Genomic DNA, 54,975 nt, shown 5'->3' on the forward strand with positions numbered 1-54,975 from the left:
AGGATCAAACTCTCCAATAAAGTTTGTATCTGGTTCAAAGCTGGCAAATCATTTAATGATAGACTCATTAACGCTTTCGCTGTTCAGTTTTCAAAGAGCAATCATGTTGTTCAGTGTCCGTTTTGATTTCATCGTGGTGTGATGTTGTCTTAAGGACAAGAACTAATCTATCATGTTACCTACGTTAGAGTCAATATGTTTTTTAAAAAAGTTTTCAAGTGAAATGTTCCTCTCCCAGCTTTCTGCGTCTTACGTACTTAGAAAGCTCATTCGGGGAAGCTATGCGAGCGTACATCCGGAACATAATCGAGTACCTTTCCTCCATAGCCCGCTTCACCAAATAATCAATCCGCTTATCACTAAAATCGAGAAGCATTTCTTCCAATTCTCGCTTCAACAGATACTCTAATTCTTGTACTTCTTTGGTATTAAATAAAAACCCCAGCAACGTTATCGCCCTCCGCCTTACGAGTCTACCCACTATCTTTTCCATCAAAATTCAACCCTATTCAAAATTAAAAGCCTCCCGTTTAGGAAGGCTTCAATTTGTTGGCAAAATCTGAATTATTTTAGCAAGTTTAATTGCTGGAGTTGTTCCCCTACGGTTGCCTTAAGGATATACGGTGTGATTGCACTCTCCACAATAGCGGCCACTACTAGTAGCGCAATAACTGCCAGTACTGCTACTGGGAATTGTTTCAACGTATCGTACCAGTCATTTTTCACACGCTCTATTTTATGCGGTTGGAATAAAACTCCGACCGACCGGAGGCTAAGTACGCCCAGTCGAATTCCTATCCCCGCTGCAAACAGGACCGCAGGGAGTTCAAAAATACCGTGGGGCAAAATGCCTGCGCTAAAAATCAGCCAAGGACTAATCCCAACGGTGCTGTACTTGAAAATGACAAAACCAAGCAGCAAGCCATTGGCCAACATTCCAATTATGGGAAAGAATGCAAAGAATAAACCAAGAGCCATCATCATTAGTGAACTAAGAACATTATTGGAGAGTATTGTCCAAAAAGTAGCCAAAACTCCGCCGCCATTTTCTTTAATTCGCTCCGCAATTTCCCTTAATTGCTCCATGAGGTTGCTCACCATGGATTCAACGACCGGTGCCTGAAAATATCCGATCAATCCGCCTCCCACAAATAGCAAGCAAGCGGCTAAGAAAAAGCGTCTATTATCTTCCCACAAACGCCGCAGTTGATTCTTCATGAGCCACGCTCCTTTACAGCCTCTAATTTATCTATATGCATTGTACCTCATCAATAGCCAACAAACCAAAGAATATCCTTGTCTCACATGCATAAACTGTTATCGGACAAAGGAGGTGCTTTTTCATGAGGTTCATTTACGTAGTGAGTGCACAACGATTGAAACAAATTTTAATTATCTTGACTGCCGTCCTGTTAGCCGCAGGAATCGGCTACGCGGAACGAGACACGATTACAGCATTTTCAGGTAGTACCAGTCCCCAAGCTCCACAGGCCATCTACAAAGTGGATACGAAAGAGAAAAAAATTGCCCTGACCTTTGACATCAGTTGGGGAGAGACTCGCACGGTACCGATCCTCGATGTTTTGAAGGAGAAAAAAGTGAACAAGGCAACCATGTTCCTCTCCTCTCCGTGGAGCCAGCGGCATCCGGAAATTGTCAAAAGGATTAAGGAAGACGGATTCGAGATCGGCTCCCATGGGCACAAACACGATAATTACAGCAAGTACTCAGAAGAAGAGATCCGCTCCCAGATAGGAAAGGCCGATACCATTTTAACAGAAATGACTGGCAAAAAACCGACGCTGATCCGTATGCCAAACGGCGACATCGACAAGCGAGTCTTGCAGATTGCCAATAATATGGGCTATTCAGTCATTCAATGGGATACCGACTCTAAAGACTGGATGAACCCAGGAACGGAAACCATTATAAAAAACGTGTTATCGAAAGCCCATCCCGGCGATATTGTCCTCATGCATGCCAGCGACTCTTGCAAGGAGACGCATTTGGCTCTTCCTGTCATCATTGATAAGCTGCGCGAGCAAGGATACGAATTCGTCACCGTATCAGAGCTACTGGCGGGAACCGATGTGCAAAGCAAAGAAATTCATTAAAGCAAAAAGCTGACCCATTTTGTAGGTCAGCTTTCTCTTTTTACCAGACGATGCAATTGCATGACTTGCCATACGTTGCAGAACAATAGCGGGACGAGCATAGACAAGGTTGCGTGCACGTCCTTTTCCTTTAACGCAGGAATCCATTCCAATGCCGTAACCACAAACATAAAGAACAAGGTAGGTACCCAGGCCGTACGATTCGTCAGGTTAACCTTTCCGTAGGCTGTTACCACCGCGACAACTAACAATATGATGGGTTCAATTAAATAAGGACCGATTGCTCCGCCCTCTCCAAGCGACGTGTAACGAAGGTAAATCATATCAAAAAAGACAAAGACCACAAGAAACACCTGAACACTTCTCCACATAGACGGAGTTTTAAAAATTGTCTTAGCAAAATAGTTTATCGTCATATATGCGAAAAAACCCATTTGAGCCACGATGCTGATCGTCATTCCGTACAGCAAATACATCAGCGTGCCTACAAAAAAGTTTCCTGCGCTGCCTTCCAGCAGTTTTGGCAAATCAAAAATAAAGGCGACCAGGATACCGCCCAACCCTCCGAGTAGCAGGGTGGTGACAAAAAGCCAGCCATACTTACGCAAACTCACCAAACATTCCCTCCAATCCACATCGAATATGATTGTACCAATGCATGCAAGAAAATACTAGCGTAAGAACAAAACAAACTGCGCAAGTTACTTGTAGGCAGAGTAAAGAAGGAGGTGTCCACCCCATGAGAATAAAGGCAATGACTATTTCTTTCCTCGCAATTGTCTGTCTGGTCATGACCAGTTGCACAGCAGGCGGACAAGTGCAAAGTTCGTCTCAGCCTGATTATAAAAGCGTCAAAGACATGGTGCTGGACATTTTGCAGACTGACGAAGCGAAAAAATCGGTTGAAAAAATGATGAAAGACGATAAGTTCAAGCAGAACATCATGCTGGATGAATCCACTGTTCGAACAACATTAATTCAAAGCATGACCAACCCAAATAGCCCTCAGATTAAAGAGGCGTTTCAAGACCCTAAGTTTGCCAGTACATTGGCCAAGTCCTTAAAAACAGAACAAAAAACCTTGATGAAGGACTTGATGAAAGACCCTGAATATCAAAAAGATATGATTAGCCTCATGAGAGATCCTGAGTTTGAAAAAAATTTATTGGAGCTCATGAAAAGCTCCGCTTACCGGCAACAAACAATGCAAATCATGAAGGATTCGTTAAAAAGTCCAATGTTTCAGGAAGAATTGATGAAGCTTTTAACCAAAGTCTCCGAGGATATGACCAAGCCGAAAGAACTCAAAACGAAGAAAAAAGGCGGTAAAGGAAAAGGCGGCGGCAGCAGTAGTAGTCAAGGCGGCGGCAGTTCCTAAACAAAAAAAGGTGAGCTCAGTTGAAAGAGCTCACCTTTTTTACGTATAGGAAAGAAGCGACTAGGGTTATCCCTTAGTTTGTTGCTTTATCTGTACATTTCTCTACGACACGTTTGGCCATGTCGAGATACAATTGACCAATCGCTGTTTTTTCTCCGTAAATAGATGGCGAATAATCAGGCTCGGATGGGTGGTTTTCCGGTTGTCCAAGTGGAATTTGAGCGAGCAGCTCACACGTCAATGTTTCAGCCAGCTTAGCCCCACCACCACGTCCAAAGACATATTCCTTGGAACCATCCTTGGCTTCGTACCAAGCCATATTTTCCACGATCCCCAGAATCTCATGCCCAGTCCGTTTCGCCATTGCGCCCGCACGAGCGGCTACAAATGCTGCTGTGGCGTGCGGAGTCGTCACAACAATCTCCATACTCTGCGGAATCATCGTATGCACATCGAGGGCCATGTCACCTGTTCCTGGAGGCAGATCCAGGAGCAAATAATCCAGTTCTTCTCCCCAATGCACTTCAGAGAAAAAGTTGCGCAGCATTTTGCCCAGCATGGGACCACGCCAAATAATCGGAGAATTGTCTTCTACGAAAAAGCCCATCGACATCACTTTTACATTCTGCTTTTCAACCGGCAAGATCGTCTCTCCAATTACGGTTGGACGTTGGTCGATATTCATCATATCTGGAACGCTGAATCCATAAATATCGGCGTCGATAATCCCGACCTTTTTTCCCAAACGAGACAGTGCCACAGCCAAGTTGACGGTAACAGTTGATTTACCGACGCCCCCTTTACCGGATGTGATCGCGATAAAGGTGGTTTTTGAATCCTTCGCTAAAATCGGGTTGAGTAGTGGAGCTTGTCCGGGTGTCATATTGTGCGTTTGTGCTTGCCCACCCCGCAACTGAGCACTCAGGGCTGCACGTTCGTCGTCTGTCATCGCTCCAAATTGCAGGTTCACCTTTTCTGCACCTAATTCCCGAATGGCAGCAACGACATCGTCCTCAATCTTGGCCTTTAATGGACAGCCTGTAATCGTCAATACTACTGTGAGACTGACCGTAGTGTCCTCGATGCGAATATCACGAATCATATTGAGTTCTACCAGACTGCGATTGATCTCAGGGTCCTTCACATCACGCAGCGCTTCCAGAACTTGTTCTTTGGTCAACATCTTTGTTCACCTCATCTATCTTCTTTTCAATTACTGCTCCGCTGGTACTTCCAGTAACGTTTGCGGGTTCATTATAGCATATTCGAGCGGCTGGGACACGGACCACCACCCTCTCAAGGTGTAACTGGTATTTTCTCACCAGAATACTGCCGCAAAATCCCTTGATATATCGCGTTCGCCATGGCCTTTTGATATTCCACCGTTTGCAGCTTCTTCGCTTCTTCTGTATTGCTGACAAAGCCAACCTCTACCAAAACCGCAGGACAAGTCACTTCACGGATGAGGAACACATTGTCCGTTTTTTTAGGTACACGATCGGTATTGCCAATGACTCGTTTGATTTCATCCTGAATCAGGTAGGACGCTTCCTCGCTTTTCTTAAACGTTGGGGAATAAAAGGTTTGCGCCCCGGACCATTTGGGAGAAGGAATGGAATTGACATGAACGCTGATTAGAAAATCAGGGGCACTTTCGTTCACGAGTTTAACCCGGTTGCGGATATCCTCCGATTTTCGTCTCCTCGCCTTGTCAGCTTCTGGTGAAGCCAGATCCTTATCCTCTTCCCTTGTCATCACGACAAAAGCACCTGACTGATGTAAAAAATCGCGCAAATACATGCTAATCGCGAGCGTCACCTCTTTTTCCACCACATCACCTGCACTGGAGGTGGCACCGCCATCCTTTCCCCCGTGTCCAGGGTCGATGGCAATGACGGTTCCCGTCAGCGGCAATGACCAGGCCATCCAGGAGGAGCGATCCGGTGTTTCATAGGTGAACAACAAAATAAGTAAAGCGAATGCCAAAATCCAGCCTACTCCTTTTCGTGTCACGGTGTATCGTCCCCTTTGTTCCATTCTCGTTCCATCATATGGACAAACTTGGACAAATATACCCGATTATGAAAAAGGAAAACCCCCTGCCTGCGAACAGACAAGGGGTTGTAGAAAGCAATTAGCGCTTGGAGAATTGAGGTGCGCGACGAGCTGCTTTCAAGCCGTATTTTTTACGTTCTTTCATACGAGGGTCGCGAGTCAAGAAGCCAGCGCGTTTCAGAGCGCCACGCAGTTCTGGATCTGCTTTCAGCAGAGCGCGAGCCACGCCATGACGGATAGCACCAGCTTGACCAGTGGTTCCGCCACCGTTTACGTTAACCAGTACATCGTAACGACCAAGTGTTTCAGTCAGAACGAGTGGTTGTTTTACGATCAATTTCAGTGTTTCTAAACCAAAGTAAGTATCCATTTCACGTTTGTTGATCACAATGCGACCTTCACCTGGAACCAGGCGAACACGTGCAACGGAGTGCTTACGACGACCTGTACCGTAGTATTGTACTTGTGCCACGTATATTTCCTCCCTTTACCTTAACCGCGAATTTGCCAAACTTCTGGTTTTTGTGCTGCATGCGGATGCTCAGTTCCAGCGTATACTTTCAGCTTGGTGAACATTTGACGTCCCAGGCTGTTTTTTGGCAGCATGCCTTTTACAGCCAGTTCGAACATACGATCTGGTCTCTTGTTCAGCATAGCGCCAGCAGTGGTCTTTTTCAAACCACCTGGATACAGGGAGTGAGTGTAGTAGATTTTGTCTTGCAGTTTGTTACCAGTCAATTTCACTTTATCAGCGTTGATTACGATTACGAAATCGCCAGCGTCAACGTGTGGAGTGAATTCTGGTTTCAGTTTGCCGCGCAGGATTGAAGCTACTTCGCTTGCCAGACGACCCAGCGTTTGGCCTTCTGCGTCAACGATGTACCATTTACGCTCAATTTCGAGCGGTTTCGCCATATATGTGGTACGCATTTTTGTCCCTCCTAAATATCTTACCTAACACATATCGATCTACTTATAACCAAAACAACCGAAACTTGCAATGGAAGATAATTGCTACGTAACGGGTGAGCAACTCTTCCAGGTGTTCCATGTAATCACGATCTTGTCTTTCAATCCCGGGGCTAGAGTGGGGCTAGGCGGGGTTAAAATACCAAGGAATATCGTACTACATAGGGGACTCATAGTCAAGTGCCTTCGTCAAGTCTAATACTTGGAAATCGAAGAACTAATAGACGACTTCCCACATGGTCAGACCTTTGGCTGGTGCTGTTTTTCCTGCCCTCTCACGATCACAAGCCGCTAGAATTTCTGCCAGCTCAGCAGGTACCCGTTTGCCCTGCCCGACCTCGACTAGCGTACCCACGATGATTCGTACCATGTTGTACAAAAAGCCGTTGCCTCGGCAGATCACCCACACTTCATCGCCACGACGTTCTACGTTTAATCCATAAACTGTACGGACCTTGTCCTCTACAAACGTCTTGGCAGAACAGAACGATGTGAAGTCATGCTCCCCCTCCAAATAGCGGGCAGCCTGTTGCATCGCCTCCACGTCAAGCGGGTAACGGATATGATCAGCGTATCGGTGACGAAAAACATCAGCCACGGGACTGTTATCAATGCAGTAGCGGTATTCTTTTACCTGCACGTCAAACCGGGCGTGGAACGACTCATTCGCCTCTTCCACCGAACGGATTGCAATTGCATCGGGTAATTGATTATTTAGTACGAATCGCCACTTATCCAGCGGAATATGGCTTTTCGTGTCAAAATGAATCACCTGACCGCGTGCATGAACCCCTGCGTCCGTACGTCCCGAACCGTATATTTGAATCTCTTCCCCGGTAATCCGATTTAGGGCAGCCTCGATTTCACCCTGGATCGTAATCTGATCAGGCTGAACCTGAAAGCCACTAAAATCTGTACCGTCATATCCCAAAACGCACCGCAAGCGCCTCACGCTCGCCACCATCCTATCACCAGCGTCAGAGTGACTCCCACGATTGCCATACCAGCGTCGCGCCAGGAAAAGCTCAGCTTCGTCAGCCTGGTTCTTCCTACGCCTCCCCGATAGCCACGAGCCTCCATCGCCAATGCCAGTTCCTCTGCACGACGAAACGCGCTAATAAACAGCGGAATAGCAATTGGAATTAAATTTTTGGCTCGTCTCACTAGGTTTCCACTGGTAAAATCAGCCCCTCTAGCTGTCTGCGCCTTGATAATCTTGTCCGTTTCCTCCATCAGGGTCGGAATGAAACGAAGCGCAATAGACATCATGAGCGCTATATCATGGACAGGTACTCCTACACGTCCAAACGGGCCCAGCAATCGCTCCAGTCCCTCCGTCAAGTCGATCGGAGAGGTGGTCAAAGTCAGCAAGGAACTAATCAGCACCAAAAGACCTAACCGCAACGAGATAAAGATAGCCTGACGAACACCCTGTTCCTCAACAGTAAACCAGCCCCACTGTAAGTAGACAGTCCCACCTTTGGTGATGAAAATGTGAAGAACAACGGTAAACAGGATCAGAATCCAGACCGGCTTCAGGCTTTTCAGGATATAGGAGAGGGAAAGACGAGAAAGTAATGCTGTATAAAGCGTAAAACCGATAAGAATAGCGTAAGTAATCGTATTATTCGCCAAGAAGACCAAGGTCGCAAAAAGAATAATAAAGAGCAGTTTGCTTCGCGGATCTGCACGGTGAAGATACGAATGTCCTGGTACATATTGACCGATTGCGATATTCTGCAGCATCTTAGCCCTCCTTCGGTACGGACAGCCGTTCCAGCAGATGGGCTATCAGCTCTTCCTCCCGATACAGGGAGCTCGGCAGATGTCCCTCGTCCGGCAATATTTGATTCAGGCTAGAGACCAACGCTACTGTTTCCGGTACATCCAAAGACAGCTCCCGCAACCTCTCGGCCTGCATAAACACCTCGTCCGGTTTCCCCTGCAAGACTACCTGCCCTCCTGCCATGACGAGCAAATAGTCGGCATAGCGAGCAGCCTCCTCCATGCTGTGAGTCACCAACAACGTAGTTAGTTTCTGCTCTATATGGATACCGTGGATTCCTTCCAGAATCGCTTTGCGGCCAGCGGGATCGAGGCCGGCTGTTGGCTCGTCCAAGACAAGCACCTTTGGTTGCATGGCAAGGACCCCTGCGATGGCCACACGGCGCATCTGTCCGCCACTCAAATGAAAAGGAGAGCGGTCCTTGATGGATTCATAGTCCAGACCCACAACCTCTAGTGACTCCCTTACACGTGTCTCTACCATTTCGACCGGTAAATCGAAATTGAGAGGCCCAAAGGAGACATCCTTCGCTACCGTCTCTTCAAATAGCTGATGCTCAGGATACTGGAATACTAGACCGATATCCCGTCTCTGTGCGTGAGGAAGCCGCCGGGATGGGGTAATGACTACATCCCCCAAGGTAATCTTGCCTGATGAAGGTGTGAGCAAACCATTCAAGTGCTGAATGAGTGTTGATTTGCCGGAGCCGGTTTGGCCAATAATGCCCACAAACGAACCGGATGGGATCGTCAGGGATATATCCTGCAAGGCTACCCGTTCAAAAGGTGTGCCTTTGCCATAGATATGGCTTACTTGGTCAAAAGTAATCTGCATACGTGCTCCACCAGCTCCTCTTGGTGCAGTACAAACGGTAGGTCGATTCCTCTGGCTACAAGCTCATGGCGTAACCGAACTGCAAATGGTACGTCCAAGCCTGCTCCCTTGAGACGCTCTACCTGGCTGAATACCTCACTCGGATGGCCCTCCATCAGAACTTCGCCAGCGCGCATGACGATGACTCTGTCCGAATAGATAGCCTCTTCGGGAAAGTGAGTAATGTTGATGATCGTGATCCCTTCTTCACGGTTGAGCCGACGTGCCAAAAGCAGCACTTCCTGCCGTCCCTGTGGATCAAGCATCGCTGTCGCTTCATCCAAAATGATAACAGACGGGCGCATAGCCATGATTCCCGCAATTGCCACACGCTGCTTTTGTCCACCTGAGAGGCGATGAGGCTGGGCCAGCAAATACTTTTCCATGCCAACACAGAGCAGTGCCTCGTCAATACGAAGACGCATCTCCTCGGGCTCGACACCCATGTTTTCAAGGCCAAAAGCCACATCGTCTTCCACTGTTGCCCCTACAATCTGATTGTCGGGATTCTGAAAGACCATACCAACATGCTGCCGAATTTCCCAAAGCACTTCACCATTTTTGGTATCCATACCACTGACGAGAACGGTTCCTCCCGCAGGAAGCAATAAGGCGTTCATCAGCTTTGCCATTGTCGACTTACCGGATCCATTGTGCCCTAGGATGGAAACAAAAGAGCCTTTATGAATCGTCATGTCCACATTTTTGAGTACGGGTACCCGCTGGCCTTCATCATCATCGTAAGCAAAGGAGACATCCCGCAACGCTAGCAAGCTCTCCTCTTTCATGAGGCAATCACACCCTCCCCAGTACCCACGAAGGTTCTAACTAACTGGACCTATTGCTGGTAATAAAGGAAAAAAGGGTTGAATCAGAGTCCAGCCTATGACCAGATCTGCCCCCACCCTTTTCGCGGTTGTTTACCAGGTCAGGGAACAGGTCCCGTAACCTTGGTAAAACGACCATTATCTTGTGATGTCTTATACGAATTCGATGTATGCCATCGGTGCAGCGTCGCCGCGACGAGGGCCGGCTTTCAGGATACGAGTGTATCCACCGTTGCGCTCTTTGAAACGAGGCGCGATTTCATCGAACAGTTTTTGAACAGCATCGCGGCCTTCTTCATTCGCAACTTCTTTGCGAACGAAAGCAGCAACTTGACGGCGAGCATGCAGATCGCCGCGTTTCGCGAGCGTGATCATTTTCTCAGCGATTGGGCGAAGTTCTTTCGCTTTCATCTCTGTAGTTTCGATGCGCTCGTTGATGATCAGGTCAGTTACCAAGTCGCGGAACAGCGCTTTACGAGCTGAGCTACGACGACCCAATTTACGGTATGCCATGTTCTTTACCTCCCTCTTACTCGAGAGAACAAAAACGTGCTTCGGTTTGCTTCTCTAGTCGTCGCTGCGCAGGGACAAGCCCAGTTCAGCCAACTTTTCTTGTACTTCTTCCAGAGATTTGCGTCCCAGGTTGCGCACTTTCATCATGTCCTCTTCGGTCTTCTGCGTCAGCTCTTGCACAGTATTGATACCGGCACGCTTCAAGCAGTTGTAGGAACGAACAGAAAGATCGAGCTCTTCGATGGTCATCTCCAAGACTTTCTCTTTCTTGTCTTCTTCCTTTTCAACCATGATTTCAGCATCTTTCGCCTCATCGGTCAAACCGACAAATAGGTTCAAATGCTCCGTCATGATTTTAGCGCCGAGACTTACGGCTTCTTCCGGACTGATACTGCCGTTTGCCCAAACCTCAAGAGTCAACTTATCATAGTTGGTCATTTGCCCTACACGGGTATTTTCAACTTGATAGTTAACGCGCTTGATCGGCGTGTAGATCGAATCAATCGGAATCACACCAATTGGTAGATCCTCCGATTTATTTCCATCTGCTTGAACATAACCACGACCACGTCCAGCTGTCATGCGGATATGCAGACGACCGCCATTGGCCAACGTTGCAATATGAAGATCAGGGTTTAAGACCTCCACATCACTGTCAGCACGGATATCTCCCGCTTTGACAACGCCTTCGCCTTCTGCATCGATCTCGATTACTTTTTCTTCATCGGAATGGATCTTCAGCGCCAAGCCTTTGATGTTCAGGATGATCTCGGTTACATCTTCAACGACGCCTTCAATCGTAGAGAACTCGTGAAGAACCCCATCGATTTGAACGGTACGAACTGCCGCGCCTGGCAAGGACGAAAGAAGAATCCGTCTCAGCGAGTTGCCAAGGGTAGTTCCATATCCGCGCTCTAGAGGTTCTACAACAAACTTTCCATACGAGTTGTCGTCGCTAACTTCCACAACCTCGATTTTTGGTTTTTCTATTTCTATCATTAAACAAACCCTCCTTCAAAACGTCGAAATCCTTGGGTGGGCCGCATACGTGCCCACTCAGGAATTTCCCCGGCGGTTTACCGTTTGCGTGCATGACAAGCTATAAATCAGAATTTACCATTCTAGTATGGACATGTTCTGAACGATATAAACCAGTTACACGCGGCGACGTTTTGGTGGACGGCAACCGTTGTGCGGAATTGGCGTCACGTCTTTAATCATGTTCACTTCAAGACCAGTAGCTTGCAGGGAACGGATCGCTGCTTCACGACCTGCACCTGGGCCTTTAACCGATACTTCAAGAGAACGCATGCCGTGTTCCATAGCAACACGTGCAGCCGCTTCAGCAGCCATTTGCGCAGCAAATGGAGTGCTTTTACGGGAGCCCTTGAAGCCGAGGGAACCAGCACTGGACCAAGAGATCGCGTTACCGTGTGGATCAGTAATGGTTACGATCGTGTTGTTGAAAGTAGAGCGGATATGTGCTACGCCGACTTCAACATTTTTGCGATCACGACGACGGGTACGAGTTGCTGTAGCCTGTTTTCTTTTCGCCATGTCAGATTACCCTCCTTTACTTCTTCTTGTTTGCTACAGTACGGCGTGGACCTTTGCGCGTACGAGCATTTGTTTTAGAACGTTGACCGCGAACAGGGAGTCCACGACGATGACGGATGCCACGGAAGCAACCGATTTCCATCAAGCGCTTGATGTTCAGGGAAATCTCACGACGGAGATCGCCTTCCACCTTCACGGTTTTGTCGATGTACTCACGCAGTTTTCCAACTTCGTCTTCTGTCAGGTCGCGAACACGAGTATTCGCATCTACGCCAGTGGCGGACAGAATTTTTTGAGACGTGGGGCGGCCAATACCAAAGATGTAGGTAAGAGCGACTACTACGCGTTTTTCGCGTGGCAAGTCAACGCCTGCAATACGTGCCATGTGTAAAAAGCACCTCCTTGTTTAACCTTGTTTTTGCTTATGCTTCGGATTTTCACAAATAACCATTACGTTACCTTTACGACGGATAACCTTGCATTTTTCGCAGATCGGTTTTACCGAAGGTCTCACTTTCATGGTTCTTGCCTCCCTTTTCTAGGGGTTTTGCTTACTTATTTATAGCGGTAGGTAATACGACCGCGGGTCAAGTCGTATGGCGACAGTTCGACAGTTACTTTATCCCCCGGCAGGATACGAATAAAGTGCATGCGGATTTTTCCGGAGACGTGAGCAAGGATCTTGTGTCCATTCTCTAATTCTACCCGAAACATAGCATTAGGCAAAGGCTCGATTACCGTACCTTCCACCTCAATTACATCATCTTTTGCCATGGTAAACTCTCCTTTCTTCTGCTCTTCAGTCGGACCATGAGTTTTGCGAAATGATCACACAACGAACTTATCGTCGACACGTTGGACGACAATCCCGAAATGATTCGAAACTCCCGTTTTATGTCCGTGTAAAAATCTCATAGCCATCTTCCGTAATCGCGATGGTGTGTTCAAAATGAGCACAAGTTTTCCGATCCAATGTTACTACCGTCCAATTGTCCTCCAATGTGCGGACATAACGTTCGCCGGCATTCACCATTGGCTCAATTGCCAACACCATGCCTGGTTTTAACCGTGGACCTCGATCAGGAGGGCCGTAGTTAGGAACCTGCGGATCTTCGTGCAAGTTTTGCCCAATCCCATGCCCCACATACTCGCGAACGAGTGTGAAGCCGGCAGCTTCTGCATGAATCTGAATCGCATGAGAGATATCAGACAGTCGTGCACCCGGTACAGCTTTTTCAAGCCCCTTGAACAACGACTCTTCCGTTACTCGCAAGAGATTCTGATTTTCTGTTGAAATCTTGCCGACTGGATACGTCCAAGCGGAGTCGCCATGGTAACCCTTAAACTGGGCACCGATGTCGAGGCTGATGATGTCTCCTTCTTGCAACGCCCGTTGTCCTGGGATCCCGTGTACGAGTTCTTCATTGACTGAAGCACAGATACTTCCTGGAAAGCCACCGTAGCCTTTAAAAGATGGAATTGCTCCCATGCTGCGGATAAAGGTCTCGGCTATTTCGTCTAGCTGCTTCGTCGTGACACCAGGCTTGATCGCCTTGGCCAGTTCTTGATGGGTGAGTGCGACAATACGACCAGCTTCGCGCATAACCTCAAGTTCTGCTTTCGACTTTAGGATAATCATTCGCAATTACCCTCTTAGCAAAGACTTAATTTCCGCAAACACTACCTGGATATCTTGTTCCCCATTGATATCTCGCAGGAGCTCCTGAGCGGAGTAGTAATTGATGAGCGGCTCAGTCTGAGCGATGTTGACGTCAAGTCGTTGTGCTACCACTTCCGGCTTATCGTCTTCGCGCTGATACAGCTTACCACCATCTTTGTCACACACGCCAGCCTCTTTTGGAGGATTGAACATCGTGTGATAGCTAGCTCCACAAACAGGGCAGATCCAGCGACCGGTCAGACGTTCAATCAGTTGTTCACGACGAACGTTGATATTAATCACATGATCAATCTCGCGTCCCAGCTCTTTTACAGTAGCTGTCAACGCTTCCGCCTGAGGAACGGTGCGAGGGAAACCATCTAACAGGAATCCTTTTTCGCAATCATCCATCGACAGGCGCTCCCGCACAATCCCGATGACAACCTCATCGGGAACCAGCAAGCCTTTATCCATATAGGACTTAGCTTCTAGTCCGAGCGGCGTTTCGTTCTTGACCGCCGCTCTGAACATATCGCCAGTCGAAATGTGCGGAATGTCAAACTCTTCTACGATTCGTTCTGCCTGAGTCCCTTTGCCGGCTCCAGGCAGTCCCATCAGAATTATATTCACGTTCATTCCCTCCGTCCCATAAAGAAAAGCTACAGAGGCTTTTCTGTAAAAACCTAGGTATTACTTGATGAACCCTTGGTAGTGACGTTTGATCATTTGGCTTTCGATCTGCTTCATCGTATCAAGGGCAACCCCGATCACGATCAACAGCGAAGTACCACCGATGTAAATCGACTGTGGCAAGTTAGCCAACTTGCTGAAGAAGAACGGCAAGATGGAGATCGCCATCAGGAACAACGCACCAGCCAATGTTAAGCGGTTCAACGTACGAGTAATGTACACCTCAGTGTTTTTACCAGGTCGAATACCAGGAATGTAACCGCCATTTTTCCTCATGTTCTCCGCCATTTGTACAGGATTGATCTGAACAAAGGTGTAGAAGTAGGTAAACCCGATAATCAGCACTGCATAGAGCAGCATTCCCAAACCTGCACTCGGCTGGAAGTTTTCATAAATCCAGTTGGCAATACCTGTTCTGGATTGATCTACCCAGAATTGAGCAATTGTTGACGGGAAAATGACGAGCGAGATCGCAAAGATAACAGGAATCACACCAGCAGAGTTGATTTTCAGTGGAATGTGGGTAGATTGACCACCGTACATTTTACGTCCAACCACTCTCTTAGCATATTGAACTGGAATCTTACGAATACCTTGCTGCATAAAGATAACCCCGACAATAATGGCGAGGATCACCAGCAGGATGATCACAACTTTGACGATGCTGAAGAAGATGTTCTGAGAAGGATCAGCAAATTGTGTAGAGTAAATCGTCGTAATACCGGTTGGAATGTTAGCGACGATACCCGCCACGATCAGGATCGAGATCCCGTTACCAATACCCTTTTCAGTAATCTGTTCCCCCATCCACATCATGAACGCGGTTCCGGCCGTCAGTGTCAACGCAATGAGTGCATAACTGCCAACAGATGTATCGTTGAGCAAGCCAGGCGCCATATTATTGAAGCCAAACGTCATCCCTACAGACTGAATCAAACCAAGAATGATTGTAAAGTAGCGAGTAACCGTAGCAATCTTGCGGCGGCCAACCTCTCCTTCACGTGCCCATTGCGTCAGCTTAGGCACAACATCCATGGACAACAGCTGCATGATAATCGAAGCCGTAATGTACGGCATGATACCCATGGCAAAAATCGAGAAGTTATGCAGTGCCCCTCCGGAGAAGGTGTTCAACAATCCCAACAAGTGGCTTGTGTTCTGCTGAAACAACTCGACATTTACGTTAGGAACTGGCACGAAGCTTCCGATCCTAAAGACCACCAGCATCATGAGTGTAAACAGGATCTTGCGACGTAAATCGCCAATCCTAAAAATGTTAGTTAAGGACGCTAACATTAGATCACCTCGGTTGTTCCACCGACTTGTGCGATCTTCTCAGCAGCAGATCCGGAGAACTTGTGAGCTTTTACAGTCAGCTTCACTGTCAGTTCACCGTTAGCAAGAACCTTAACACCGTCGCGCAGCGCGCTGATAACACCTGTTTCTTTCAACAACTCAGGTGTCACTACAGTGCCCTCTTCGAAACGGTTCAGCGCGTCCAGGCTAACAATCGCAAATTCTTTGCGGCTGATGTTAGTGAAACCACGCTTAGGCAGACGACGGTACAATGGGTTTTGACCACCCTCGAAACCAGGACGTACACCGCCGCCGGAACGAGCTTTTTGACCTTTGTGACCTTTACCGGCAGTTTTGCCAGTTCCGCTACCAATACCGCGACCGAGGCGCTTACGAGTGTGACGGGATCCTTCTGCAGGTTGCAGTTCATGCAATTTCATACGTTGCACCTCCTAACTAATTGAGATGTGTGGTTATGCTTCTAATTCTTTAACTTCGACCAAGTGCTTCACTTTGAAAACCATACCGCGGATCGCAGCGTTATCTTCTTTCACTACGGTAGAGTTCAATTTGCGAAGACCCAGAGCTTTTACAGTGTCTTGTTGATCGACAGTGCGTCCGATCAAGCTGCGTTTGAGGGTGATTTGCAATTTTGCCATGTTCATTCCCTCCTTATTAACCCAACAACTCGTCAACAGTCTTACCGCGCAATTTCGCGACATCTTCCGCTGTTTTCAGACGGCCGAGGCCTTCCAGCGTAGCGTTGACCATGTTGATAGGATTGTTGGAACCAAGAGACTTACTCAAGATATCGCCTACACCAGCCAGTTCGAGAACGGCACGAACAGGTCCACCGGCGATAACACCTGTACCCGCAGAAGCAGGCTTCAGGAGAACCTTACCTGCACCGAATTGGCACATAACTTCGTGCGGAACAGTCGTTCCTCTCATCGGTACACGGATCAATTTTTTCTTAGCGTCGTCAATCGCTTTGCGAATGGCGTCTGGAACTTCTTGAGCTTTACCCATACCAGCACCTACATGGCCGTTACGGTCACCCACAACAACCAGGGCGCTGAAGCTCATGCGACGTCCACCTTTAACCGTTTTAGCTACGCGGTTAACTGCGACTACTTTTTCTTCGAGCTCTAATTTGCTAGGGTCGATACGCATTCCTTACCCTCCTTGTTGTTAGAATTGCAGACCAGCTTCACGAGCTGCTTCTGCCAGTGCTTTAATACGTCCATGATAGATGTATCCACCGCGGTCAAAAATCACTTCAGTCGCACCTTTTTCTTGTGCACGCTTAGCGATCAGTGTGCCAACAGCTGTAGCAGCTTCCACGTTAGCGCCATTTTTCAGGCCCAGCTCTTTATCCAAAGAAGATGCAGATACCAGTGTTACGCCAGTTGCATCATCGATCAATTGAGCGTAGATGTGCTTAGAAGAACGGAATACGTTCAGACGCGGGCGAATGGTAGAACCAATCACGCGTTTGCGAATACGCAGGTGACGTTTTTTCCGAGCTTTGTTTTTATCAGCTTTCGTAAACATTAAGCGGCCTCCTTTCTCATGAAGCTAGAAGCTTATTTACCTTTTTTACCTTCTTTACGACGAACCACTTCATCACTGTACTTGATACCTTTACCTTTATAAGGCTCAGGTTTACGAAGTGCACGGATTTCAGCAGCAATTTGGCCTACGCGCTCTTTGTTGATCCCTTTAACCACCAGAGTGGTTTGGTTTGGTACGTCGATTTCAATACCCGCTTCTGGATTAACTTCCACTGGGTGGGAGAAACCAAGAGAGAGAGTAATGCCGTTGCCAGTTTTGGCAGCACGGTAACCTACACCGACCAATTCCAGGGTACGAGTGAAGCCTTCAGATACGCCTTTTACCATGTTGGCAACCAGCGCACGAGTCGTACCGTGCAGGGAACGGTGAAGTTTATTATCGCTTGGACGCTCTACTACTACTTCGTTATCAGCGATGTTAATTTTGATATCTTCATGAAAGCTACGAACGAGTTGACCCTTAGGGCCCTTTACCGTCAGCTCAGTTCCGTTCAGAGTGAGGGTAACGCCTGCAGGTACCACGATCGGTTTTCTACCGACACGAGACATGTGGTGCACCTCCTGTGCTATTTACAATCTGTGAATTACCAAACGTATGCAAGTACTTCTCCACCAACAGCTGCTTGACGAGCTTGCTTGTCAGTCATTACGCCAGTGGATGTAGAGATGATCGCGCAACCGAGGCCACCCAATACCTTAGGTACTTCAGTGTTTTTTGCATATACACGAAGACCTGGCTTGGAGATACGTTTCAGACCTGTGATTACACGCTCGTTGTTCGCACCATATTTCAAGAATACACGGATGATGCCTTGTTTGTTGTCTTCAACAAACTCAGCGTCGCGGATAAAGCCTTCTTCTTTCAGAATGCGCGCGATTTCCTTCTTGATGGTGGACGCCGGGATTTCCACTTTCTCGTGGCGAACCATGTTGGCGTTACGGATGCGAGTCAACATATCTGCAATTGGATCAGTCATAACCATGAGAGAAAACCTCCTTCCCGTTTCAAATTACCAGCTTGCTTTTTTCACGCCTGGAATTTGACCTTTATAAGCAAGTTCACGGAAGCAAATACGGCAGAGTTTGAATTTGCGCAATACGGAGTGAGGACGTCCGCAACGCTCGCAACGAGTGTACGCGCGTACTGCAAACTTCGGCTGCCGCTGTTGCTTGATGATCATAGATTTCTTTGCCACATTCTTCCCTCCTTACGAGTGGGTTTATTTACGGAATGGCATACCCATTTGAGTCAGCAACTCACGAGCTTCCTCATCCGTTTTCGCGGAAGTAACAATTACGATGTCCATACCGCGTACTTTGTCAATTTTATCGTACTCGATCTCAGGGAAGATCAGTTGTTCCTTCAGACCAAGTGTGTAGTTACCGCGACCGTCAAATGCCTTGGAAGAGATTCCACGGAAGTCACGAACACGCGGAAGAGATACGTTCATCAACTTGTCGAGGAAGTGGTACATACGCTCGCCGCGCAGAGTAATCTTCGCACCGATCGGCATACCTTCACGCAATTTGAAACCTGCGATAGATTTCTTTGCGCGAGTTACTACAGGCTTTTGACCAGCAATCAGAGCCAAGTCTTCGACTGCAGTATCCAAGGCTTTAGCGTTAGCAACAGCTTCGCCAACACCCATGTTGATGATGATCTTTTCTACTTTCGGCACTTGCATGATGGAAGAGTAGTTAAACTTGCTCATCAAGCCAGGCACGATTTCATTTGAATACTTTTCTTTCAATCTTGTTGCCATCTAGGACATCCTCCTTTCCAACCTGACTACTTATCGAGTACTTCGCCAGACTTTTTCGCGTACCGAACTTTCTTGCCGTTATCCAAAACTTTGTAACCGATGCGAGTAGCTTTTCCGGACTTCGGATCGATCAAAGATACGTTGGATACGTGGATAGCTGCTTCTTGAGTCACAATGCCACCTTGCGGGTTAGCTTGGGACGGACGGCTGTGTTTCTTCACGAGGTTGATACCTTCAACCAGAACGCGTTCTTTCTTTGGATAAGCAGCGAGAACGCGACCTTTTTTGCCTTTATCTTTGCCCGCATTTACGATAACAGTGTCGCCTTTTTTAACGTGCATCGCTTGGTGCACCTCCTATCGAACAAACTGCCTGAGTTTTGCCGTTCAATTAGATAACCTCTGGAGCCAGAGAGATGATCTTCATGAAATCCTTGTCGCGGAGCTCACGAGCCACAGGTCCAAAGATACGGGTACCACGAGGGGACTTATCTTCTTTGATAACTACAGCTGCATTTTCATCGAAACGGATGTAAGAACCATCCTGACGACGAACGCCGCTTACTGTGCGTACTACAACCGCTTTAACTACTTGACCTTTCTTGACAACGCCGCCGGGTGTAGCGGATTTAACGGAGCACACAATAACATCCCCGATGTTCGCCGTTTTGCGACCGGAACCACCCAGAACCTTGATGCACATGAGTTCCTTAGCACCGGAGTTGTCAGCAACAGCCAATCTCGTCTGAGTTTGGATCATTTACTGTTCCTCCTTTCGGAATTAATATCCGAAAATCTGACTTATACGATTACTGCCTCTTCGACGATACGCACCAAGCGGAAACGCTTGTCTTTAGACAATGGGCGAGTTTCCATAATTTCTACGATATCGCCCACTTTTGCCGTGTTGTTCTCGTCATGAGCCTTGAACTTTTTGGAGAATTTCATGCGTTTACCGTACAATGGGTGTGTCTTGTAAGTTTCAACAAGAACAACAATGGTCTTATCCATCTTGTCGGAAACGACGCGACCTACAACGGTTCGACGCATATTGCGATCTGCGGTCATCGTTCAAACCTCCTTCCTTTAATTAGCCGATTCCCAATTCTCTCTGGCGCAGGATGGTTTTCGCACGTGCAATATCCTTACGCACTTGTTTAATACGAGATGTGGTTTCGAGTTGACCCGTAGCCAGCTGGAAACGAAGGTTGAACAATTCTTCTTTCAAAGAAGTAACGTTTTGTTCGATCTCGGCAGTGGTCAAGTTACGGTACTCATTAGCCTTCATGTGCGTCACCACCCACTTCTTCACGCTTCACGAACTTGCACTTGATAGGCAGTTTGTGCATAGCCAGACGCATAGCTTCGCGAGCGACTTCTTCAGGAACACCAGCAAGTTCAAACATGATCTTGCCTGGCTTCACTACCGCTACCCATTTCTCAGGAGAACCTTTACCGGAACCCATCCGTACTTCGAGCGGTTTTTGTGTTACTGGTTTATCAGGGAAAATTTTAATCCATACTTTCCCACCACGTTTGATGTAACGAGTCATCGCAATACGAGCTGCCTCGATTTGACGGTTCGTTACCCAAGATGGTTCAACTGCTTGCAATCCGTATTCACCGAACGCAACAGTGGTACCGCCTTTTGCGTTACCTGCCATTTTCCCGCGGTGTTGTTTACGGTGTTTCACGCGTTTTGGCGTCAACATGATTACTTGCCTCCTTCCTCAGTAGCGACGTTCTTTCTCGCCGGAAGGACTTCTCCACGATAGATCCACACTTTTACACCGATGCGACCATAAGTGGTATGTGCTTCAGCAGTACCGTAGTCGATGTCAGCGCGCAATGTGTGAAGCGGAACAGTACCTTCGCTGTAACCTTCAGAACGTGCGATGTCCGCGCCGCCAAGACGACCGCTTACCAAGGTTTTGATACCTTTAGCACCTGAGCGCAGCGAACGAGTGATCGATTGCTTTTGCGCACGGCGAAAAGAAATGCGGTTTTCCAATTGGCGTGCAATATTTTCAGCTACCAGAGTAGCATCCAGATCCGGACGTTTTACTTCGTTGATATTGATATGAACGCGTTTGCCAGTCAGTTCAGTCAAGGATTTGCGCAGAGTTTCAACCTCTGCCCCACCTTTACCAATTACCATACCAGGCTTAGCGGTGTGAATCGTAACGTTCACGCGATTAGCTGCGCGTTCGATTTCGATAGTAGATACAGCAGCATCTTTCAGACGCCCTTTTACATACTTGCGGATTTTCAAGTCTTCGTGCAACAGAGTTGCGAAGTCCTTGTCAGCGTACCATTTGGACTCCCAGTCACGAATGACACCGATCCGAAGACCTACCGGGCTTACCTTTTGACCCACACGTAATCCCTCCTTATTTCTCGTTTAGTACCACAGTGATGTGGCTCGTGCGTTTATGGATGCGGCTAGCGCGACCCATAGCGCGCGGACGGAAACGCTTCAACGTTGGACCTTGGTCTACGAAGATTTTGCTCACTACCAGGCTGTTTGGATCCAGCTCATAGTTGTGCTCAGCGTTTGCAATAGCCGATTTCAGGAGCTTTTCAACAACTGGAGAAGCTGCTTTTGGCGTGTGTTTCAAGATCGCCAATGCTTCACCTACTTGCTTGCCTCGAATCAAGTCAACCACCAGGCGGACTTTACGAGACGCGATGCGGATATTTCGAGCAACTGCTTTTGCTTCCATCTTTGTACCTCCTCTCTGTCAAGAGAAAATTAGCGCTTCTTGGATTTCTTGTCGTTGTCGACGTGACCCTTGAAGGTACGAGTTGGTGCGAATTCACCCAATTTATGACCAACCATGTCTTCCGATACGTAAACTGGTACATGTTTGCGGCCATCATAAACTGCAAACGTGTGTCCTACGAAATCAGGAAAAATGGTGGAACGGCGAGACCATGTTTTGATCACGCGTTTCTCGTTCTTTTCATTTTGCTCGTCAACTTTTTTCATCAAGTGGTCATCCACGAAAGGACCCTTTTTTAAGCTACGTCCCATTAGTGAACCTCCCTTCGCCAAAGGCGTTCGGTTATTGTATCAGCCTACCTTACTTCTTGCGGCGGCGGATGATGTACTGGTCGGACTTGTTCTTCTTCTTGCGAGTCTTGAGACCCAGAGTTGGTTTACCCCAAGGAGTAACAGGTGCCTTACGACCGATTGGAGCGCGACCTTCACCACCACCGTGTGGGTGATCGTTAGGGTTCATTACGCTACCACGAACTGTCGGGCGAATACCCAACCAACGGGAACGTCCTGCTTTACCAATGTTCAGCAGTTCGTGATCTTGGTTACCTACTTGACCGATGGTAGCACGGCATACGTTATGAATGCGGCGTGTTTCACCAGAAGAAAGACGTACGATTACGAACTCTCCATCACGACCAAGCAATTGAGCGGAAGTACCAGCTGCACGAACCAGTTGGCCACCTTTACCAGGCTTCAGCTCGATGTTGTGGATGGTTGTACCTACCGGGATTTTCTCCAAAGGCAGAGCGTTACCGATTTTGATGTCGGCATCTGCACCGGATACGATCTCGTCGCCCACTTTCAGGTTGTGTGGAGCGATGATGTAACGTTTTTCACCGTCAACATAGTTGATCAGTGCGATGTTAGCGGAACGGTTTGGATCGTATTCAATGGTAGCTACGCGACCTACGATGCCGTCTTTGTTACGCTTAAAGTCGATAATACGGTATTTACGTTTATGACCGCCACCTTGATGACGAACGGTGATTCTACCTTGGTTGTTGCGACCAGCTTTTTTGGAAAGAGGTGCGAGCAAGGATTTTTCGGGAGTCGACGTGGTGATCTCCTCGAAAGTAGAAACCGTCATTTGGCGACGACCAGGAGAAGTCGGTTTAAACTTTTTGATACCCATGTTAATACCCTCCTTTTCGGTAGTCGTCGAGGTTATACTCCCTCGTAGAAGGCCAAGTCTTTGCTGTCATCAGTCAGCTTAACGATCGCTTTCTTCCACTCAGATGTGTAACCGGAGTATTTTCCGTAGCGTTTTGGTTTTGCAGGAACACGAACGGTGTTAACTGCTTCTACTTTTACGCCAAATACTTTTTCAACAGCTTGTTTGATTTCTGTCTTGTTGGCTTTGAGAGGTACTTCGAAAACGTACTTTTTCTCAGCCATCATGTCAGTGGTGCGCTCGGTAATGACAGGGCGTTTAAGGACATCATGAAGGCTCTTCATTAGGCGAGCACCTCCTCTACTTTCGCAATCGCTTCTTTCGTCACGATTACTTTGTCATGCGCTACCAGATCAAGAACGTTAATGCCTGCAGCATCTACGATTTTTGCACCTGGGATGTTACGGGAAGCGAGCGCTACGTTTTGGTCGTACTCGGAAGTTACGATCAGAACTTTACGATCTACTTTGAAGCTGCTGAGTACAGCAGTCATTTCCTTGGTTTTAGGAGCTGCGATGTTCAGAGCTTCCAATACCAAGAATTCATTGTTTTGTACTTTCGTGGAGAGTGCAGATTTCAGTGCCAAACGACGAACTTTACGGTTCAGTTTGTAACCGTATTTGCGCGGAGTTGGACCGAATACAACACCGCCACCTTTCCATTGCGGAGAGCGAATGGAACCTTGGCGTGCACGACCTGTACCTTTTTGGCGCCATGGCTTGCGGCCACCACCACGTACTTCAGAACGGTTCTTTACATCATGTGTACCTTGACGTTGGGATGCTTGTTGCATCACGATCGCATCGTACAGTGCAGCGTTGTTAGGTTCAATCCCAAATACGCTATCTGCCAATTCGATTTCGCCAACTTGAGAACCGGTTTGGTTATAAAGAGCTACTTTCGGCATGTCAGTTCCTCCTTTCCTTACTAGTTCTTCTTGACTGCCGTGGAAACGAGTACGCAACCGTTTTTCGGACCAGGCACGGAGCCTTTAACGAGAATCAGGTTACGTTCTGCCACTACTTTCACTACTTCCAGGTTTTGGATAGTAACGTTGTCGCCACCCATTTGACCTGGCAGGCTTTGGCCTTTGAATACGCGTCCTGGATCAACTGCACCCATAGAACCTGGGCCGCGATGGTAGCGCGAACCGTGAGCCATTGGACCGCGGGATTGATTGTGACGTTTGATCGCACCTTGGAAACCTTTACCCTTGGATACGCCAGCTACGTCAACGACGTCTCCCTCAGCAAAAATATCAGCCTTCAACTCTTGACCAACCTCAAAGTCAGCGAGGTTTACTCCGCGAATTTCGCGAACGAAGCGCTTAGGAGCAGTGTTTGCTTTTGCTGCATGGCCTTTTTCCGGCTTGTTAGCGCGCTGTTCTTTTTTGTCTTCGAAGCCGATTTGAATCGCTTCGTAACCGTCATTCTCCAGGTCTTTCTTTTGGAGAACTACGTTAGAACCAGCCTCGATGACCGTTACAGCGATCGCTGTTCCGTTCGGACCAAAAACTTGAGTCATTCCAAGTTTTTTCCCTAAGATTCCTTTGGTCATTTGTGCCACCTCCTGTGCTCATTTCAGTAAAACGTTTTATGTTGTATCAAGTCCCCATCGATGCGCAGGGGTGCCATTTTAAGGGTTTGTTGCTTGGTGTAACACGCTTATCAAGACAACGTCTGCGCGTGTATCGCTTTTTGGGACCTTACAGCTTGATCTCGATGTCCACACCAGATGGCAGATCCAGACGCATCAAAGCATCTACTGTTTGTGGTGTTGGATTCAAGATATCGATCAAACGCTTATGTGTACGCATCTCGAATTGCTCACGAGAATCTTTGTACTTATGAACCGCACGCAGGATCGTATAAACTGCTTTCTCAGTAGGAAGCGGGATTGGACCGGATACATTTGCACCGGAACGCTTCGCAGTGTCCACGATTTTCTCTGCGGACTGATCGAGGATTTTGTGATCATACGCCTTCAAACGAATACGAATCTTTTGCTTTGCCATTGAAGTCCCTCCTTTTTCGCCCATTTTCTAAACAGACATTTCTCCGTGGAAATATCCTGCACCCCGGTCATGGCAAAGGGCCCGGGTGTGTCAGCAACCTCCCACATCATCGCAAGTCCATGACCAACATTCAATATTGTACTAAAAAATTCTGGGCAACGCAAGCTATTTCTTAGGTTCCCACACATTTTTTTATACAAAGCAAGCCGTGTTTCTAGGCTCACCTTGAACATCATACTGATTTCTTACCAGAAAGGCAAGCGGGATTCCCTACCAACTTCCTTGCAACGCTATATATAATAGAAGGAAAACGTTATACTAGGGTAGTGGAATGTTCTCAAAAAGGAGGCTACTTGTGATGTCCGAGTCGATTCGTACTCCCTACGAAATGATTGGCGGTGCAGATACACTGGCCCGTCTTGTCGATAAATTTTATGACTTAGTCAAACAACACCCCGATCTTGCTCCCCTCTTTCCCGAGGATTTCACTGAGGTGAAAGAAAGGCAGTATCAGTTTTTAACCCAGTTTCTTGGTGGCCCTACCTTATATACGGATCAACATGGTCATCCCATGCTTCGCGCTCGTCACATGCGCTTTCCAATTGGCGTGACGCAAGCAGAAGCGTGGCTCGGGTGTATGAAAGAAGCCATGGATCAGACTGGGCTCGAAGGAGAGCTGCGGCAACAGATTTTCGACCGATTGAGGCTTACCGCCCATCACATGGTCAATCAATGGGAACAAAAAGAAGAAGCGTAGGGATAACCCCCTACGCTTTTGTTGTGACTTCCGAAGTACCAGACGCAGATACTGATTTTGGCAGTGTACGTGATCCCAAATATACGCCGCCTACAATCATCAAAAGTGAGACGGCGTGAACAAGCTGCAGTCGCTCTCCTAAAAACAAAGCTGCAAATAACAGACTCGCCATCGGCATTCCATTCAAGAAAATGGCTGTTCTGCTCGCTCCTAATTGACGAATACCAAAGTTCCATCCAATTGTTCCGAGTGCTGTGGAAAGCGCGCCTGAAACAAAGATGACCAGCCATTGAAAAGCTGAAACATCCAGTTCGAAATAATAGGAAGCAGGATTCATCGTTAAAGCGGTCACCCACAAAAACACGACCCCAAATATTTGGGATAAAGCCGTAACTAATAATACCGGCACTCCTCGCACTACCAATTTACGTATGAGCAGGCCACCTGTCACATACATCAGCATGGAGAAAAACATAATGACATCTCCCCAGCCGTTCATATTTATTCCCCCATACTGCGAAACGACAACGATCAGAACACCTGCAAAACCGATTCCGATGCCAATCCCTTTTCTCCACGACATGCCCTCACCTAAAAGCAACATCGCAAGTAAAGCGGTAGCAAGTGGATTCAACGCTAAAATAAGTGACGCATTACCTGCTGTTGTATACTGGACCCCCGTTGCCATCGTAATTTGATGAAGCGCAATGGAGCTTGCCCCTACACCTGCCAGCAACAACCAATCCATTTTACTGAACTTCAGGTTTTTTCGATACATATATACAATTGGCGCAAGACATGCTCCGGCAACCGTCATCCGGATCACTGCAACGTAAATAGAGGGAAACGTTGTCAGATATTTAACCATGACCACATTCAATCCCCATAACATCACAACCCCAGCTAGCATCAAGTACATCAAACGCTCATTCATTTTCATTCTTATAATATCCCCCATCCAAACCTGATGGTATTGTAGCACATCCTCAGACGGTGCTTATTGAATCATTTTGATGGGAGCCATTCATAAATTCGATGATGGACGATAAGAAAACAGAAAAAACCCGACAACAAAATGCTGTCGGGTTTTGTACATGAATCCGAATCGATTAAGATTCGATGGAAGCTACAACGCCAGCGCCTACAGTACGGCCACCTTCGCGGATCGCGAAGCGAGTACCTTGTTCCATCGCTACTGGAGCGATCAGTTCAACGGTAAACTCAGTGTTATCGCCAGGCATGATCATTTCAACGCCTTCTGGCAGTTGGATGATACCTGTAACGTCAGTTGTACGGAAGTAGAATTGTGGACGGTAGTTAGCAAAGAAAGGAGTGTGACGTCCGCCTTCTTCTTTGGACAGAACGTAAACTTCTGCTTTGAACTTTGTGTAAGGCTTAACGGAACCTGGTTTCGCCAAGCATTGTCCACGCTCGATGTCTTTACGTTCAACACCGCGCAACAGAGCACCAATGTTGTCACCAGCTTGAGCGGAATCCAGCAATTTGCGGAACATCTCAACACCAGTTACAGTAGTAGTTTTTGTTTCTTCAGCAAGACCAATGATTTCTACTTGCTCACCAACTTTAACAACACCGCGTTCTACACGTCCAGTAGCAACAGTACCACGACCAGTGATCGTGAACACATCCTCTACAGGCATCAGGAACGGTTTGTCAGTTGCGCGCTCAGGAGTTGGGATATAAGTGTCAACAGCTTCCATCAACTCAACAATTTTAGCAGCCCACTCACCAGTTGGGTTATCCAAAGCTTCTTTAGCAGAACCTTTAATTACTGGAGTGTCGTCACCTGGGAACTCATATTGAGACAACAGGTCACGGATTTCCATTTCAACCAGTTCCAACAACTCTTCATCGTCTACCATGTCGCATTTGTTCATGAATACTACGATGTAAGGTACGCCTACTTGTTTGGAGAGCAGGATGTGCTCGCGAGTTTGTGGCATAGGGCCATCAGCTGCGGAAACAACCAGGATAGCGCCGTCCATTTGAGCAGCACCGGTAATCATGTTTTTCACATAGTCCGCGTGACCAGGGCAGTCAACGTGAGCGTAGTGACGGTTGTCAGTTTCATACTCAACGTGAGCAGTGTTGATTGTGATACCGCGCTCTTTTTCTTCAGGAGCAGCATCGATAGAAGCATAGTTCATTGCTTGTGCTTGACCTGATTGTGCCAAAACAGTAGTGATAGCAGCAGTCAGGGTAGTTTTACCATGGTCAACGTGACCGATAGTACCAATGTTTACGTGCGGTTTATTCCGCTCAAATTTCGCTTTTGCCATGAGAGAAAAGCCTCCTTAAAGATAAGGGTTATATTAGAGAAAGAAAGGTTTACCCTACTAATGGTTGTCCCTTTACTATTGTAAACCTTTCTCCTTTGAAGATAAAGCCAGCAGCAACGATTAATCGCCCTTGGATTTCTTGATGATCTCTTCGGAGATGAATTTTGGTACCTCTTCGTAGTGATCGATCTCCATGGAGTAGTTACCACGACCTTGGGTACGGGAACGAAGAATTGTGGAGTATCCGAACATCTCGGACAGTGGTACCATCGCACGAATCGCTTGTGCATTTGCACGAGCTTCCATACCTTCGATACGACCACGACGGGAGTTCAGGTCACCCATTACATCGCCCATGTACTCTTCAGGCATGATTACTTCTACTTTCATGATTGGCTCAAGGAGAACAGCACCACATTTTTTCGCAGCTTCTTTCAAAGCGAGAGAACCTGCTACTTTAAATGCCATCTCAGAGGAGTCAACGTCATGGTAGCTACCGTCAACGATAGTAGCTTTGATATCTACCAGCGGGAAGCCGGCGATAACACCATTTTTCATTGATTCTTCGATACCCGCTTGAACAGCAGGGATGTATTCTCTTGGAACCACACCACCGACGATTTTGTTTTCAAACTGGAATCCAGCACCTGCTTCGAGTGGAGCGAACTCTACCCAAACGTGACCGAATTGACCACGACCACCGGACTGACGGACGAATTTACCTTCCACTTTAGCTGCTGTACGGAATGTTTCACGGTAAGCAACTTGTGGAGCACCTACGTTCGCTTCCACTTTGAACTCACGTCTCATACGGTCAACGATGATTTCCAGGTGAAGCTCACCCATACCGGAGATGATCGTTTGACCTGTTTCTTCATCCGTACGCGTTCTGAACGTAGGGTCTTCTTCAGCCAATTTGGACAGGGCAATACCCATCTTGTCTTGGTCTGCTTTGGACTTAGGCTCGATCGCAACGGAGATAACTGGTTCTGGGAATGTCATGGACTCCAGAATTACCGGAGACTTTTCATCACACAGTGTATCGCCAGTTGTTGTATCTTTCAAACCTACTGCAGCAGCGATATCACCGGAGTAAACCGTTTGGATCTCTTCACGGTGGTTTGCGTGCATTTGCAGGATGCGTCCTACACGCTCACGCTTGCCTTTAGTAGAGTTGAGTACATAAGAACCAGCATTCAATACACCAGAATACACACGGAAAAAGGTCAGTCGACCAACGTACGGGTCAGTCATGATCTTGAAAGCAAGAGCAGAGAACGGACCATTGTCGTCAGCTGGACGAGATACTTCATCTTCAGTATCTGGTAAAGTACCTTTGATCGCCGGAATGTCAACTGGCGATGGCAGGAAGGTTACTACGTTATCCAGCATAGGTTGAACGCCTTTGTTACGGTAAGAAGAACCGCACATTACTGGAACGAGTTTAACATCGATAGTACCTCTACGCAGAGCTGTACGAATTTCATCGTTAGTCAACTCTTCGCCTTCGAGGTACTTCATCATCAGTTCTTCATCTTGTTCTGCAGCCGCTTCAACCAATTGGAGACGCAGTTCTTCGCATCTTTCTTTCAGGTCAGCAGGAATTTCAACAGAGTCAGATGTTTTACCCAGGTCATCAGTATAGATGATTGCCTTCATCTCGATGAGGTCAACCATTCCTTTGAACTGATCTTCAGCACCAATTGGGTATTGAACTGCTACCGGGTTAGCTCCAAGACGAGTGCGGATTTGCTCCAAGCACATGTCGAAGTTAGCACCGATGATGTCCATTTTGTTGATGTAGCAAACACGCGGAACACCGTATTTGTCAGCTTGACGCCATACGGTTTCAGTCTGTGGTTCTACACCACCCTTTGCGTCAAAAACGGTAACAGCACCGTCAAGAACGCGCAGGGAGCGCTCCACTTCTACAGTGAAGTCTACGTGACCAGGCGTATCGATGATGTTGATACGGTGGCCTTTCCATTGAGCAGTAGTAGCGGCGGAAGTGATCGTAATACCGCGCTCTTGTTCTTGCTCCATCCAGTCCATGGTAGCCGCACCTTCGTGTGTCTCACCAATTTTGTGAACGCGACCGGTGTAGAACAGAATACGCTCTGTGGTAGTCGTCTTACCAGCATCAATGTGAGCCATGATCCCGATATTACGCGTATTCGAGAGAGAGAACTCGCGAGCCATTAGGTATGCTCCTTCCATAACTCGTGTGTGAGAATATACGGGTATCCAAAAAGGATACCCATTTTAAAATCCTACCAGCGATAGTGAGCAAACGCTTTGTTCGCTTCAGCCATCTTGTGTGTGTCTTCACGCTTTTTAACTGCTGCACCAGTGTTGTTAGCAGCGTCCATGATCTCGTTAGCTAGACGTTGTTCCATGGTTTTCTCTCCACGGTTACGGGAGTAGTTAACCATCCAACGCAGACCAAGAGTGGTACGGCGCTCTGGTTTTACTTCGATTGGTACTTGGTAGTTAGCACCACCTACACGGCGAGCTTTTACTTCCAGTACTGGCATTACGTTTTTCAGTGCTTCTTCAAACACTTCCATCGGGTTGCGACCTGTGCGCTCCTGAATGATGTCAAATGCGTTGTAGAGAATGTTCTGAGCTACACCGCGCTTACCATCTAACATCAGGCGGTTAATCAAGCGAGTAACCAGCTTGCTGTTGTGAATAGGGTCAGGCAGCACGTCACGACGGGTTACAGGACCTTTACGAGGCATCGTATTCCCTCCTTCTTTTCGATATAAATTCACGCCACTTCATAGGCGTTTTTCTTATTTCTTTTTCGCTGCTGCAGCTGCTTGACCTGGCTTCGGACGCTTAGTACCGTATTTGGAACGACCTTGTTTACGGTTGTTCACACCAGCAGTGTCAAGTGCACCACGAACGATATGGTAGCGTACCCCTGGCAAGTCTTTTACACGACCGCCGCGCACAAGCACGACGCTATGCTCTTGCAGGTTGTGGCCAATACCACCGATGTAAGCAGTTACCTCGATACCGTTAGTCAAACGCACACGAGCGTATTTACGCAACGCGGAGTTCGGTTTCTTCGGAGTCATGGTACCTACACGAGTGCAAACACCACGTTTTTGAGGAGAGCTTTGGTTGGTTTGGCTTTTCTTGAAGCTGTTGTACCCCTTTTGAAGAGCTGGGGACTTCGACTTCACAACCTTATCCTCGCGACCTTTACGCACCAATTGGTTAATTGTAGGCATGATGTTACCTCCCTTCTTAATACCCAATCTTCAAGACCACAGATCCAGGTGAGTCATTTTTAGGCCAAATAGAAAGTCCTTGTCCAGCATTACGCAACGTGTAACAACAGACAAAAACATCATTAACCACTTTTTTTAATCGCAGCAGTAGCTGCTCCCACTTCGATACCGCACGCTTTGCCTAATCGCCGCATGGAATCTACGTGGATGACTGGAACACCCTTCTCTTTGCAAAGGAGCTCGACTTTTTGGGTCAAACGCTTATCAGCATCTACAGCGATGTAAACTGCTTCTACCTGTTGGTGTTCCACAGCTTTGATCGTCTGTTTGATACCGATCGTCAACTCCTTGGCCCGCTCTACTTTTTCATAAGACATGATTTTCATATCCTCCAAAGTACAGATGTCAGGCACACTTGAATATAATATCAGGTGGGCTACAAGTTGTCAACGCCCTCATCATATTTTTTATTTAGGAAAGCGCCCACCGATAGTGATGGGCGCACTTCCTTTCATTACTCCACAGAAACAGCCTCTTGCTGTGCTTTCCCTGCTTCAAGCTCTGCTTCGTAATCAATCTGACTTGCCACTTTAATATTGCGATAACGCGACATACCGGTACCGGCTGGAACCAGCTTCCCGATAATTACGTTCTCTTTCAAACCTAGCAAGCGGTCCACTTTTCCTTTGATCGCTGCATCTGTAAGAACGCGAGTCGTTTCTTGGAAGGATGCCGCCGACAAGAAGGAGTCCGTTTCGAGGGATGCTTTGGTGATCCCCAAAAGAACTGGACGACCTACTGCTGGGCTTCTGCCTTCCAAAAGAACCTTGGTGTTCGCTTGCTCAAACTCAGGAACCTCCACATAGGAGCCTGGCAAGAGATCGGTATCGCCGCTGTCAATGACTCGCAGCTTGCGTAGCATCTGACGAATCATAACCTCAACGTGCTTGTCGTTAATTTCCACACCCTGCATACGGTACACTTTTTGTACCTCTTGCAAAATGTAGTTGGAAACGCCGCGCATACCACGAACCTTCAGCATTTCTTTCGGGTCAACGGAACCTTCCGTGAGCTCATCCCCTGCGTTCAGCTTGACACCAACAGATACCTTGATGCGAGAGCCGTACGGAGCTGCATACACTTTGTTTTCCGCTTCACCACGAACTTCGATTTCACGACGATCCTTACCTTCGCGAATATCGACAACTTCACCATCAATCTCGGAGATAACGGCTTGACCTTTCGGATTACGCGCTTCAAACAACTCTTGAATACGCGGCAAACCTTGGGTAATATCATCTCCCGCAACCCCACCTGTATGGAAAGTACGCATGGTCAGCTGGGTACCCGGCTCACCAATGGACTGAGCAGCGATAATACCAACCGCTTCCCCTACTTCCACCTCGGCACCTGTTGCCAGGTTGCGTCCATAGCACAATTTGCAGACACCATGACTGGTACGGCATGCAAGTACGTTACGGATGTAGACGTCGGTAATGCCTTCTTTTTCGATGTACTCGGCAATCTCTTCAGAGATTTCCTCATTGCGACCAATAATGACTTCTTTGGTCACAGGGTGGCGCAAAGTCTCAAAACATGTACGACCAATGAGACGGTCAGACAGCTTTTCGATCTCTTCTTTACCATCTTTAATTGCCGTAACACGAATACCTTTATCCGTACCACAATCTCTTTCGCGGACGATCACGTCTTGGGCAACGTCTACGAGACGGCGGGTCAGGTAACCTGAGTCCGCAGTACGCAGTGCCGTATCGGCGAGACCTTTCCGCGCACCGTGTGTGGAGATAAAGTACTCCAATACAGTCAGACCTTCACGGAAGTTGGATTTAATCGGCAACTCGATGATTCGACCGGATGGGTTGGCCATCAGGCCGCGCATACCAGCAAGCTGAGTGATCTGGGATACGTTACCACGGGCACCGGAGTTTGCCATCATAAAGATCGCATTAAACTTATCCATCGACTTCATGAGCACGTCGGTTACTTCATCCTTGGCTTTGGACCAAATGGAGATAACGCGGTCATAGCGCTCATCTTCTGTAATCAAACCGCGACGGAATTGCGTCATGACAGTTGCAACTTTTTCATCGGCTCCGTCGAGGATGTCTTTTTTCTTACCTGGTACAGCAATGTCCGCTACGGCAATTGTGATACCTGCTTTCGTCGAGTACGTGAAGCCCAGTTCCTTGATCTTATCGAGGATCATAGACGTTTTCATTGTACCGAAGCGACGGAAGCACTCGGAGATAATGGTTCCCAGGAAGCCTTTCTTTACAGCACCTGGATCCGGGAGGTTCTTAATGAACTCCGTAACGTTTGTACCTTTATCAAAGATAAAGCTCTCGTCTGGAACCATAAATTGCAGGTTAGCTTTGGTTGGTGCATTGATGAACGGCAGATCTGCAGGGAAAATTTCGTTGAAAATCACTTTCCCTACTGTCGTTACGAGAAGCGCGTTCTCTTGCTGTTCAGTAAAGCTCGTTTTGTTCAGACGTTTCGCTGGCAGAGCGATACGCGTATGCAAGCTAATATAACCTTGCTGATACGCAGCGATCGCATCGTGTGGATCACGATAAATCGTGCCCTCGCCTTTGTCGCCTTCCCGTTCCAACGTGAGGTAGTAGGAACCAAGCACCATATCCTGGGATGGTGTAACTACCGGCTTACCGTCTTTAGGGTTCAAGATATTTTGCGCTGCCAGCATGAGAATACGGGCTTCCGCCTGTGCTTCAGCAGACAACGGAACGTGAACAGCCATTTGGTCACCGTCAAAGTCCGCGTTGTACGCAGTACATACGAGCGGATGCAGACGGATGGCGCGACCTTCAACCAGTACTGGTTCAAACGCCTGGATACCCAGACGGTGCAAGGTGGGGGCACGGTTCAATAGAACTGGATGCTCGCGGATAACGTCCTCGAGAACGTCCCAAACTTCAGGTTGAACGCGTTCTACCTTGCGCTTTGCGCTCTTGATGTTGTGAGCGAGACCTTTTGCCACCAGCTCTTTCATCACGAATGGCTTGAAGAGTTCCAGTGCCATTTCTTTTGGCAAACCGCACTGATACATCTTCAGGTTTGGTCCTACAACGATAACGGAACGACCGGAGTAGTCAACACGCTTACCGAGCAGGTTTTGACGGAAACGACCTTGTTTCCCTTTGAGCATGTGGCTCAAAGATTTCAATGGGCGGTTACCTGGTCCTGTTACCGGACGTCCACGACGACCGTTGTCGATGAGCGCGTCTACTGCTTCCTGCAGCATACGTTTCTCGTTTTGTACGATAATGTCAGGCGCACCAAGCTCTAGCAGGCGCTTCAGACGGTTATTCCGGTTGATTACACGACGGTACAGGTCATTCAAGTCAGAAGTGGCAAAACGTCCACCATCCAATTGAACCATCGGACGAAGCTCTGGCGGGATCACTGGCAGTACGTCTAGGACCATCCAATCCGGGTGGTTACCGGAGTTACGGAATGCCTCGAGCACTTCCAAGCGCTTGATCGCGCGGTTGCGACGTTGGCCTTGTGCCGTTTTCAGATCTTCTTTTAACGTCTCCACATCTTTATCCAGATCAATTTCAGCGAGCAGACGCTTGATCGCTTCTGCACCCATCATCGCTTGGAAAGAGTGGCCGTACTTTTCCCGATAGTTGCGGTACTCTTTTTCGGAGAGCAATTGCTTTTTATCGAGAGGTGTATCGCCTGGATCGGTTACTACGTAAGAAGCAAAGTAGATAACTTCTTCCAGGGAACGCGGGGACATGTCGAGCACCAAGCCCATACGGCTTGGAATCCCTTTGAAGTACCAGATGTGAGAAACTGGGGCAGCCAGTTCAATGTGCCCCATACGCTCACGACGTACTTTGGCGCGAGTCACTTCCACGCCACAACGATCGCACACTACACCTTTATAACGAACACGCTTGTATTTACCGCAGTGGCACTCCCAGTCCTTAGTCGGTCCAAAGATGCGTTCGCAGAACAAGCCGTCTTTTTCCGGTTTCAGTGTGCGGTAGTTGATCGTCTCCGGCTTTTTTACTTCCCCGAAAGACCACGAACGGATCTTATCGGGGGAAGCCAAGCCGATCTTCATATATTCGAAGTTATTCACGTCAATCACAGGGCGTTACCTCCCTTTGTACCGGAATCTTACTCTTCGTTCGAGCTTCCGCCTTCGAGTACGAGGTTTAGTTTTTCACTATTACCTTCATCCTCGTCTTCTGTTTCGCGCATTTCAATCTCCTGCTCATCACCGGAAAGGATCTTCACGTCCATACCCAAGCTTTGCAGTTCCTTAATCAATACCTTGAAGGACTCAGGAACGCCTGGCTCTGGAACGTTTTCACCTTTGACGATCGCTTCGTACGTTTTCACACGACCTACAACGTCATCGGATTTGACAGTGAGAATTTCTTGCAAGGTGTAGGCTGCACCGTATGCTTCCAGTGCCCAAACCTCCATCTCCCCGAAACGCTGTCCGCCGAATTGAGCTTTACCACCCAATGGCTGTTGGGTAACGAGAGAGTATGGACCAGTAGAACGGGCATGGATTTTGTCATCAACCAAGTGAGCCAATTTCAACATGTATACACAACCGACTGTTACACGACGATCAAACGGTTCACCTGTACGACCATCAAACAGGATGGTCTTACCATCGCGATCCAAGCCAGCTTCATCCAAAGTCTCGAATACTTCTGCTTGACGGGCACCGTCAAATACTGGTGTTGCCACGTGAATACCCAGAAGCTTCGCTGCCATACCGAGGTGAGTCTCCAATACCTGACCGATATTCATCCGCGAAGGAACGCCGAGCGGGTTGAGAACGATCTCTACCGGGGAGCCATCTGGCAAGAACGGCATGTCTTCCTCTGCCATAATTCGGGCAATAACCCCTTTGTTTCCATGTCGTCCAGCCATCTTGTCACCCACGGAAATTTTCCGTTTTTGGGCGATGTAAACACGTACCAGTTGATTTACGCCTGGAGGCAGCTCGTCGCCGTTTTCACGCGTAAAGACTTTTACGTCTACGATAATACCGGAACCACCATGCGGTACACGCAGAGATGTATCACGAACTTCACGAGCTTTTTCACCGAAGATCGCATGCAAGAGACGTTCTTCCGCAGTCAGCTCAGTCACGCCTTTAGGTGTAACCTTACCAACGAGAATATCGCCATCCTGAATTTCCGCGCCAACCCGGATAATACCGCGTTCGTCCAGGTTTTTCAGAGCGTCTTCACCCACGTTTGGAATATCGCGTGTGATTTCCTCTGGACCCAGCTTGGTGTCACGGGCTTCGGACTCGTATTCTTCAATATGGATAGACGTATATACGTCATCTTTAACCAGTTTTTCACTCAGAAGAATCGCATCTTCGTAGTTGTACCCTTCCCATGTCATAAACGCGACGATGACGTTACGACCGAGAGCCAATTCACCTTTTTCGGTGGATGGACCATCACCAATGATATCGCCTTTTTCAATCCAATCGCCACGGCTTACAATCGGGCGCTGGTTGATGCAAGTACCTTGGTTGGATCGGATAAATTTATGCATCTTGTACTTATCAATATCGCCAGCCACTTTCTTGCCGTCGATTTCTTTGTAACGACGAATCCAGATTTCGCGAGCCGTTACGCGCTCTACCTGACCCGGATGTTTGGCAACGATCGCTACCCCGGAGTCTTGCGCTGCTTTATGCTCCATACCCGTACCGACAAACGGTGCTTGTGGAATCAAAAGCGGAACGGCCTGCCGCTGCATGTTGGAACCCATCAATGCGCGGTTCGCGTCATCGTTTTCGAGGAACGGAATCAATGCAGTCGCCACGGACACTACCTGTTTAGGCGATACGTCCATGAAGTCAACCTTGTCGCGTGGTACGCTCAAGATTTCGCCTTTACGACGGCAAATAACCATGTCGTTCACAAAACGACCAACATCATCGAGCGGCTGGTTCGCCTGTGCCACGTTAAACACGTCTTCCTCATCAGCGGTCAAATAGCTGATATCCGTCAGAACAAAACCTGTTTCCGGGTCGACTTTACGACGAGGCGTTTCGATAAAGCCGTAGTCGTTGATACGAGCAAAGGAAGAAAGCGAGTTGATCAAACCAATGTTCGGACCCTCTGGTGTCTCAATTGGACACATACGGCCATAGTGGGAATGGTGAACGTCGCGCACTTCAAAGCCCGCGCGCTCACGGGTCAAACCACCAGGTCCGAGTGCAGAGAGACGACGCTTGTGAGTCAACTCAGCCAGCGGGTTTGTTTGGTCCATAAACTGGGACAACTGCGAGCTACCAAAGAACTCCTTCAGTGACGCAATCACTGGACGGATGTTAATGAGAGCTTGCGGTGTAATCTGGTTTTGATCCTGGATGGACATACGCTCACGAACCACGCGCTCCATACGGGACAAACCGATACGGAACTGGTTCTGCAAGAGCTCACCCACGGAACGGAGACGACGGTTACCCAAGTGGTCGATGTCGTCAGTGGAACCAACGCTATGCAGGAGGTTCATGAAATAGTTGATCGCCGAAACGATATCTGCCGGCGTAATATGCTTGACGGATTTATCTACGTTTCCGTTTCCGATGATTTTGATGATCTTGCCATCTTCAATCGGAGAGAAAATATTAATGGATTGCAGATGAATCGCTTCCTCTTCCAAAACACCGCCATGTGTACGAACATCAATACCGCCGATGTTCCCTTCCAGAGCAGGCAGGATACGATCCAGTATGCGACGGTCAATCATTTGACCCGCTTCGGCAAACATTTCACCGGTTTCTGTATCTACTAACGTCTCTGCCAAACGCTGATTGTACAGGCGATTCTTCAGATGAAGCTTCTTGTTCATTTTGTAACGACCGACAGAAGCCAAATCATAGCGCTTTGGATCAAAGAAGCGAGAGACCAAGAGACTCTTCGCATTATCAACTGTCGGTGGCTCACCCGGACGCAAACGCTCATAAATCTCGATCAGCGCTTTTTCGGTAGAGTCCGTATTGTCTTTTTCCAGCGTGTTCTTGATGTATTCATCTTCACCCAGCAAGCCCAATATCTCAATGTCAGAACCAAAGCCCAGTGCACGCAAAAGGACCGTTACCGGGATTTTACGCGTACGGTCGATGCGGACATAGATTACGTCTTTCGCATCAGTCTCCAACTCCAGCCATGCGCCCCGGTTCGGAATCACAGTAGCTGTGAACATCTGCTTGCCGTTTTTGTCCACTTTGGTGTTGTAATATACACTGGGGGAACGAACAAGCTGGCTGACAATAACGCGCTCAGCCCCATTAATAATGAAGGTTCCCGTTTCAGTCATGAGCGGGAAATCCCCCATGAAGACTTCTTGTTCCTTCACTTCTCCCGTCTCTTTGTTCAACAAACGTACCTTCACACGCAGAGGCGCCGCATAGGTGACGTCACGTTCTTTCGACTCGTCAACATCGTACTTCGGCTCTCCCAAGCTGTAGTCGATAAACTCCAGCACGAGATTACCTGTGAAGTCCTGGATTGGCGAAATGTCTTGGAACATCTCACGGAGCCCCTCATCAAGGAACCATTGGTAGGACTTTTGCTGAATCTCGATGAGATTTGGAAGGCCCAGCACTTCGTTAATACGTGAATACGTACGACGCTGGCGGTGTCGGCCACTTTGAATCACTTTACCTGCCAACTTATTCACCCCTCAGGTTGTGTTTTCACACATAGAAACTTGGCATTCGGCAACTTTAAGAGAGCAGACGAATGCCTCAAAAATAAAAATGGGTTAAATCAGTAACACCACTTTTAACCCAGAGAAACTCTATTTTAAAAGAATTCCCATGTTTTTACACAAACATTCCTTCCCTCTTCAGAAAAAGAAAGAAACACTTGACAGACAGGGAATTACTGAAAAATAGACATTTATCCCATATTGACATTTTATAATGCTACCACAATGAAATATTCTCGTCAAGAAAACTTTCCTTCTTGCTTATTTTATCGCCCGAAAAATGTGATAGCCTTTTGTTCGATCTACCTCTATCACTTCCCGGTAGGTTTCCTGGAGCTTCTTCAATGCCGATGGGGCGCCTTGCTTCTTTTGAATCACTACCCACATCTCGCCGCCTTCAGCCAGAAGCTCGTACCCTTCCGTAAAAATGCGATGGACGATCTCTTTGCCCGCTCGAATCGGTGGGTTGGTCAGGATGACGTCATACTCTCTCCCCTGCACCCCGCTGTAAACATCACTTACCAGGATCTCGACGTTTTTCACGCCATTCAACTCGGCGTTGCGTCGAGCCAGGTTGACCGCACGCTCATTCACGTCAATCATCGTGACCTGACCTTCTTCAGCAAGTCTAGCAGCAGTCAGCCCGATTGGACCGTAACCACAGCCCACATCCAGTACACGCGCACGACTGGCAAACTCCATGTTTTCGATGAGCAATACACTGCCAAAGTCAATCCGATCGCGGGAAAAAACGCCTGCATCCGTCCAAAAACGCAGTTCATTTCCACGAAGCACAAACGAAAATTGTTGTTCGTCATGCGCGACGCCCGGTCGACTGGTGTAGTAGTGATCTGTCACGTGTGATTCACCCTTTTCGCATCGGATAGAAATCAAACTCCTCACCCCTACAGAAAAACCCCCTGCCGCAGGCAAGGGGATTTCCATTAGGAAGCTAACTTACTTTACTTCTACTTGTGCGCCAGCTTCTTCGAGTTTTGCTTTGAGAGCTTCTGCTTCGTCTTTGGAAACGCCCTCTTTGAGTGTTTTTGGAGCGTTGTCTACCAGGTCTTTTGCTTCTTTCAGACCAAGGCCAGTCAGCTCGCGAACAACTTTAATAACGTTGATTTTGGAAGCTCCACCGCTTACCAAAGTTACGTTGAATTCAGTTTGCTCAGCAGCTGCTTCAGCGCCGCCACCAGCAACTACAGCTACAGGAGCAGCAGCAGTTACACCGAATTCGTCTTCAATTGCTTTTACCAGGTCGTTCAGTTCGAGAACGGACATGCCTTTGATGGCTTCCAAGATTTGCTCTTTAGACATTTTGAAATCCTCCCATTCAAGGAAAAGTATAGTTGAATCATTAACCGATCAGGCGATTACGCGCCTTGACCTTCTTTTTGTTCTGCCACTGCTTTGACTGCCAGTGCAACGTTGCGCATTGGAGCTTGCAGGACGGAAAGAAGCATGGACAGGAGACCTTCGCGGGATGGTAGGGATGCCAATTCTTTAATTTGATCAGCACCAACTACTTTACCTTCGATAACGCCACCCTTAATTTCCAGCTTGTCATTTTTCTTCGCGAATTCAGCGATAACTTTCGCTGGAGCGATGATATCATCTTTGGAGAACGCCAGAGCGTTCGGGCCAGTCAGATATTGATCCAGTTCAGTCAGGCTTTCCTTCTCAGTAGCCAAACGAGTCAGGGAGTTTTTCAACACCTGGAACTCAACACCTGCTTCACGCAATTGTTTGCGCAGCTCGGTTACCTGTGCTACTGTCAGACCGCGATAGTCAGCCACCACTGTTGTTTGGCTTTCGCGCAGTTTGGCTGCGATCACGTTGATCGCTTGTACCTTTTCTTCACGAATAACGGTTGGACGAATTTCTGCCATTGTTTACACCTCCCGTGCTCAATTCCTAGAAAATGAAGAATGCCCTCGCAGACTCACGAGGGCATAATGCTATATCGTCAAAGGAATCAACATTCCTAATTCGTACATTACACGCCTCGGAGGGATATTAAGCACTGCTTTTACAAGCACCGCACCTTCTGTCTACGGCATATTCTTTTCATCAACAGGAACTATCTTAACAACTCCCACAAAGGAAGTCAAGTGTCATTATTTTACAGCAACGCGTACGCCAGGGCCCATAGTGGAGCTCAGGGTTACATTTCTCATGTAAACACCTTTAGCTGCTGCTGGTTTCGCGCGGTTCAGCGCTTCAGTCAATGCAGCCAGGTTTTCAACCAGCTTGTCAGCATCGAAGGATGCTTTACCGATCGGAGCGTGGATGTTACCTTGTTTGTCTACGCGGTACTCAATTTTACCTGCTTTGATTTCGTTAACCGCTTTAGTTACATCAAATGTAACTGTACCGGTCTTAGGGTTTGGCATGAGGCCTTTTGGACCGAGTACACGACCCAATTTACCTACTTCACCCATCATATCAGGAGTAGCTACTACAACGTCAAAGTCGAACCAGCCACCTTGAATTTTCGCGATCATGTCTGCATCGCCTACGAAGTCTGCGCCAGCTGCTTCAGCATCTTTTGCTTTATCGCCTTTAGCGAATACGAGAACACGTTGTACTTTACCAGTACCATGTGGCAATACAACAGCGCCACGGATTTGTTGGTCAGCACGTTTAGGGTCTACGCCCAAACGGAAAGCTGCTTCAACCGTTTCATCGAATTTAGCAGTAGCTGCTTTTTTAACCAGCTCGATACCTTCTGCTACTTCGTATACTTTGTTTTTATCAACGAGCTTTACAGCCTCTTGATATTTCTTACCTTTTTTCGCCATGATTAAATCTCCCTTCAATGTGGTCGTAGCGGTTAATCCTCCCACAGACAGGGGGGCACAGCGTCCGTGCCCCCTTGCACTTAAGACAATTAGTCTTCGATTACGATACCCATAGAACGTGCAGTACCTTCAACCATGCGCATAGCCGCTTCAACGGTTGCTGCATTCAGGTCAGGGCGCTTCAGTTCTGCGATTTCACGTACTTTATCACGTTTCAGCGTAGCAACTTTTGTTTTGTTTGGTACACCAGAACCGGACTCGATGCCAGCAGCTTTTTTCAGAAGAACTGCAGCTGGTGGAGTCTTCGTGATGAAAGTGAAAGAACGGTCTTCAAACACGGTGATTTCCACCGGAATGATCATACCAACTTCGCTCTCTGTACGAGCATTGAATTCTTTACAGAACCCCATGATGTTCACACCAGCTTGACCGAGAGCCGGACCTACTGGAGGTGCAGGATTCGCTTTACCTGCTGGGATTTGTAATTTAATTACGCGGATAACCTTCTTAGCCACGTAAGACACCTCCTTACTTCACATGTGGTTATTACGGGGGAATGCCCCCTCCCACTGTTTGGTGAAAGTCTCGTAAAAGACTTTCGATCTATAGTGAGAGTGCAAGAAACCCCAGATATTGTTGTGGGATTGTTAAAACAAGATGAAATGTACCATATAGCTCGATACTTTTCAAGTTGTATCCTAATCCAATTTTTGAACTTGTGTAAAGTCTAGCTCTACCGGTGTTTCGCGACCGAAGATGTCCACTAATACGCGAACCTTCTGTCTGTCCGGGTGAATCTCGATAATCTCCCCGGTGCGATTAGAAAATGGACCATCTGTGACGCGCACCATATCGCGGAGAGCAAAATCGACTCTGATTTTGGGAATTTCGATTCCCATTTGCTTGAGAATCGTATCGGCCTCTTCAGGACGCAGCGCTGTCGGCTTAGAACCGGCGCCCGTGGATCCGACAAAGCCGGTAACCCCAGGAGTGTTGCGCACGACATACCAAGAGTCGTCCGTCATCACCATTTCAACAAGGACGTATCCAGGAAACACTTTTTTCGTGACGGTGCGCTTTTTGCCATCCTTAGTCTCCACTTCTTCTTCAGTGGGAACGAGAACGCGAAAGATCTTGTCTTCCATGCCCATCGACTCGAGGCGCTTCTCTAGATTGGTTTTAACCTTGTTTTCGTAACCTGAGTACGTATGAAGTACATACCATGCTTTTTCCATATCCAACAGGACGTTAACCGTCCGTCCCTCCTAAGACTTGCAAAATTACGTTCCTAGAATCAAATCGATCAAGCGCGAGATCCCCAAATCAACGACGAAGAAGAAAAGTGCTAACAGCACAACCGTAACAAGAACAACAATCGTATAGGTTGTCAGTTCTTTACGGTTAGGCCAACGGACTTTCTTCAGTTCGGACATTACGTCGCCAAAGAAGCCACCGGTACGGCGAAAACTGGCTCCGATTCGTGCTAAAAAACCCACTTTGCCACCCCCTGACTTCGTCGCATCAACCATTACTTCGTCTCGCGATGAAGGGTTTGCTTCTTGTCACGGGAGCAATACTTTTTCAGTTCAACACGTTCAGTAGTGGTGCGTTTGTTCTTTGTGGAGATATAGTTACGCTCGCCACACTCGGTGCACGCCAACGTGATGTTTACTCGCATTTATTGCCACCTCCATCTCATTTCAAACCTGCTATTAGTTATAAGTACCCCGATGATAAATAGTACGGGAAAACCGCTACTTTTTCCTGACCATTTCATTCACCAAAGTAACCATAGAACAGAGAGATAAGAGTCTATGGCTACCTAAATAAATTTATCATACCGAAATACCCATGTCAAACAAAACGACTTGACAAGCGGAAAGCATTTTGCTTCCATATAAAACCCGGGATTTCCCTTTTTTGCGCTTATGCCTAACCAGATTGGATGTAGCGAGAAGAAAAAAAAAGATTCTCTTTTACAGATGAATCTCTCTACCTTCCAAATAACGCTCTAATTTGCGCTTGACTCGCTGCAAGGCATTATCAATAGACTTGACGTGACGCTTCAGCTCAACAGCAATTTGCTGATAGGATCGCCCATCCAAATACAGCATGAGTACCTGACGTTCCAAGTCACTCAAGATTTCACTCATTTTCCCCTCAATATCATCGAACTCTTCACGATTGATGAACAACTCTTCGGGATCCGTCACCTTTGTTCCCGATATCACATCGAGCAAGGTACGGTCAGAATCCTCATCGTAGATCGGCTTGTCCAGCGATACATAAGAATTAAGCGGAATATGCTTTTGTCTGGTAGCCGTCTTGATCGCTGTGATAATTTGTCTCGTAATGCACAGCTCGGCAAATGCCTTGAAAGAAGTGAGCTTGTCTCCTCGGAAGTCGCGAATAGACTTGTACAGTCCGATCATCCCTTCCTGGACGATGTCTTCGCGGTCAGCCCCAATAAGAAAATAGGATCTCGCTTTGGCACGCACGAAGTTTTTGTACTTGTTAATCAAGTACTCCAAGGCTTCGGCGTCATTATCGCGAACCAGGTCGACTACTTCTTCGTCGGTCATTAGTTCATATTGGGCATGTTTTAACTCCTTGAGGTCAACACTCACAAATGATCCCTCCGCCAACCGGTTTCTCCATAGATAGCGTTATTATACATGATGCCGTAAAAAAGCGTCAACCGAATCCAAGTTATTCCCTTCTCCATTTTTCGAATATTTTCGCTATTTCATCATTCAAAGTAATGCGTGTGGAGAAGCGTTCTTCCTGTGTTTTATCGACCTGCCGTTTGATTTCCTTGCCTGCATTTTCCATATCAAGCAACAACTCCCGCGCGGATTTACGCAGTGCTCCCTGGCCGAAAATGACCCGCTGGGAAGTGTAGTCAGAAGTCGCTACATAGATTTGTCGATTTTTCTGGTGAAATTCGGAGACTAACTGCTCAATTTTTTCGTCAGCCGTCTCCTTTTTTTTCGTAAAATAAATTTCGACCAGGTAGTCTTCCATTTGACGGCCAATGCCAGGTACGTTGTATGCATCAAAAACGATGATTACTTTCATCCCCGTATAGCTCTGATATTCAGCCATTTTGGAAATGAGCTGATCGCGCGCCTCGTCCATACGATCCTGATCTTTTAATGCACGCAAGTCAGGCCAGGCACCGATGATATTATAACCGTCAACGATCAGCAGTTGCTTGGCTTTCTTTTTGGCCATCTCATTTCACCCGCGTCGGAAGTGGACTCCTGGAACGGTATACTTCATACATCAATAATGCCGCAGCTACCGAGGCGTTGAGAGAGGTCACATTGCCCGCCATTGGAAGGCTGTAGAGAAAATCGCAATTTTCCCGAACGAGACGACTGATTCCTTTACCCTCACTGCCGATAACGATGGCAAGCGGCATTGTAAAATCTCCTTGGCGGAAGTCTTGCTTGGCACTCGCATCAGTACCTGCAATCCAGACACCGCGTTCTTTTAATTCTTCCATGGTCCGAACTAGATTAGTCACACGTGCTACAGGGACGTAGTTGATAGCCCCGGCGGATGATTTAGCAACCGTTGCAGTCAGGCTCACCGAACGCCTTTTTGGAATAATGACTCCATGTGCTCCCACCGCATCTGCCGTACGCATGATGGAGCCCAGATTGTGCGGATCCTCCAGCTCGTCCAGCAAAAGAAGGAAGGGCTGCTCGTTCTTCTCTTCAGCCCGCTTCAAAATATCGTCCACTTCTACATAGTCGTAGGCCGCTACAGAGGCGATAACCCCCTGATGATTGTCCGTCGACGCAAGCTGATCCAGCTTCTTGCGATTCGCTGTTGTTACAATCACGCCCTGGTCCTTTGCAAGGGAAAAAACAGGTCCCATCAGGTTCTTGTTTGTTCCTTCTGCAATCCAAATCTTATTGATCGTACGCCCTGCACGGAGCGCCTCGATCACAGGGTTTTTCCCAACAATCCACTCTTCACTCATGCTTTATTCTCCTTCCACAATAGCAAAAGCTTGCTGCACAATTTCAGCGATCCGCTCTTCTCTTCCGCTCAAATACAAGTATCCGATCAATGCTTCAAACGCCGTGGCATGCCGATAATCGATAATATCGGCATTTTTCGCGGTGGAGCCAGACTTGGCATTCCGCCCCCGTTTTACCACATTCAGCTCTTCTTCCGGCAGCGTGGGCATGAGCGTCAATAAGATATTCGCCTGCGCTTTGGCTGAAACGTACCGGTTAGCTGTTTTGTGGAGCTGGTTTGGTTTAACCAGCCCCTTGGCGATCAGATGATACCTCACACAATGAGCATAGGTAGCGTCGCCGAGAAAGGCTAGCACCAGTGGATTGGTCAGATTAGGATCTCGGGTTAGTTCTTCTTTTTGCATCGTTTCTCTTCGGCCCCTTACTTACGGCGCCAGCGAACACCCTGAGGAGTGTCTTCCAGCACGATTCCTTTTGCTGCGAGCAAATCCCGGATTTCGTCTGAACGGGCAAAATTACGTGCTTTGCGAGCCGCTGTTCGCTCTTCGATCAACGCGTCAATTTCACTGTCCACGAGTTCCTGCTCTTCTTCAAGTTCAAGTCCAAGTACGCCCGTCAACTCTACAAGCAGATCCATATATGCGCGGACTTCCTTGGTGCCCACATTTTGATTGCGCATGTACAGATTGGCTTCTTTCACGATGTCAAAGAATACCGTGATCGCATTGGCTGTATTCAGATCATCATCCATCTCGGCAATGAACTGTTCGCGCAGTTCGCTAATGATTTTAGCCTGCTGAGCTTCCTGACCGTTTGGCTCTTCATCTCGAGACGTCTCCAATCGGTGAGACAGATTGGTGTAGGCCGTCTTGATTCGTTCCAGACCGTTCGCCGCTTGTGTAAGTAGCTCTTCACTAAAGTTTATCGGGTTGCGGTAATGGCCTTGAAGCATGAAAAAGCGGATCAGCTGGCCGCCATATTCTTTCGTCAGGTCACGTGCCAAGAGGAAATTCCCCAGTGATTTAGACATTTTTTCGTTGTCGATATTGAGCATGCCATTGTGCAACCAGTAGCGAGCAAATACCTTGCCCGTAAAGCACTCTGACTGTGCAATTTCATTTTCATGGTGCGGGAACACGAGATCGGTACCGCCTGCATGGATATCAATTTCCTCACCTAAAAACTTCAAAGCCATAGCCGAGCACTCAATATGCCAGCCCGGACGACCTTCACCCCAAGGACTGCTCCACGTAACCTCACCCGTCTTCGCCGCTTTCCATAGAACAAAGTCGAGCGGATGTTCCTTTTTCTCATTAATCTCTACGCGAGCACCGGCCTGCAGATCATCGAGCGGTTGATGGGAGAGCTTTCCGTACTCATTGAAACGTCCTGTACGGAAATAGACATCGCCTTCGCTCTCGTACGCAAAGCCTTTGTCGATCAGTCCTTCCACAAACTCTATGATTTCCGGAATGGTCTGCATCACGCGCGGTTGAATGTCAGGAGGCAGTACATGTAAGGAGCGCAAATCTTCATTGAATGCATCTGTATACCGATCCGCTACTTCCTTGACAGTGGTTCCTTCTTGATTCGCGACTCGAATCAATTTATCGTCCACATCCGTAATGTTTTGCACAAACGTCACTTCGTAACCGCGATATTTCAAATATCGGCGAAGTGTGTCGAAAACAATAGCAGGACGGGCGTTTCCAATGTGAATGTAGTTGTACACGGTCGGACCGCACACGTACATCTTTACCTTTCCTGGCTCCAATGTAACAAACGGTTCCTTTCGACGTGTCATCGTATTAGTCAGTTGAATGCCCATTGTTCTTTTTATCCTCCCTCAAATGGTCCAATTCTTTTCGCAAGTGGTCAATTTCTTTTTGCATCAAACGAATGGTATCGGCCACCGGGTCAGGCATATTAACGTGATCCAAATCGTTTTTGACGCGTTTGCCGTCCTGTATGACGATACGTGCTTTAATCCCGACTACGGTCGAATTGGGTGGTACCTCCTGCAAAACAACGGCACCGGCCCCTATCTTTGAATTATCGCCAATCTTGAAGGAACCCAACACCTTTGCTCCCGTAGCAATAATCACATCATTACCCACCGTGGGATGACGTTTGCCTTTTTCCTTGCCTGTTCCCCCAAGCGTAACACCTTGGTAAATCGTCACGTTGTCACCAATTTCGCAAGTCTCTCCGATGACGACTCCACTTCCGTGATCAATAAACAAACCTTGGCCAATCCGCGCGCCCGGGTGAATCTCAATCCCGGTAAAAAAGCGGGTCACTTGAGAAACAACACGAGCCGTCGTACACCATTTGGCCTTCCATAGCTTGTGGGCAATCCGGTGCCCCCATATTGCGTGCAGACCAGCATAGGTCATCACAACCTCCAGGGTACTGCGCGCAGCCGGGTCTCGTTCAAATACAGCTTGAATGTCATCTTTCATCTGTGCAAACATTTTGAGTGGCACCTCCTGCCTGATTTTCCTGCGATAAAAAACCCTGTGAACATCCTCTAAAAATGAAAAACGCCCCTGCCCCCTCAATTACGAAGGGACAGAGACGGTTTAACCGTGGTTCCACTCTGCTTAGATTGTTCCACAAAATGGCTGAACAAACAGCCCAAACAATCTCGCTCAAATCCCGATAACGGCGGGGCACCGATGGCACCTACTTGCGTCTATCCTACTTTGGACAGACCTGTTCGGCTCACTGCTCACAGGCGCATTTCCATACAGTACACGCCGGATGGCTCTCACCTCTCCATCCTCTCTGTAGACGTATATTCCTGCTGTACTTCTCCTGATCGTCGCATTCAATCTCTATTCACGGTTGAGGCGGTAGCCTACTTTCCGTTTGCAATCACATTTTCGGTGCGTGCAATTACTTTGTCACGTCCTAAGAGATACAGCGTCTCGGCAAGATCACGACCGTGCGCCTGGCCGGTAGCTGCCACACGGACCGGCATAAACAATGCTTTTCCTTTGTGGCCTGTTTCCTTTTGTACGTCTTTCAGCGCTGCTTTGATAACATCCACATTATATGCGTCAATAGCCGACAGGTGTTTCACAAAAGAGGAAAGCACCTCTGGCAGTTGTGGTTCTTTCAATACCAATGCTGCTTCTTCATCGTACACCACTTCGTCCAGGAAGAAAAGAGCCGCAAGCGGAACGATTTGTGCACAGTACGACATCTGCTCCTGATAGAGGGCAACGATACTGCGAACCCACTCTCGCTTTTCATCCGAAAGTGATTCCTCGATGAAGCCCGCTTTTTGCAGATGCGGTACGCACATCTGTGTAATCAGATCCAGCGGTTGACGCTTCAGGTAGAAGTTGTTCATCCAGTTCATTTTGGTCGCATCAAAAACGGCAGGAGATTTGCTCACACGGTCTGCGGAAAACAGCTTGATCAGATCCTCCATGCCGAAAATCTCTTCTTCTCCACCTGGAGACCAGCCCAATAGAACAAGGAAATTCACAATGGCATCCGGCAAGAAGCCAAGGTCGCGATATTGCTCGATGAACTGCAAGATGCTTTCATCGCGCTTGGACATTTTTTTGCCGTCTTGATTCAGGATCAGCGCCAAGTGAGCAAACTGCGGTGCTTCCCAACCAAATGCCTCATAAATCATCAATTGACGAGGCGTGTTAGAGAGATGCTCTTCCCCGCGAATGACGTGGCTGATCTTCATCAGGTAGTCGTCAATAACTACCGCGAAGTTGTATGTCGGAATCCCGTCAGGACGACAAATAACGAAGTCACCCATCTCATTGGAATTGAACGTTACTTGTCCACGAATCATATCATCGACAACGTACTCTCGGTCTTCTAGTACGAGGAAGTGAATGGACGGAACGCGTCCTTCTGCTTCATACTGTGCTCGCTGTTCTTCTGTTACATGGCGATGCTTTTCCAGAATGCGCGGCGTTTCACCGCGGGCAATCTGCTCTTCACGCTCAGCGTCCAGCTCTTCTTTGGTAGCGTAGCAGTAGTACGCCTTGCCTTCTGCCAAAAGCTGATCAATATAAGTGCGATAAATGTCCAGTCGTTCGGTTTGACGATACGGCCCATACGGCCCGCCAAGATCTGTGCCTTCTACCCATTCGACTCCGAGCCATTTCAGATTTTTCATCTGCTCTTCGTCAGCATTTTCCTTATTCCGCGTCTGGTCCGTATCTTCAATCCGAACGATGAACGAACCTCCGTGATGTTTCGCAAACAAATAGTTGAAAAGTGCAGTTCGCGCACCGCCGATGTGTAAATGCCCCGTAGGACTGGGCGCATAACGCGTGCGGATTTCTTTCGCCATTGGTAGCACCATCCTTATGAATGTAAAAGGGAATAAATTCTCATTGATACATGTTTCTAAGGCTCTATGTTACACCTTGCCCTTCTACTTGACAAGCAAGCATGCAGCCTGAGCCGCGATTCCCTCTCCCCGCCCCGTAAAGCCGAGCTTTTCCGAGGTTGTTGCCTTCACATTTACCTGGGACAGATCATCCGCCTCCAATACGCGCGCGATGACCTCACACATCTGCGGTATGTACGGAGCCATCTTTGGCGCTTGGGCGATAATGGTAGCATCTACATTTCCCAATCGGTATCCGCGTTCTTTGACCATTTTCCATACATGCTCCAAGAGTTTCACGCTGTCCGCGTCTTTAAATGCTGGGTCCGTATCGGGAAAATGACGACCGATGTCCCCTTCTCCAATTGCACCGAGGATCGCGTCGCTGATGGCATGCAGGAGCACGTCTGCATCGGAATGCCCTAACAAACCTTTTTCGTACGGGATGGTGACGCCTCCGATAATGCAAGGACGATCCTCCACCAGTTGATGCACATCAAAGCCTTGTCCAATACGCATGAGCTACTCTCCCTTTCGCTTTCGCAATATCTCTTCACCGAGCCATATATCATCTGGCGTAGTAATCTTAATGTTTTCATAGCTTCCTGGCATGACTTTTACAGGGTGACCGAGCCATTCTACCAGCATCGCGTCATCTGTACCCATTTTCCTAGCCCGCTGCGCTGCCTCATGCGCATCTCGCAACAAAGACATACGAAAAGCTTGTGGGGTTTGTACCGCCCACAAGCTTTCCCGTGCCGGAGTTGATTCCACAATTCCTGTGGGCCCCACCACTTTTATCGTGTCTTTGACAGGCACAGCCATGATCATTGCCTGATCGTGCTCTACCTGTCTGATCATAGCGCTGATCTGTTCGCGAGTAATAAATGGCCGGGCAGCATCGTGGACAAGTACGTACGTGCAATCCGCCGATAGTGCAGCGAGACCATTTCGCACACTATCCTGACGCTCCACTCCACCCAGTACGACCGTAAGCTGGATCGCTTCTTTCTGGAGCCAGGTCAATACATCGGCGTGGTCTTGCTCGCTTACTACCAGCACGATCTGATCCACGTCTTGATGAGTGGTAAAGAGTCGCACCGTATGAGCCAAAATCGGCTCTCCCGCAAGCGGTAACCACAACTTGTTTCGTTGCCCGCGCATTCGTTTACCAGAACCAGCTGCAACGATGACGACACCCGTACTCACGATAGTTCCTCTCCCGTCTTTTCTATAAAGCTCTTTCCAAAAGCTTCGGCTTGGCGAAGATCATCCGTCCTGCTGATGTTTGCAGCACGCTGGTCACAAGTACATCGACATCGTTGCCGATATATTCACGTCCGCCTTCTACGACGATCATGGTGCCGTCATCCAAGTAGGCTACTCCTTGACCGTGTTCTTTGCCGTCCTTGATCACCTGTACATTCATCTCTTCACCAGGCAGGACTACTGGCTTCACTGCATTTGCCAGGTCGTTGATGTTCAGTACCGCAACACCTTGCAGCTCGCATACCTTGTTCAAGTTAAAGTCGTTTGTGACGACTTTTCCGTTCATCACTTTTGCCAGCTTGATCAGCTTGCTGTCGACCTCAGAGACTTCTTCAAAATCGCCTTCCCAAATCTGAACCTTTACTTTCATTTCCTTTTGAATCTTATTCAAGATATCCAGACCGCGGCGGCCGCGATTCCTTTTCAATACATCGGAGGAATCAGCGATATGCTGCAGCTCTTCTAACACAAACCCCGGAATGACCAGCACACCTTCCAGAAAGCCGGTGCGACAAATATCTGCAATGCGTCCATCAATGATAACGCTTGTGTCCAAAATCTTGTTTTCTACGTTCGTCATGGTCGTTGCGTTGTCTTTTTTCTTATCCTTGCGTCCGATTGAAAAAACGGACATAATCTCGTCCCGCTTGCGAAAACCTACTTGGAACCCCAAATAGCCAAGCAACCCGGAAACAACCAACGGCAAAAGATCTCCTATCACTGGGATCGGAATTTTACTGATGGGCAGGAATAATAAAAAGGCAACAATAAGACCACTAATCAACCCCATCGCTCCGAACATAACATCGACAATTGGCATTTTGACGAGCGTCTCTTCTCCCCAACGAACTACTCTCAAAATATAATCCAATAACCAATTGGCTAAAAAGAAGAACAAGATGGCACCAAGTACCGCTCCAATATATTGCGTTCCAGCTACTACACCGAAATTCAAAAGCGGATTTAGCAGCGCAAATAGGTCAGCACCATATTGGTACCCTAAGCCACCGCCAACCAAAACAAAAAAGATTTTTCCTATGCGGCGTACCATGCCTTCACCTCCTTTTATTAATATAGACGTAAAGCTTTGAGTAAAACCCTGTTTCTTTCCAAATGGCTAAATTGCTTCATTGCCACTTTCCCCCACTATAGCAAAAATGATTTTACCATGTCAAATAGCCAAAAATTTTAACATAGTTGTCATTTTCCCGTCAACCTCAAACACCTGTTTCCTTCGGATGCAAATTGACAGAGAGCAGACTCCCTTCTTATAATGGCAATAACGAATGCGCGAAAATTATGACGATATCAACAGCCTAAAGCAGAGGTGAATCATATGGACAATCGAAATGTAGGTGACTTTCAAACGCAAGTATCGGAACTCTTGATCAGACATCGGAGCGTACTGGACGTCATGTCCAAAGTTCAGGAAACGGCATCCCGCATTAACCGTTCACTGACAAAAGCTATCACCGATTGCGGCTGTGTCGAAGTGGTTGCCAAAAAGCAAACGTACGATTCCAATAAAAACTTGGAGGAAAACAAGTCTCAATTGGACACCCACTTTACCGGACCCCTGTGCGAGCATTGCCGCGACGTAGTTACAGCCGAGCTCGGAAAAAACCTGTTTTATCTCACTGCCTTGTGCAATATCACGGACATCAAGCTAGAGGACGTCTTGGAGAAAGAGTCGAAACGACTGAACACCCTAGGTGTATTCAATCTTTCTTAGTCTCACACTCGTATTACGAACCACCCCCCAAAAAAGTTGCATAGAAAAATGAAAAACCCGCACTTTGGTTGGCGGGTTTTTTGCATCAAGCCGCTTATTCAAACGGCACCGATTCTTCTTCTTTGTTTTTTCTCTTACGTAATTTTTTGACGAGAAAGTCAACGTTTTTTTTTATTCCGTAAAGAGCATAGAATGCGAGTGGCAAGAAGACAATCTTGGGAAATTGCTGCGGGTACTTGATTGCTACCACGACCACAATGGCGATGATAATGGGTGTAATCCAGTACGCTGACTTGGGAATCCCGACTTTTTTGAAATTCGGATATTTGACCTTAGATACCATCAAAAAAGCGAGAAGAAGCATGCTTACTGCAAGCAGTATCGGATTAAACACTTGGTGGTACAGTGCAAGCGTGGCAAGTACGCCACCTGCTGCCGTAATAGGCAAACCGATGAAGTATCCCGGAACTCCGGCTTGAACGTTAAAACGAGCCAAGCGCAACGCTCCACAGATTGGAAAAATCGCTGTAACGAAAATACCGAGCAAATTGAAGTCTTGCAGGACGACTACATACATAATGAACGCTGGCGCTACCCCGAAAGTAATGACGTCAGAAAGAGAATCCAGTTCTTTACCGAATTCACTTTGTGCATTCAGCATTCGGGCTACGCGTCCGTCCAGTCCGTCTGCCAGCATACCAATTATCACTGTAATGGCCGCATAATCGACGTAGTGATCGCCTTGAAACGCGAGAATAATTGCTAAAACTCCCAAAAACAAATTGCTTACGGTTAGTATGTTCGGTAACGATTTCACGAACATAGACTTACCTCCTGATTTCTTCTGCTAAGAAGATTTGGTGGTCTCCTAGGCAAATGTTTAATACAAATAATGCCTTAATCCTATCTACTTTAAATGTGCCTGTCAATGAACACTTGTTCCTGAATCCGTTTCAGGCCGTCTTTGATGGCCCTCGCTCGAACTTCCCCGATCCCCTCAACCTCATCCAGTTCTTGAATAGTCGCCATCATAATTCGAGGTAAATTGTGGAAATACGCAACCAGTTTCGTAATGATTGAAATGGGCAATCGCGGGATCCTTTGCAGAATACGATAACCTCTCGGGGAGACAGATTCTTCAAGCATACTGACATTGGAGGAAAACCCTAATACACGCAAAAAAGAGCTCAATTCAAGCATTTCTTCCGAGCTTAATTTTTTCATGTCACGCAATACATTTTCGGGAGTTTGTGACACGTCTCGACAATAATCCCGAATGAGCATATGAGCTTCTTCCTCAATATTGGAAACCAGTTCCTCCATCTGCATGCTGACAAGCCTGCCCTCTACCCCTAGCTCGCATATGTACTTGGAGACTTCTGTCTTAATACGTAATACCATCTCAATTCGTTGCAAAACGAAGGTAACTTCGTGCAAGGTTACCAATTCCTCGAATTCCAACGCACCGAGATTGGTCAGCGCCTGATCCAATACGGCCTTGTATTTTTCCAAGGTAGAGACTGCCTGGTTGGCTTTGGCCAGGATGACACTGATTTCATTTAAGACATAGCGAAAGTTCCCCTGGTACAGGGTGATGACATTTCGCCTTTGGGAAATAGCAATGACCAGATAATGGGTCTGGATTGCCGTCCGTTGGGCCGTTCGATGGCGTGTTCCTGTTTCACTTGTAGAAATGGAGGCAGGAGGAAAGAGTTGGGTATTGGCATACAGGATACGTTTTGCGTC

At 47.7% G+C, this 54,975-nt stretch carries 73 protein-coding genes and 2 other annotated features (1 of these 75 only partly in view); of the genes, 4 read left to right on the forward strand and 69 right to left on the reverse strand.

Going from position 1 to position 54,975, the window contains the following annotated elements; translation table 11 throughout:
- Positions 1-214: 214 nt before the first annotated feature.
- Together ACIFQN_RS22865 and ACIFQN_RS22870 are read right to left on the reverse strand one after the other, a co-directional pair.
- Positions 215-448, reverse strand: a complete 234-nt coding sequence (locus ACIFQN_RS22865; protein WP_049742260.1) for a hypothetical protein — start codon at positions 446-448, stop codon at positions 215-217.
- A 116-nt stretch (positions 449-564) separates the two neighbouring features.
- Positions 565-1,218, reverse strand: a complete 654-nt coding sequence (locus tag ACIFQN_RS22870; RefSeq protein ID WP_429835359.1) for a stage II sporulation protein M — start codon at positions 1,216-1,218, stop codon at positions 565-567.
- 125 nt (positions 1,219-1,343) lie between these two features.
- Between ACIFQN_RS22870 and pdaB the strand changes: the two genes are divergently transcribed.
- Positions 1,344-2,114 carry a polysaccharide deacetylase family sporulation protein PdaB gene (pdaB, locus tag ACIFQN_RS22875; protein WP_429835360.1) on the forward strand — a complete coding sequence of 257 codons (771 nt, stop codon included), beginning with the start codon at positions 1,344-1,346 and terminating at the stop codon, positions 2,112-2,114.
- 26 nt (positions 2,115-2,140) lie between these two features.
- Here the strand turns inward: pdaB and ACIFQN_RS22880 are convergent, their stop codons facing one another.
- Entirely contained in the window at positions 2,141-2,728 is a 588-nt protein-coding gene (locus tag ACIFQN_RS22880) for a KinB-signaling pathway activation protein (RefSeq protein ID WP_429835361.1), read from the reverse strand.
- 125 nt (positions 2,729-2,853) lie between these two features.
- On the opposite strand from ACIFQN_RS22880, the gene gerD reads away from it, so the two are divergent.
- The gene (gerD, locus tag ACIFQN_RS22885; protein ID WP_429835413.1) at positions 2,854-3,492 is read left to right on the forward strand and encodes a spore germination lipoprotein GerD; all 639 of its coding nucleotides are present in this window, start codon (positions 2,854-2,856) and stop codon (positions 3,490-3,492) included.
- 73 nt (positions 3,493-3,565) lie between these two features.
- On the opposite strand, the gene ACIFQN_RS22890 is transcribed toward gerD, so the two are convergent.
- The 38 genes from ACIFQN_RS22890 to rpsJ all read right to left on the reverse strand — a co-directional run bounded on the left by ACIFQN_RS22890 (position 3,566) and on the right by rpsJ (position 25,021).
- On the reverse strand, positions 3,566-4,675 hold the full coding sequence (locus ACIFQN_RS22890) for a P-loop NTPase (protein ID WP_429835362.1): 1,110 nt from the start codon (positions 4,673-4,675) through the stop codon (positions 3,566-3,568).
- Between the two features lie 113 nt (positions 4,676-4,788).
- A complete protein-coding gene (cwlD, locus tag ACIFQN_RS22895) occupies positions 4,789-5,505 on the reverse strand; it encodes an N-acetylmuramoyl-L-alanine amidase CwlD (protein WP_429835363.1) in 717 nt (238 codons plus the stop codon).
- Between the two features lie 121 nt (positions 5,506-5,626).
- Positions 5,627-6,019, reverse strand: a complete 393-nt coding sequence (gene rpsI, locus ACIFQN_RS22900) for a 30S ribosomal protein S9 (protein ID WP_005828788.1) — start codon at positions 6,017-6,019, stop codon at positions 5,627-5,629.
- A 20-nt stretch (positions 6,020-6,039) separates the two neighbouring features.
- Positions 6,040-6,477 carry a 50S ribosomal protein L13 gene (gene rplM, locus ACIFQN_RS22905; RefSeq protein WP_429835364.1) on the reverse strand — a complete coding sequence of 146 codons (438 nt, stop codon included), beginning with the start codon at positions 6,475-6,477 and terminating at the stop codon, positions 6,040-6,042.
- A 256-nt stretch (positions 6,478-6,733) separates the two neighbouring features.
- A complete protein-coding gene (gene truA, locus ACIFQN_RS22910; protein ID WP_429835365.1) occupies positions 6,734-7,480 on the reverse strand; it encodes a tRNA pseudouridine(38-40) synthase TruA in 747 nt (248 codons plus the stop codon).
- Positions 7,465-8,262 (reverse strand): energy-coupling factor transporter transmembrane component T family protein, encoded by a 798-nt coding sequence (locus tag ACIFQN_RS22915; protein WP_429835366.1) that lies wholly within the window; start codon positions 8,260-8,262, stop codon positions 7,465-7,467. Before ACIFQN_RS22915 ends, truA begins: the two co-directional genes overlap by 16 nt.
- Position 8,263: 1 nt before the next feature.
- Positions 8,264-9,136 carry an energy-coupling factor transporter ATPase gene (locus tag ACIFQN_RS22920; protein ID WP_429835367.1) on the reverse strand — a complete coding sequence of 291 codons (873 nt, stop codon included), beginning with the start codon at positions 9,134-9,136 and terminating at the stop codon, positions 8,264-8,266.
- On the reverse strand, positions 9,112-9,963 hold the full coding sequence (locus ACIFQN_RS22925; RefSeq protein ID WP_429835368.1) for an energy-coupling factor transporter ATPase: 852 nt from the start codon (positions 9,961-9,963) through the stop codon (positions 9,112-9,114). The genes ACIFQN_RS22920 and ACIFQN_RS22925 overlap by 25 nt, the downstream gene beginning before the upstream one ends.
- 192 nt (positions 9,964-10,155) lie before the next feature.
- Positions 10,156-10,515, reverse strand: a complete 360-nt coding sequence (gene rplQ, locus ACIFQN_RS22930) for a 50S ribosomal protein L17 (protein ID WP_429835369.1) — start codon at positions 10,513-10,515, stop codon at positions 10,156-10,158.
- Between the two features lie 54 nt (positions 10,516-10,569).
- On the reverse strand, positions 10,570-11,514 hold the full coding sequence (locus tag ACIFQN_RS22935; RefSeq protein WP_429835370.1) for a DNA-directed RNA polymerase subunit alpha: 945 nt from the start codon (positions 11,512-11,514) through the stop codon (positions 10,570-10,572).
- A gap of 156 nt (positions 11,515-11,670) precedes the next feature.
- Entirely contained in the window at positions 11,671-12,072 is a 402-nt protein-coding gene (gene rpsK, locus ACIFQN_RS22940) for a 30S ribosomal protein S11 (protein ID WP_005828803.1), read from the reverse strand.
- A 16-nt stretch (positions 12,073-12,088) separates the two neighbouring features.
- The gene (rpsM, locus tag ACIFQN_RS22945; RefSeq protein WP_429835371.1) at positions 12,089-12,457 is read right to left on the reverse strand and encodes a 30S ribosomal protein S13; all 369 of its coding nucleotides are present in this window, start codon (positions 12,455-12,457) and stop codon (positions 12,089-12,091) included.
- A gap of 21 nt (positions 12,458-12,478) precedes the next feature.
- Positions 12,479-12,592, reverse strand: coding sequence for a 50S ribosomal protein L36 (gene rpmJ, locus ACIFQN_RS22950; protein ID WP_003333770.1), 114 nt, complete (start codon positions 12,590-12,592; stop codon positions 12,479-12,481).
- Between the two features lie 35 nt (positions 12,593-12,627).
- Positions 12,628-12,846 (reverse strand): translation initiation factor IF-1, encoded by a 219-nt coding sequence (gene infA, locus ACIFQN_RS22955; protein WP_023558720.1) that lies wholly within the window; start codon positions 12,844-12,846, stop codon positions 12,628-12,630.
- 118 nt (positions 12,847-12,964) lie between these two features.
- Positions 12,965-13,711 (reverse strand): type I methionyl aminopeptidase, encoded by a 747-nt coding sequence (map, locus tag ACIFQN_RS22960; RefSeq protein ID WP_429835372.1) that lies wholly within the window; start codon positions 13,709-13,711, stop codon positions 12,965-12,967.
- Between the two features lie 6 nt (positions 13,712-13,717).
- Positions 13,718-14,362, reverse strand: a complete 645-nt coding sequence (locus ACIFQN_RS22965; RefSeq protein WP_429835373.1) for an adenylate kinase — start codon at positions 14,360-14,362, stop codon at positions 13,718-13,720.
- A 60-nt stretch (positions 14,363-14,422) separates the two neighbouring features.
- Positions 14,423-15,718 (reverse strand): preprotein translocase subunit SecY, encoded by a 1,296-nt coding sequence (gene secY, locus ACIFQN_RS22970; protein WP_429835374.1) that lies wholly within the window; start codon positions 15,716-15,718, stop codon positions 14,423-14,425.
- Entirely contained in the window at positions 15,718-16,158 is a 441-nt protein-coding gene (gene rplO / locus ACIFQN_RS22975) for a 50S ribosomal protein L15 (RefSeq protein WP_429835375.1), read from the reverse strand. Before rplO ends, secY begins: the two co-directional genes overlap by 1 nt.
- Positions 16,159-16,191: 33 nt before the next feature.
- Complete coding sequence (gene rpmD / locus ACIFQN_RS22980) at positions 16,192-16,377, reverse strand: 50S ribosomal protein L30 (protein ID WP_429835376.1); 186 nt, start codon at positions 16,375-16,377, stop codon at positions 16,192-16,194.
- 16 nt (positions 16,378-16,393) lie between these two features.
- Positions 16,394-16,891 carry a 30S ribosomal protein S5 gene (gene rpsE / locus ACIFQN_RS22985; protein WP_103110179.1) on the reverse strand — a complete coding sequence of 166 codons (498 nt, stop codon included), beginning with the start codon at positions 16,889-16,891 and terminating at the stop codon, positions 16,394-16,396.
- Positions 16,892-16,909: 18 nt separating this feature from the next.
- Positions 16,910-17,272 carry a 50S ribosomal protein L18 gene (gene rplR, locus ACIFQN_RS22990; RefSeq protein ID WP_047074697.1) on the reverse strand — a complete coding sequence of 121 codons (363 nt, stop codon included), beginning with the start codon at positions 17,270-17,272 and terminating at the stop codon, positions 16,910-16,912.
- Between the two features lie 32 nt (positions 17,273-17,304).
- Entirely contained in the window at positions 17,305-17,841 is a 537-nt protein-coding gene (gene rplF, locus ACIFQN_RS22995) for a 50S ribosomal protein L6 (RefSeq protein ID WP_429835377.1), read from the reverse strand.
- 35 nt (positions 17,842-17,876) lie between these two features.
- On the reverse strand, positions 17,877-18,275 hold the full coding sequence (gene rpsH, locus ACIFQN_RS23000) for a 30S ribosomal protein S8 (RefSeq protein WP_103110181.1): 399 nt from the start codon (positions 18,273-18,275) through the stop codon (positions 17,877-17,879).
- A gap of 27 nt (positions 18,276-18,302) precedes the next feature.
- Positions 18,303-18,488: a type Z 30S ribosomal protein S14 gene (locus ACIFQN_RS23005; protein WP_005828830.1), complete on the reverse strand. Its 186-nt coding sequence runs from the start codon at positions 18,486-18,488 to the stop codon at positions 18,303-18,305.
- A 24-nt stretch (positions 18,489-18,512) separates the two neighbouring features.
- On the reverse strand, positions 18,513-19,055 hold the full coding sequence (gene rplE, locus ACIFQN_RS23010) for a 50S ribosomal protein L5 (protein ID WP_103110182.1): 543 nt from the start codon (positions 19,053-19,055) through the stop codon (positions 18,513-18,515).
- A gap of 26 nt (positions 19,056-19,081) precedes the next feature.
- Positions 19,082-19,396, reverse strand: coding sequence for a 50S ribosomal protein L24 (rplX, locus tag ACIFQN_RS23015; RefSeq protein WP_007716253.1), 315 nt, complete (start codon positions 19,394-19,396; stop codon positions 19,082-19,084).
- Positions 19,397-19,445: 49 nt separating this feature from the next.
- Complete coding sequence (gene rplN / locus ACIFQN_RS23020) at positions 19,446-19,814, reverse strand: 50S ribosomal protein L14 (protein ID WP_005828835.1); 369 nt, start codon at positions 19,812-19,814, stop codon at positions 19,446-19,448.
- A gap of 41 nt (positions 19,815-19,855) precedes the next feature.
- The gene (rpsQ, locus tag ACIFQN_RS23025; protein WP_012683989.1) at positions 19,856-20,122 is read right to left on the reverse strand and encodes a 30S ribosomal protein S17; all 267 of its coding nucleotides are present in this window, start codon (positions 20,120-20,122) and stop codon (positions 19,856-19,858) included.
- A gap of 22 nt (positions 20,123-20,144) precedes the next feature.
- Positions 20,145-20,342 carry a 50S ribosomal protein L29 gene (gene rpmC, locus ACIFQN_RS23030; RefSeq protein ID WP_055746215.1) on the reverse strand — a complete coding sequence of 66 codons (198 nt, stop codon included), beginning with the start codon at positions 20,340-20,342 and terminating at the stop codon, positions 20,145-20,147.
- Positions 20,332-20,766, reverse strand: a complete 435-nt coding sequence (gene rplP / locus ACIFQN_RS23035; protein ID WP_049742233.1) for a 50S ribosomal protein L16 — start codon at positions 20,764-20,766, stop codon at positions 20,332-20,334. The genes rpmC and rplP overlap by 11 nt, the downstream gene beginning before the upstream one ends.
- Positions 20,767-20,768: 2 nt before the next feature.
- Positions 20,769-21,431, reverse strand: a complete 663-nt coding sequence (gene rpsC / locus ACIFQN_RS23040) for a 30S ribosomal protein S3 (protein ID WP_429835378.1) — start codon at positions 21,429-21,431, stop codon at positions 20,769-20,771.
- Between the two features lie 13 nt (positions 21,432-21,444).
- Entirely contained in the window at positions 21,445-21,777 is a 333-nt protein-coding gene (gene rplV, locus ACIFQN_RS23045) for a 50S ribosomal protein L22 (RefSeq protein ID WP_023558735.1), read from the reverse strand.
- Between the two features lie 29 nt (positions 21,778-21,806).
- Positions 21,807-22,088, reverse strand: a complete 282-nt coding sequence (gene rpsS / locus ACIFQN_RS23050) for a 30S ribosomal protein S19 (protein ID WP_007716246.1) — start codon at positions 22,086-22,088, stop codon at positions 21,807-21,809.
- A 49-nt stretch (positions 22,089-22,137) separates the two neighbouring features.
- A complete protein-coding gene (gene rplB, locus ACIFQN_RS23055) occupies positions 22,138-22,968 on the reverse strand; it encodes a 50S ribosomal protein L2 (protein ID WP_429835379.1) in 831 nt (276 codons plus the stop codon).
- Positions 22,969-23,000: 32 nt separating this feature from the next.
- Positions 23,001-23,291 carry a 50S ribosomal protein L23 gene (rplW, locus tag ACIFQN_RS23060; protein WP_049742230.1) on the reverse strand — a complete coding sequence of 97 codons (291 nt, stop codon included), beginning with the start codon at positions 23,289-23,291 and terminating at the stop codon, positions 23,001-23,003.
- Positions 23,291-23,914, reverse strand: coding sequence for a 50S ribosomal protein L4 (rplD, locus tag ACIFQN_RS23065; protein WP_429835380.1), 624 nt, complete (start codon positions 23,912-23,914; stop codon positions 23,291-23,293). Before rplD ends, rplW begins: the two co-directional genes overlap by 1 nt.
- Before the next feature lie 20 nt (positions 23,915-23,934).
- Positions 23,935-24,564, reverse strand: coding sequence for a 50S ribosomal protein L3 (gene rplC / locus ACIFQN_RS23070; RefSeq protein WP_429835381.1), 630 nt, complete (start codon positions 24,562-24,564; stop codon positions 23,935-23,937).
- A 148-nt stretch (positions 24,565-24,712) separates the two neighbouring features.
- The gene (rpsJ, locus tag ACIFQN_RS23075; RefSeq protein WP_005828858.1) at positions 24,713-25,021 is read right to left on the reverse strand and encodes a 30S ribosomal protein S10; all 309 of its coding nucleotides are present in this window, start codon (positions 25,019-25,021) and stop codon (positions 24,713-24,715) included.
- Positions 25,022-25,379: 358 nt separating this feature from the next.
- Here rpsJ and ACIFQN_RS23080 point away from each other — a divergent pair, with 358 nt between their 5' ends.
- Positions 25,380-25,778, forward strand: a complete 399-nt coding sequence (locus ACIFQN_RS23080) for a globin (protein WP_429835382.1) — start codon at positions 25,380-25,382, stop codon at positions 25,776-25,778.
- 10 nt (positions 25,779-25,788) lie between these two features.
- On the opposite strand, the gene ACIFQN_RS23085 is transcribed toward ACIFQN_RS23080, so the two are convergent.
- The 26 genes from ACIFQN_RS23085 to ACIFQN_RS23210 all read right to left on the reverse strand — a co-directional run bounded on the left by ACIFQN_RS23085 (position 25,789) and on the right by ACIFQN_RS23210 (position 52,548).
- On the reverse strand, positions 25,789-26,718 hold the full coding sequence (locus ACIFQN_RS23085) for a DMT family transporter (RefSeq protein ID WP_429835383.1): 930 nt from the start codon (positions 26,716-26,718) through the stop codon (positions 25,789-25,791).
- 169 nt (positions 26,719-26,887) lie between these two features.
- Positions 26,888-28,078: an elongation factor Tu gene (tuf, locus tag ACIFQN_RS23090; protein ID WP_429835384.1), complete on the reverse strand. Its 1,191-nt coding sequence runs from the start codon at positions 28,076-28,078 to the stop codon at positions 26,888-26,890.
- A gap of 120 nt (positions 28,079-28,198) precedes the next feature.
- Entirely contained in the window at positions 28,199-30,277 is a 2,079-nt protein-coding gene (fusA, locus tag ACIFQN_RS23095) for an elongation factor G (RefSeq protein ID WP_429835385.1), read from the reverse strand.
- Between the two features lie 71 nt (positions 30,278-30,348).
- On the reverse strand, positions 30,349-30,819 hold the full coding sequence (gene rpsG, locus ACIFQN_RS23100) for a 30S ribosomal protein S7 (protein WP_007716226.1): 471 nt from the start codon (positions 30,817-30,819) through the stop codon (positions 30,349-30,351).
- Positions 30,820-30,873: 54 nt separating this feature from the next.
- The gene (rpsL, locus tag ACIFQN_RS23105) at positions 30,874-31,317 is read right to left on the reverse strand and encodes a 30S ribosomal protein S12 (protein WP_005828873.1); all 444 of its coding nucleotides are present in this window, start codon (positions 31,315-31,317) and stop codon (positions 30,874-30,876) included.
- 122 nt (positions 31,318-31,439) lie between these two features.
- Positions 31,440-31,694 (reverse strand): 50S ribosomal protein L7ae-like protein, encoded by a 255-nt coding sequence (locus ACIFQN_RS23110; RefSeq protein WP_429835386.1) that lies wholly within the window; start codon positions 31,692-31,694, stop codon positions 31,440-31,442.
- 137 nt (positions 31,695-31,831) lie between these two features.
- Positions 31,832-35,458, reverse strand: coding sequence for a DNA-directed RNA polymerase subunit beta' (gene rpoC / locus ACIFQN_RS23115; protein ID WP_429835387.1), 3,627 nt, complete (start codon positions 35,456-35,458; stop codon positions 31,832-31,834).
- Positions 35,459-35,487: 29 nt separating this feature from the next.
- Positions 35,488-39,027, reverse strand: coding sequence for a DNA-directed RNA polymerase subunit beta (gene rpoB / locus ACIFQN_RS23120; RefSeq protein ID WP_429835388.1), 3,540 nt, complete (start codon positions 39,025-39,027; stop codon positions 35,488-35,490).
- Between the two features lie 300 nt (positions 39,028-39,327).
- A complete protein-coding gene (locus ACIFQN_RS23125; RefSeq protein ID WP_429835389.1) occupies positions 39,328-39,924 on the reverse strand; it encodes a class I SAM-dependent methyltransferase in 597 nt (198 codons plus the stop codon).
- A gap of 99 nt (positions 39,925-40,023) precedes the next feature.
- Positions 40,024-40,386 (reverse strand): 50S ribosomal protein L7/L12, encoded by a 363-nt coding sequence (gene rplL / locus ACIFQN_RS23130; protein WP_429835390.1) that lies wholly within the window; start codon positions 40,384-40,386, stop codon positions 40,024-40,026.
- Positions 40,387-40,442: 56 nt separating this feature from the next.
- Positions 40,443-40,958, reverse strand: a complete 516-nt coding sequence (gene rplJ, locus ACIFQN_RS23135) for a 50S ribosomal protein L10 (RefSeq protein ID WP_429835391.1) — start codon at positions 40,956-40,958, stop codon at positions 40,443-40,445.
- A gap of 24 nt (positions 40,959-40,982) precedes the next feature.
- Positions 40,983-41,144: a sequence feature (ribosomal protein L10 leader region), on the reverse strand.
- A gap of 42 nt (positions 41,145-41,186) precedes the next feature.
- Positions 41,187-41,870: a 50S ribosomal protein L1 gene (gene rplA / locus ACIFQN_RS23140; RefSeq protein WP_429835392.1), complete on the reverse strand. Its 684-nt coding sequence runs from the start codon at positions 41,868-41,870 to the stop codon at positions 41,187-41,189.
- 89 nt (positions 41,871-41,959) lie between these two features.
- Complete coding sequence (gene rplK / locus ACIFQN_RS23145) at positions 41,960-42,385, reverse strand: 50S ribosomal protein L11 (protein ID WP_003392012.1); 426 nt, start codon at positions 42,383-42,385, stop codon at positions 41,960-41,962.
- A gap of 183 nt (positions 42,386-42,568) precedes the next feature.
- Positions 42,569-43,105, reverse strand: coding sequence for a transcription termination/antitermination protein NusG (gene nusG / locus ACIFQN_RS23150; protein WP_049742216.1), 537 nt, complete (start codon positions 43,103-43,105; stop codon positions 42,569-42,571).
- A gap of 45 nt (positions 43,106-43,150) precedes the next feature.
- Positions 43,151-43,399 carry a preprotein translocase subunit SecE gene (secE, locus tag ACIFQN_RS23155; protein ID WP_429835393.1) on the reverse strand — a complete coding sequence of 83 codons (249 nt, stop codon included), beginning with the start codon at positions 43,397-43,399 and terminating at the stop codon, positions 43,151-43,153.
- Entirely contained in the window at positions 43,399-43,548 is a 150-nt protein-coding gene (gene rpmG, locus ACIFQN_RS23160; RefSeq protein ID WP_003392018.1) for a 50S ribosomal protein L33, read from the reverse strand. Before rpmG ends, secE begins: the two co-directional genes overlap by 1 nt.
- Before the next feature lie 298 nt (positions 43,549-43,846).
- Positions 43,847-44,497: an RNA polymerase sporulation sigma factor SigH gene (gene sigH / locus ACIFQN_RS23165; protein WP_005828894.1), complete on the reverse strand. Its 651-nt coding sequence runs from the start codon at positions 44,495-44,497 to the stop codon at positions 43,847-43,849.
- Between the two features lie 82 nt (positions 44,498-44,579).
- Positions 44,580-45,104, reverse strand: coding sequence for an NYN domain-containing protein (locus ACIFQN_RS23170; protein ID WP_429835394.1), 525 nt, complete (start codon positions 45,102-45,104; stop codon positions 44,580-44,582).
- 1 nt (position 45,105) lies between these two features.
- A complete protein-coding gene (gene rlmB, locus ACIFQN_RS23175) occupies positions 45,106-45,861 on the reverse strand; it encodes a 23S rRNA (guanosine(2251)-2'-O)-methyltransferase RlmB (protein ID WP_429835395.1) in 756 nt (251 codons plus the stop codon).
- Between the two features lie 3 nt (positions 45,862-45,864).
- Positions 45,865-46,266, reverse strand: a complete 402-nt coding sequence (locus ACIFQN_RS23180; protein WP_429835396.1) for a Mini-ribonuclease 3 — start codon at positions 46,264-46,266, stop codon at positions 45,865-45,867.
- Positions 46,267-46,283: 17 nt separating this feature from the next.
- Positions 46,284-47,690, reverse strand: coding sequence for a cysteine--tRNA ligase (cysS, locus tag ACIFQN_RS23185; RefSeq protein ID WP_429835397.1), 1,407 nt, complete (start codon positions 47,688-47,690; stop codon positions 46,284-46,286).
- Complete coding sequence (cysE, locus tag ACIFQN_RS23190; RefSeq protein ID WP_429835398.1) at positions 47,671-48,336, reverse strand: serine O-acetyltransferase; 666 nt, start codon at positions 48,334-48,336, stop codon at positions 47,671-47,673. The genes cysS and cysE overlap by 20 nt, the downstream gene beginning before the upstream one ends.
- Positions 48,337-48,432: 96 nt before the next feature.
- Positions 48,433-48,696: a binding site (T-box leader), on the reverse strand.
- A gap of 26 nt (positions 48,697-48,722) precedes the next feature.
- Complete coding sequence (gltX, locus tag ACIFQN_RS23195) at positions 48,723-50,189, reverse strand: glutamate--tRNA ligase (RefSeq protein WP_429835399.1); 1,467 nt, start codon at positions 50,187-50,189, stop codon at positions 48,723-48,725.
- An 84-nt stretch (positions 50,190-50,273) separates the two neighbouring features.
- Positions 50,274-50,747, reverse strand: coding sequence for a 2-C-methyl-D-erythritol 2,4-cyclodiphosphate synthase (ispF, locus tag ACIFQN_RS23200; protein WP_429835400.1), 474 nt, complete (start codon positions 50,745-50,747; stop codon positions 50,274-50,276).
- A 3-nt stretch (positions 50,748-50,750) separates the two neighbouring features.
- The gene (ispD, locus tag ACIFQN_RS23205) at positions 50,751-51,437 is read right to left on the reverse strand and encodes a 2-C-methyl-D-erythritol 4-phosphate cytidylyltransferase (RefSeq protein ID WP_429835401.1); all 687 of its coding nucleotides are present in this window, start codon (positions 51,435-51,437) and stop codon (positions 50,751-50,753) included.
- 22 nt (positions 51,438-51,459) lie between these two features.
- Positions 51,460-52,548: a PIN/TRAM domain-containing protein gene (locus ACIFQN_RS23210; RefSeq protein ID WP_429835402.1), complete on the reverse strand. Its 1,089-nt coding sequence runs from the start codon at positions 52,546-52,548 to the stop codon at positions 51,460-51,462.
- 285 nt (positions 52,549-52,833) lie between these two features.
- Here ACIFQN_RS23210 and ACIFQN_RS23215 point away from each other — a divergent pair, with 285 nt between their 5' ends.
- Positions 52,834-53,229 (forward strand): DUF1573 domain-containing protein, encoded by a 396-nt coding sequence (locus ACIFQN_RS23215; RefSeq protein ID WP_429835403.1) that lies wholly within the window; start codon positions 52,834-52,836, stop codon positions 53,227-53,229.
- Positions 53,230-53,323: 94 nt separating this feature from the next.
- Here the strand turns inward: ACIFQN_RS23215 and pssA are convergent, their stop codons facing one another.
- Complete coding sequence (gene pssA / locus ACIFQN_RS23220; protein ID WP_429835404.1) at positions 53,324-54,052, reverse strand: CDP-diacylglycerol--serine O-phosphatidyltransferase; 729 nt, start codon at positions 54,050-54,052, stop codon at positions 53,324-53,326.
- Between the two features lie 89 nt (positions 54,053-54,141).
- On the reverse strand, positions 54,142-54,975 hold the 3' portion of the coding sequence (gene disA / locus ACIFQN_RS23225; RefSeq protein ID WP_429835405.1) for a DNA integrity scanning diadenylate cyclase DisA. 243 nt of this gene lie beyond the right edge of the window; 834 of the gene's 1,077 nt are visible here — the last part of the coding sequence; the start codon falls outside the window, past its right edge; the stop codon is at positions 54,142-54,144.

It is taken from the genome of Brevibacillus sp. NRS-1366, assembly GCF_050467985.1.

Coding starts and splice junctions, on each gene's coding strand:
- rplL (WP_429835390.1), bottom strand. CDS start 40,386: ATGTCTAAAGAGCAAATCTTGGAAGCCATCAAAGGCATGTCCGTTCTC.
- tuf (WP_429835384.1), bottom strand. CDS start 28,078: ATGGCAAAAGCGAAATTTGAGCGGAATAAACCGCACGTAAACATTGGT.
- rplV (WP_023558735.1), bottom strand. CDS start 21,777: ATGGAAGCAAAAGCAGTTGCTCGAAATATCCGCATCGCGTCTCGTAAA.
- ispF (WP_429835400.1), bottom strand. CDS start 50,747: ATGCGTATTGGACAAGGCTTTGATGTGCATCAACTGGTGGAGGATCGT.
- rpsK (WP_005828803.1), bottom strand. CDS start 12,072: ATGGCGAAAAGAAAACAGGCTACAGCAACTCGTACCCGTCGTCGTGAT.
- nusG (WP_049742216.1), bottom strand. CDS start 43,105: ATGGAAAAAGCATGGTATGTACTTCATACGTACTCAGGTTACGAAAAC.
- pdaB (WP_429835360.1), top strand. CDS start 1,344: ATGAGGTTCATTTACGTAGTGAGTGCACAACGATTGAAACAAATTTTA.
- rplO (WP_429835375.1), bottom strand. CDS start 16,158: ATGAAATTGCATGAACTGCAACCTGCAGAAGGATCCCGTCACACTCGT.
- ACIFQN_RS23170 (WP_429835394.1), bottom strand. CDS start 45,104: ATGGCCAAAAAGAAAGCCAAGCAACTGCTGATCGTTGACGGTTATAAT.
- rpsM (WP_429835371.1), bottom strand. CDS start 12,457: ATGGCACGTATTGCAGGCGTTGACTTGCCACGCGAAAAACGCGTAGTA.
- rplW (WP_049742230.1), bottom strand. CDS start 23,291: ATGAAGAGCCTTCATGATGTCCTTAAACGCCCTGTCATTACCGAGCGC.
- infA (WP_023558720.1), bottom strand. CDS start 12,846: ATGGCAAAAGATGATGTAATTGAGGTGGAAGGTACGGTAATCGAGCCT.
- rplB (WP_429835379.1), bottom strand. CDS start 22,968: ATGGGTATCAAAAAGTTTAAACCGACTTCTCCTGGTCGTCGCCAAATG.
- gltX (WP_429835399.1), bottom strand. CDS start 50,189: ATGGCGAAAGAAATCCGCACGCGTTATGCGCCCAGTCCTACGGGGCAT.
- ACIFQN_RS22870 (WP_429835359.1), bottom strand. CDS start 1,218: ATGAAGAATCAACTGCGGCGTTTGTGGGAAGATAATAGACGCTTTTTC.
- truA (WP_429835365.1), bottom strand. CDS start 7,480: ATGGTGGCGAGCGTGAGGCGCTTGCGGTGCGTTTTGGGATATGACGGT.
- ACIFQN_RS22920 (WP_429835367.1), bottom strand. CDS start 9,136: ATGCAGATTACTTTTGACCAAGTAAGCCATATCTATGGCAAAGGCACA.
- pssA (WP_429835404.1), bottom strand. CDS start 54,052: ATGTTCGTGAAATCGTTACCGAACATACTAACCGTAAGCAATTTGTTT.
- rpsE (WP_103110179.1), bottom strand. CDS start 16,891: ATGCGTATCGACCCTAGCAAATTAGAGCTCGAAGAAAAAGTAGTCGCA.
- fusA (WP_429835385.1), bottom strand. CDS start 30,277: ATGGCTCGCGAGTTCTCTCTCTCGAATACGCGTAATATCGGGATCATG.
- secE (WP_429835393.1), bottom strand. CDS start 43,399: ATGGTTGATGCGACGAAGTCAGGGGGTGGCAAAGTGGGTTTTTTAGCA.
- rpsS (WP_007716246.1), bottom strand. CDS start 22,088: ATGGGACGTAGCTTAAAAAAGGGTCCTTTCGTGGATGACCACTTGATG.
- rplF (WP_429835377.1), bottom strand. CDS start 17,841: ATGTCTCGTGTCGGTAGAAAACCGATCGTGGTACCTGCAGGCGTTACC.
- rpmG (WP_003392018.1), bottom strand. CDS start 43,548: ATGCGAGTAAACATCACGTTGGCGTGCACCGAGTGTGGCGAGCGTAAC.
- gerD (WP_429835413.1), top strand. CDS start 2,854: ATGAGAATAAAGGCAATGACTATTTCTTTCCTCGCAATTGTCTGTCTG.
- rplQ (WP_429835369.1), bottom strand. CDS start 10,515: ATGGCATACCGTAAATTGGGTCGTCGTAGCTCAGCTCGTAAAGCGCTG.
- ACIFQN_RS22935 (WP_429835370.1), bottom strand. CDS start 11,514: ATGATAGAAATAGAAAAACCAAAAATCGAGGTTGTGGAAGTTAGCGAC.
- rplP (WP_049742233.1), bottom strand. CDS start 20,766: ATGTTGACGCCAAAACGCGTGAAACACCGTAAACAACACCGCGGGAAA.
- ACIFQN_RS23085 (WP_429835383.1), bottom strand. CDS start 26,718: ATGAAAATGAATGAGCGTTTGATGTACTTGATGCTAGCTGGGGTTGTG.
- rplR (WP_047074697.1), bottom strand. CDS start 17,272: ATGTTTACGAAAGCTGATAAAAACAAAGCTCGGAAAAAACGTCACCTG.
- rplE (WP_103110182.1), bottom strand. CDS start 19,055: ATGGCAACAAGATTGAAAGAAAAGTATTCAAATGAAATCGTGCCTGGC.
- ACIFQN_RS23215 (WP_429835403.1), top strand. CDS start 52,834: ATGGACAATCGAAATGTAGGTGACTTTCAAACGCAAGTATCGGAACTC.
- map (WP_429835372.1), bottom strand. CDS start 13,711: ATGATTATCCTAAAGTCGAAAGCAGAACTTGAGGTTATGCGCGAAGCT.
- rplX (WP_007716253.1), bottom strand. CDS start 19,396: ATGCACGTTAAAAAAGGCGACACTGTTATCGTAAATGCGGGCAAAGAT.
- cysE (WP_429835398.1), bottom strand. CDS start 48,336: ATGTTTGCACAGATGAAAGATGACATTCAAGCTGTATTTGAACGAGAC.
- rpmJ (WP_003333770.1), bottom strand. CDS start 12,592: ATGAAAGTGAGACCTTCGGTAAAACCGATCTGCGAAAAATGCAAGGTT.
- rpsL (WP_005828873.1), bottom strand. CDS start 31,317: ATGCCTACAATTAACCAATTGGTGCGTAAAGGTCGCGAGGATAAGGTT.
- secY (WP_429835374.1), bottom strand. CDS start 15,718: ATGTTAGCGTCCTTAACTAACATTTTTAGGATTGGCGATTTACGTCGC.
- ACIFQN_RS23180 (WP_429835396.1), bottom strand. CDS start 46,266: ATGCAAAAAGAAGAACTAACCCGAGATCCTAATCTGACCAATCCACTG.
- rpsH (WP_103110181.1), bottom strand. CDS start 18,275: ATGGTTATGACTGATCCAATTGCAGATATGTTGACTCGCATCCGTAAC.
- rplA (WP_429835392.1), bottom strand. CDS start 41,870: ATGGCGAAAAAAGGTAAGAAATATCAAGAGGCTGTAAAGCTCGTTGAT.
- ACIFQN_RS23210 (WP_429835402.1), bottom strand. CDS start 52,548: ATGGTACGCCGCATAGGAAAAATCTTTTTTGTTTTGGTTGGCGGTGGC.
- rlmB (WP_429835395.1), bottom strand. CDS start 45,861: ATGAGTGAAGAGTGGATTGTTGGGAAAAACCCTGTGATCGAGGCGCTC.
- cysS (WP_429835397.1), bottom strand. CDS start 47,690: ATGGGCATTCAACTGACTAATACGATGACACGTCGAAAGGAACCGTTT.
- rplM (WP_429835364.1), bottom strand. CDS start 6,477: ATGCGTACCACATATATGGCGAAACCGCTCGAAATTGAGCGTAAATGG.
- ACIFQN_RS23110 (WP_429835386.1), bottom strand. CDS start 31,694: ATGTCTTATGAAAAAGTAGAGCGGGCCAAGGAGTTGACGATCGGTATC.
- rplJ (WP_429835391.1), bottom strand. CDS start 40,958: ATGGCAGAAATTCGTCCAACCGTTATTCGTGAAGAAAAGGTACAAGCG.
- ACIFQN_RS22890 (WP_429835362.1), bottom strand. CDS start 4,675: ATGTTGACCAAAGAACAAGTTCTGGAAGCGCTGCGTGATGTGAAGGAC.
- ACIFQN_RS22925 (WP_429835368.1), bottom strand. CDS start 9,963: ATGAAAGAGGAGAGCTTGCTAGCGTTGCGGGATGTCTCCTTTGCTTAC.
- ACIFQN_RS22915 (WP_429835366.1), bottom strand. CDS start 8,262: ATGCTGCAGAATATCGCAATCGGTCAATATGTACCAGGACATTCGTAT.
- rplN (WP_005828835.1), bottom strand. CDS start 19,814: ATGATCCAAACTCAGACGAGATTGGCTGTTGCTGACAACTCCGGTGCT.
- ACIFQN_RS23080 (WP_429835382.1), top strand. CDS start 25,380: ATGTCCGAGTCGATTCGTACTCCCTACGAAATGATTGGCGGTGCAGAT.
- rpsJ (WP_005828858.1), bottom strand. CDS start 25,021: ATGGCAAAGCAAAAGATTCGTATTCGTTTGAAGGCGTATGATCACAAA.
- rpsG (WP_007716226.1), bottom strand. CDS start 30,819: ATGCCTCGTAAAGGTCCTGTAACCCGTCGTGACGTGCTGCCTGACCCT.
- rpsQ (WP_012683989.1), bottom strand. CDS start 20,122: ATGACCGCAGATCGCAATATGCGTCGAACCGTTGTAGGTCGCGTCGTT.
- rplC (WP_429835381.1), bottom strand. CDS start 24,564: ATGACCAAAGGAATCTTAGGGAAAAAACTTGGAATGACTCAAGTTTTT.
- rpmD (WP_429835376.1), bottom strand. CDS start 16,377: ATGGCAAAATTGCAAATCACCCTCAAACGCAGCTTGATCGGACGCACT.
- rpmC (WP_055746215.1), bottom strand. CDS start 20,342: ATGAAGGCTAATGAGTACCGTAACTTGACCACTGCCGAGATCGAACAA.
- rplD (WP_429835380.1), bottom strand. CDS start 23,914: ATGCCGAAAGTAGCTCTTTATAACCAAACCGGTTCTCAAGTTGGCGAA.